Raw genomic sequence first — 57,671 nt, 5'->3', positions numbered from 1 at the left:
AAGCTAAACTTATGGATGCTTTTATGGCGAATTATCGTCCTGGTGCAGACCGGACGCGGATTGTTGACCAATATGGCCATATCGTTTTTGAGGATAACGATACACAAAACAGAGAAGCCTTCCGTCCGGAAATAGACCGCGGCCCATTACAAAAGATACTTTTAGATTCACTGGCCAAAGATACCGTGATTTGGGATAGCCATTTTGAGACATTAAAGCCAAACGGAGATTCGTGGCTTATTGCGTTTAAAAATGGAACCACTGTACAAGCCGATATTGTAATCGCTGCAGATGGTGCTAACTCCAAAATCCGCCCTTACATCACTCCCATTAAACCATTTTATTCAGGAGTTACCGTTGTTGAAGGAGCTGTTTATGCATCGGCAACTGCGAGTCCGAAAATGCATGCTTTGTTAAACGGGGGAAAGATTTTTGCGATGGGCAGTGAAAAATCCCTGATTGTAAGTTCGAAAGGCGATGATAGTTTGGTATTTTATACGGGGTGTAATACAGCTGAAAATTGGGCAAAAGAATCTGGCATCAACTTTTCCGACAAATCTCAGGTAACCCACTGGTTCAAAAATGAGTTTGCGGATTGGGATCCTATTTGGCTAGAATTATTTGAAAATGCATCAACCGCTTTTGTTCCCCGCCCACAATATTGCATGCCTTTTGATCAAAGCTGGGAAACGGTACCAAATTTAACCATGCTTGGCGATGCGGCACATTTAATGCCTCCTTATGCCGGCGAAGGCGTAAACATGGCCATGCTTGATGCTTTGGAACTGAGCCGTTGTTTTAAGGATAAAGATTTCCAAAATAGTCAAGAAGCCATTTCGGCTTACGAAAAACAGATGTTAAAAAGGGCGGCAGAAACGGCAGATATGACCATGCAATCAACAAAAGCACTTCACTCTGCCGATGCACTTAATTTTTTGGGGAATATATTAAGTGGGCAATAAAAAAGGTTCCGCATTATTGAGGAACCCCTATAAATTATTTAACCTGTAATGATATGTTGCTTAATGTAAATGTATATTGTATCGAAATAAGAAGAAACAAAAATCGATCAAGGCACCAAAAAAATAGATTTTTCCGGTTATATCCGTACAGCTAATTTTTTTAAGAGATAAAACACGCTAAAACTTAAAATATTCTCCCTAAATTCATCGCTGATCCTATCCATAGATGAATCCAGCAAATGAGCAGAAAATCCTTTAAAAAATTATTAACATCACTTTTATTCATTGCCATAGTTAATTTTTCATTTATCCCTGCAAAAGAAATCAAATGGACAGCTATCGGCGATTCGATTACCTACCTGAATAATCATCTGAATGAAACCGGTAACAGAACGCAAAAAGGCTATCTGGACATGGTTAAGGAACGGTTGCCTGATATTAATTATATCAATCAGGGACATAACGGCTGGACAACCGTTGGCATTGCGAAGGCAATAGATCAGCTGGGCATCGAGCAGTCAGACCTCTACTCTATTTTCCTTGGCACTAACGATTGGTGGGCAGGAGTTCCTGTCGGATCAATCGATGATTATATCAACAATACAGGAACAGGCACCACTTGTGGTGCTTATCGTAAGATTATTGATAAAATCCGCAGCCTTAACCCTGATGCCAAGATCGTGGTGATTACACCCATGCAGCGAAATGATTTTGTGTATATAGCCGATGCCAATAACAACGCTTACGGATCGTACAAAGAAAAAAACGGACAAACTTTAGAAATGTTTGCGAAAGCCATAGCCGAAATCGGTAAGCATGAAAATTTCGCCGTGGTTGATCTTTACCACAATCAAAAACTTAAACTCGAAAAACTGGTCAAATTTAAAAGATTAAAAAATCCAACAACGGGCAGCTACCAAAACTATAAATATCCTTCATCAGCGGCAATACCATTCCACCCAAAAGGTGATGATTACCCTTATCCGGTTGAAGCAATGGGTATGACTTACGATGGACTACATCCATCGGATAAAGGAAATAAGGTAATTGCGGGAAGTTTGGTTAACGTTTTTAAAAAATACACTCATTAATCTTCCGGTATTCACAAGTTAATAAAAGAAGGCCTCATGTTAACACGAGGCCTTCAAATATAATTACAGGATATTCACTTCAAAACCGCGATAACTGAGCATTTCGGCATTGTGCGATACCACCAGCTTAAGTTTCATTCTTTCAATAATTTCCCTGGCTTGGGTAATATTTCTGTGTATATCGTTTATTCCCCTTATTTCTACTCCTTTAGCCATTATTTTAAACTTTATAGGCTCAAACTTATCAATAAACTGCTGCAAATCTGATTTTATATCTAGCTCTTGTTTTTCCATGTTGATATCGTCTTTTCTTTAATTGCAAAACAAGAGAAAGCATTTTAACCCAAGTGTACAATTATGTTATCTTATCAACAAATCTTGATTACCTGAAAATATGATCAGCTAAGACAGCTTGCATCATTTATTTAATTTACAGTTAGTTTTTTACCAGCAATATCTTCCCATCTATAATAATGAAAGGTTTTATCGTCACTCATTGCTACTAACAAACCATGTTTAAAATCTGCATTTAAGGGTACAGATACCACATCAATTCCATCCGTCTGGTTTGCCGAATACTTTATGGTGGCTAATAAAGGATGTGTAACCACTCCACCTTTTTGATCAGCTACCCTGTTGTACACCTTAAGCTGTTTAGCGCCCTGATCAGAAACGAGAATATAACCTTTGTCTGCAACGGTTTTGTATATCGCAATTCCTTCATTATCTACGGCAAAGTCGCCCTGACCAAAGAATGAAAGTTCCTGGTTCCCTTTCTCCGGATCCGCATAATATTTGCGCAGCCCTACCTGCTCATCACAGTAATAAACATAACCCAGTTCGTTATCAACAGCAATGGCTTCTATTTCTTTTTTTCCGCTGTACTGACCAAATTTCCGTACCAAATCTGCTTTTACACAGCCATTTCCATTATCAGTTAACAGATATTGCCAAAGATAAGATCCCTCTTTTGGCCCGCTTTTACGTCCAACAATCGCATAAATTTGTCCGGCTTTGTTTTTATACATCGAAATCCCCATCAGGTCGCGAAATTCAGGGCCAGTTTCCCCAACAAAAACCTCAATCCCTCCATTGTCTACAGGTTTCATATCCGGAAGAGAAAATATCCTGAGTTTGTGGCTTAATCGCTCGGTGGTAACCGCGATATCAGTTGGTTTTCCGTTTAAGATTAAACCATAAGCGATATCCACGTTATCTGGTCTTTTTAAGCCTTTAACGGTTTTTGTTTTGATGATTTTGCCTTTAAGGTCGAAAACATACAGCCCGCCATTTTCATCCTTATCAGTTCCAACTACAAGCGATTGGGCCGCATCTGCAGGGTTTACCCAAATTGCGGGGTCATCTGTATCAAAATCAACAGGATCTGAAACGTACAGCGGTTTAACTTCAGCAGTATTGGCTTTACCTTTTTCTGTACTATTATTACATGCTACGGTTAAGCTTAAAACAGCAAGTATGGCAAGGTTTAAAATATTATTTTTCTTCATTTTATAATTTAGTTCCATAAGCGCCAACAAAAGTTGATGGCTGTGGTGAGGTGTAAGTAATTCCGTTTTTCATCACAATTCCCGTCTGATGATGACGGGTAAAGTTCGTAATCCCCTTGCCTAGTGCAGGAGAATTTCCCTGTAGGTGGAAGTCCCAGGCAGTGTTAAAATCGGCATTATTTACAGGGGTATTTAAAGGATAATTTACAAATTTAGGATCATTTGCCCCAGCTTCATTACTAATCATATCATCTTTACCGCCCACGATATCACCAGTTGGCTGAAACTGATTTACCGTGGTTTGATCGTAGCCATAATACCAGTTGTTGCTATAAGCAGAGCGGCTATCTTCTGGCTTTTTCGGATCTCTTTTTACGCCAAAACGGGTGTTTGCGAACAAGTTATTATAAAGATCTGCACGCACTGTACTTTCCAGCCAAACTGACCCACCTTTTGCTGTAGGCCGTCTCCAGCCTGTATTTACCATGGTATTGTTGTACACAATGATATAAGCCTGAGGGATTTTATCTCCAGTATTTGATAATTTCAAGGCATTGGTATTGGTACTGTAAACCAGATTATAAGCCACATCTGCCAAACAACCCGATTTAAAGTTCATCGCTTCTCCGCCTGTAACCCCGGTGGTATAAAAAACGTTATTGGCAAAAATAATCCGACCACCTTCAATATAAGTACAATCTTCCTGAAAGTTCCTGATGGTACTATTCTGAACAACCAATCTACCTTTTGCATTCGCAAACCAAAGTGCAGGTAAACTTTCTCCGGCTACAGCCTTGTAAAGCCCCATTTTCACTGAGGTAGAAGCATCCGAAGTTTTGGCACCACCATACTCGAGCACCACATGATCGAGCACGAGTTCCTCGCAGGTTGGACCGGCCAAAATACCGCCCCACAGTTTACCAAATTTAGTAGCTGAAGTTTTATAAAATTCGTTAACGGTAAACCTGATTGGATTTTCTGTCGTTCCGAGCGCATAAAGATTACCCTTTACGATAAATTCGGGTTTTGCCAATGTATCCATTAAAATCGTAACACCTTCTTCAATGGTTAAGGATTTACCTTCCGGGATCACCACATCGCCTTTAATCACCTGAGTGCTGCCCTTCGCCCAAACACCCGAAATTTCTCCAATCGCTGAACCATCAACAACAGTCGTATCTACATCCACATTCGCTTTTTCACATCCCGCCAAGGCCAGCACAACAAGGATCAATAATTTATAAATCTGATTCGATTTCATGTCTTTGTATCTTTAAATTCTACTTAATTAAATTTATATCTGAAGCCAACAAGGTAGTTTTGGCCATAATAATCACTTCTGATCAGGGTGTTTCCGTTTTTAACCAAATCTTCATTGATCTTTTCGTTTTCCGGATTGGTCCCTTTTATAAATAATTTTGTTGGTGTATTTAAAATGTTATTCGCTTTCACAAAAACACTAATGCCACCTTTGAAACGTTTTTCGGCAGATGCATCCATCTGGATGAAACCTTCCTGCCACAAATCGTTGTTTAAAAATTGAGATACCGTATTGATACGGGGACCTGTATAGGCACCTGCAATTTGAGCATCCCATCCTTTTTTCGTGTCTTTAAATAATAACGACAGGTTGGCAATATGCGCCGACTGACCATAAAGTGGTCGTCCCTGATCAACAGAAAGTGCCTGGATATCACCCGTTGTACTGTTAATACTTCTGGTCGTTTTAGGGGTAACAATACGGGAATGTGTATAGGTATAGTTCGCTTTTACGCCGATTTTATTAAAATACTTGATATAATCTACCTCTGCACCGTAATTATGAGCAGTACCAAAGTTTCCTGGCGTATAATAAATATCCTGTCCGCGGGTGGCATCAGCCTGAAAAGTATATTCAATCGGGTTTTTGATCTTTTTATAGAAAGTACCAACTAACAATTGCTCAGAAGCCCCGGGAAAAAGTTCGTACCGCAAATCGAAGTTATCGGCCAGGGCACGCTGCAGATTTGGATTACCTCGCTCCTGAAATTCCTCGTTCACTACTTTCCCCGGCACAATTTCATAAAATCCTGGGCGGTTTAATGCTTTGTAATAAGAAGCGTGCAGCTGTGCTTTTTCTGTTAGAAAATATTTTGCGGTTAAACTCGGCAATACATCCGTATAGATCTGGTTTCCTCTTGGAAACGATTCGCCTGCAGGAAAAAGCAGATTATAGCCTTGATTCGTGTGTTCTACCCTTGCTCCTCCGATGATTTCCAAATTAGCAGAAGCATATTTAAACATTCCGTAACCGGCACCGATTTTTTCAGTTGCATCGTAGGTAAGAGAGTTGGCTACCGCTCCCGTAGGATTGCTCACCACCAGGTTCAGATCGGTATAATCCTGGAAATTTACACCATAAACATCAAATGCATTTGCAGCACTCGGGGCCATATTGTAGTTGTTAAAAAAACTGCTTCTTTGTTTATCACGGTATAAACCTCCTGCCATGATATCTAACTTATGTGCTCCATCCAAAACACGATAGGTCAGATCCAGATATCCTGCTAAATCCTCATCGGTATTGCGCTCCCATCTGCGTGTTACCGGATTGGTATTCACTAAGCTTGTACGTTTACTTTGAAAATTTTGCTCTACTCCATTTAGGCTGATGCTTGTATTTTCTGGCACATCGTTTTTAGCTGAAGAATAAACAGCCGACCATTGTACCTTAAATTTACTGTCGAAGAATTTATGATCGCCATGAAGTGTGCTATTGTAAATCTGTTGTTCAGTTAGGCGGCTACGGGTATCGTAAACCAGTTCTGCATTTCCAGCAGCAGGATTATATACTCCGTTATAGGTAGTGGTTACCGCGTCTCTAACCTGTTGATTTTTCAGGTTAACATACACGTTATAGAGGCTGATCTGGTGATCTTTGTTAAAAACGTAACCAATTTTTCCGTGTAAACCTGTACGTTGCTGTTGTTCGGAAAACTCACGATAACTTTTACTGGTAATGGAAGCAAAAGTATTGGTTCCAACAACAGCATTGTTATAAAAAGTACTGTTGCTGCCGCGATAAGTGTTTTGATAGCTCCCGGCCAAAATTACCCCTAGTTTTTCATCCAGGAAGCGTTTACCAATAGATAAACTTCCGATTAAATTAGGCGCCGGACTTTTATATTTATAATCGATTGTGCCTTTTGTAAAATCGTTCTGCGTAGCGTTATAGGTTTTTCCATTTAATTCGTAAGGCGACTTATAATTGATACCTGAAGCATCGTAACTGGCAAACTTACGGTCCAAAAACAACTGGCTGTAACCGGTTGAGATATTCGCGTTTATCTGTAACTGACGGGGTGCATTTTTCATCACCATGTTAATGCCCCCCCCTATGGCATCGCCCTCTAAATTTGGTGTGAGTGTTTTATACACCTCTAGGCGGTCGAGCAGATCGGAAGGAAAAAGATCAAGTGGAACGTAGCGGTATTTATTATCCGGACTCGGGATTTTCACGCCATTTACCAGCGTGTAATTGTAACGTTTATCCATACCTCTTAATATGGCATATTGCCCATCGCCATTGCTGTTGCGCTCGATAGAAACTCCTGAAATGCGTTGCATAACATTGGCTACAGTTAAATCTGGTGAGATCTCAATCGACTTCCCTGATACGATATTCATCAGTTGGGTGGCATTTTTTTCTAAACGCCTTGCCCCCTGATCGGTAGAACTCACTGCATTGGTTTTAATCGTAATATCATCAAGGCTTTTCGAATCACTCTCCATATAAAACTTTAAGTGATCATTATCCTCCTTCAGCACAGTTACGGTTTTGCTGATCGTTTTATAGGTAATATAACTTACACTGATGGTTGCGGTACCTACTTTTACATCCTTAAACTCAAAAGTCCCATCCAATCCGGTATTGGTGATGCGCTTTGGGTTTTCTAAAACCACCGTAGCACCTACTATTGCTTCTCCGGTCTGCTTATCGTAAACGTGCCCTTTCAGTTTTGTGGCATTGGCTGTGCCTGCACAAAAAAGAAGTAAAAACAGAATTTGTAATCGTTTATTCATTGTGTTTGGTAATGTCTTTTTTATTTATCGACGGGGCAAAGGTGTATACACCAGTTTACACAAAGAAATTATTGGGGTTACATAAAGGCAACAGCGTTACATACGCCATATACCAAAAAGCAACACAAAAATACAAAATATTGATTATCAATTAATTATACACAAATCAAAACTCCGTTATGCTTTTATTACCGTTACATTAACAAATTGTTAAGCACCCAAAAGAGGGTAAAAAGAACAGCTATATTATAGCTGATGTAACGCTTATAATGCTTGGATAAAAGCTGATAAATTATCCCCTTGCGCCAGATTGAGCTTTTTCCGAAGTCTGTAACGAGATACCCTTAGGCTGTCGGTAGAAATCCCGAGCAATGTTGCGATATCTCCTGAATCGAGATTCATTTTGAGTAATGCAATTAAGCGCATATCGGCCGAAGTAAGTTCATGGCTATATTTTTTCAGGCTTTCAAGAAATTGATGGTGTACCTGTTCAAAAGCAACAGTAAATTCCTTCCAGTTACGCTCATGATTAAAACTTTGGTTAATCTCTGTCAGGATCTGGTTCATCTGCTTTTTCTGATCACGCTTATCTTCCTTTACCATGGCCTGTAAGGTAGTACGAAGGTTTTCCAAAAACTGGTTGTGTTTGATCAGGTTTAGGGTATGGGTAGACAGTTCTCTACTTTTAACCTCAAGCAATTGCTTCAGGTTGTGTTCTTCGAGCTGGAGATTCTTTAGCGCCAAACTCGTCATATCATGTTCAATATCCTTCTGCCGTGCCAATGTTTGCTGATCTTTAAGTTTGAGGCGTTGCCTGCTGAAAACTACAAAGCCCAGCACAATTAACAAGATAACTACTATGGTTGAGGCGAAAGCAATGATCCTATTCACTTTTTTATCGTTTTCCAGTTTATTGATTTCAGTGGTCTTTTTATTGATATCGTATAATACCTGTAAAAAGGCTACCTGCCTGGCTCCATCCTGAGAGTAAAGGTCAATAGTATGTTTATAGCCGAGTTTAACATAATAATAGGCACTGTCCATCTGATTCAATAGTTCGTAGGCTTTGCCCAGATCCCTGCAGCAAGATGCCAGTTGATAAATACTCCCTAAATCGCTGGCCAGTTTCATTGCCGCAGCAGTTTCTTTAATGCTCTCTTTATAGCGGCCGGTTTTACGCAAAATATCGCCCAAATTATTAATCACCTCAATGCTCCCTAAATTGTTATGATCGCGCTTATAAAGATCAAGCGATTGTTTGAAATTTACATAGGCCAGGTCGTATTTCCCCTGATCTTCATATACACTGCCTAAATTCTCATATATTTTTGCGGCACCACTTTTATCATTGATCCGCTCATTTATTTTTAAGGCCAGTTTCTGATAATAAAATGCACTATCGTAATTTTGCCGCTTCTCGTAAAGTTGTCCGATATTCCCAAAAACGTCCGCCTGCCCTTTCAAATCATCGTGTTTTTTATAGATAATAAGAGCTTTCCCATATGCGTTCATGGCCTTATCATGCTGTTTCATATAATAATACAGAATGCCCACATCGGCTAAATTGGCCGCCAAAAGCAAGGGTTTTGCTTCGCTGTAAAATATATGATCGGCTTTTAAAAAAAACTCTAACGACTGGCTAAAGTGCCCCTGGGTATAACAAACCTTGCCCATTTGCTGCAAACACTTTCCCTCTAAAAGTTCATCATTTCCGTCTATGGCCCGTGCATAAATTTTCTTTAGTTCAACTAAGGCCTGAGTTGGATTTTTTTGATTAACGGAAATTATTGCCTCAAATTTTTCATCCTGGGCATGAGTACCGGAAATAAAATTAAACAGGATTAGAAGAAGGAAAAGGTATTTTATCATGTTAATTATGCATCATCATTTCAATCTATAACAAAGGAACACGATTCGTATGAAGTTAATGTTAAGTAAAACAATTAAGCATTGCTTTTTATCCCCTCAATTAGGGTGATATCAGAGAATTATTATAAACCCTTCGAGGTATCCGAAAACAAAGAAAAAATCGATTTCAAACAAAAAAAGGAAGTTTCTAATGAACAAAAATCCTTTTAATCAACTAAACGATTGCCGGAAGGCCAAAGGCGATAGGTTTGTTTTGATCTTGAAAAATTTGCTAAAAGATTGCGGATGGCCAAAACCAAGCTGGTAGGCAATTTCTGATATTGAAAGTGGTGTTGAACTAAGCAAAGATTTAGAGCGTTCAATTATTTTATCCTGAATGTACTGTTGCGTATTTAAACCTGTTAACGAACGCAGCATATCACTTAAGTAACGCGGCGATAAATTAAGCTGACTGGAAACATATTGCACATTCGGCAGCCCTTTTCTGAGTCCGACATACTCATTAAAGTAGTTTTCAAGCAACCTATCCAAAGCGGCTACTGTTTGGTTATTGATGTTTTTCCTGGTAATGAACTGCCTGTTGTAAAACCGATTGCTAAAATTCAGGATCAGCGCAAGCTGTGACACAAGAACATCCTGACTAAACTGGTCAATATTATTTTCAAGCTCTGTAGCAATCCCAGCAAACAGGCCTGAAACGATTTCCTTTTCCTTTGCAGACAGGTATAATGCTTCAGAAACATCATACGAAAAAAAGCCATACTGATCTATTAAACTCCCCAACGGATAACTCCTGATCAGATCGGGATGAAAATATAAAACATAACCTTCATAGCCTTCAGAACGATCGGATGAAACAACCAGCTGTTTGGGTTTCAAAAATGCCATACCCCCTTCTTCAAAATCATAGTAACCCTGTCCGTATCGTACGCTTCCGCTAAATTTATCCTTAAACGAAATTTTATAAAAATCGAGACTGATCTTTTTTCCCGCCTCAAAAAACACAGGAGGCAAATGGTTATAATTAACCAAGGCTAACAAAGGATGAGAGGGAGCGGGATAACTCAAAGCCTGCATCAGTTGTGATATACTTTTGAAATGATAATGCTCTGGATCGGTTTTCATATTCATAAAGAATTTTAGTGCTGCGCTGATGGACGGATAACGATATCTCCCACTTCCACATCACTGGGCTGACTTATGGCATACACTACTGCAGCAGCAATTGCTTCGGGCTTTATAGCCAGTTTCTCCATGCTTTCACTAATTGTATTTTTCATGGTTTCATTTTTCATCCCCTTTGCCAGATCGGTTTTTACTACTCCCGGAGAAATTCCGGTAATGCGGATACTTCCATCCGATTCCTGCCTAAAAGCCTCTGCAATTGTACGTACTGCATTTTTCGTCCCGGCATATACACCTTGTTCAGGCACAATTTTTATTCCAGAAGTAGAAATAATATTAACGATATGCCCTAAATTTTGCTGTTTAAAAACAGGCAGAGCTGCCGCCATTCCATATAATACACCTTTAAGGTTAATATCAATCATTTCTTCCCAGCCATTTACATCAAGTTCGTCTATCCTGCTGAGTTGACTTATACCTGCGTTATTGATCATCACATCCAACCTACCATAATTTTCGACAGCTTTATTCACCAAAGCAATCATATCAATCCTATTTCTTACATCAGTTTCCATATGAGAAGATTCTCCGCCGTCTTTTTTGATTTCATCTGCCAAACTGCTCAATTCTTCTGTTCGCCTTGCAGCCAACACAACTTTTGCGCCCAATCCAGCCAATGTTTTAGCAGTTGCCCTGCCTATTCCACTACTTGCACCAGTAATGATAACAACTTTTCCTTTAATTTCATTTTTCATATCCTATCGTTTTAGTAGGATACAAAAGTCAGTTTATGTTAAATCAAAAAAGTAGCTATACTGGTAAAAATTTTAGCCATTTAGGATAATTGAAAACGAATTAAATTACATCCCTATGTCTGGATTATAATTTTCGGAATAGATCCAGAGAATCAACAGAAAAATCATTTCTACTTAACGAGATTTCCTAAAAAAGTTTTCCACATCGGTGAAGTCCAAAACCCGATTTTGTCTATAATCATACTTTAAACTGTTTAAACCTATTTTTTACCCTTTGGGTGCAAAAAGTGCTTAAATTTTGATTTCAGGCACATTTAACTAAATTTGAAATGTACCAAAACCAAGTTTATGTATCAATTAACAGTACCTGCAAATCGCGTTAACGAATCGTTAAGTAAGCACATTTTGGCTGATGGTTTCGACCTGACCTACGATATGGAAAAAAGTCACGGTGCCTATATTTATGATTCGAAATACAACAGAACTTTACTCGATTTTTTCACCTGTTTTGCTTCCGTTCCTTTGGGTTATAACCATCCTAAAATGATCAACGATGAAGAATTTAAAAAAAATCTTTTTCAGGCTGCTCTGGCAAATCCTTCTAATTCGGATGTATACACCCAGCAATACGCACAGTTTGTAGAAACATTTTCCAAAGTTGGTATTCCCGATTACCTACCGCATGCTTTTTTTATTGCAGGTGGTGGTCTGGCGGTAGAAAACGCGATTAAAGTAGCCATGGACTGGAAAGTTCAGAAAAACTTCGCAAAAGGATATACAGAAGAAAGAGGCTTTAAAGTTTTACATTTCGAAAGGGCTTTTCATGGTAGAACCGGTTATACTTTAAGCCTGACCAATACCCTACCTGATAAAACCAAATGGTTTGCTAAATTTGATTGGCCAAGGGTCTCTGTTCCTGAAGTCAGATTTCCGCTTTCGGGAGATCATTTAAGTCATGCCATCCAAACCGAAGAAAGTTCATTGGCGCAGATCAAAAAAGCTTTTGCCGACCATAAAGATGATATCTGTGCGATCATTGTGGAGCCAATTCAATCTGAAGGTGGTGATAACCACTTACGTGAAGAATTTCTGATCCAGCTTAAGGCTTTGGCCGATGAAAATGATGCTTTTCTAATCTATGATGAAGTACAAACTGGCGTAGGTTTAACAGGTAAATTCTGGTGCCATCAACATTTTAGCGAAAAAGCCCGACCAGACATCATTGCTTTTGGAAAAAAAATGCAGGTTTGTGGTATCCTTGTTGGTAATAAGGTAGATGAAATTGAGACCAATGTGTTTAAAGTGCCAAGCCGGATCAATTCTACCTGGGGAGGAAACCTGGTAGACATGGTGCGTTCTACCCAGATTTTACAGATCGTTGAAGAAGACCAGCTTTGTGAAAATGCCACAAAAGTTGGTGCATATTTAAAGGATCACCTGGAGAATTTATCGCATCAATTTGATCAGATGAGCAATGTGCGCGGAAGAGGCCTATTGTGTTCTTTCGATTTCCCAACCAAAGAAATGCGGAACACTTTTATTTCTAAAGGACTGGAAAACAATGTTATGTTTTTGGGATGTGGCGAAAAAACCATCCGTTTCCGCCCAGCACTTTGTATCGAACAAAAGCATATTGACGAAGGATTGACGGTTATGGAGAAAATATTGCCTTTATTGTAGGCATGAACAGGAAATCGTTAGTTTATATCATCCCAATCGGCGTTTTAATATTGATATTTTTCATGGTCAAAGATGTTTTTGACCAGCCGGGGGTTGAAGATATGAAAGCTGGTTTCAAAGAAATCGTGAAATACCGAAATGCCAATAACACTGGTCCGGTACAACGGATTTATGTGGTTACAGTTAAAGATTCGGTATGGAAAGAAATGGAAGACTATGGTAATTTAATGCCCCATACCAAATATGGAAATACAAAAGTTTACTTCTTTATGGAAAATACTAATATCCCTAAAATATTAGCACCAGGAGAAGTGAACTTTGATCCTCAATATAATAAATCTTGTATAGCGCTATTCGAAAAAAGCGCAATGAGCCAGGTAGCGTTTAATAAGCATCCATTTTAAACGCAGATTTTTTTTTGGTATAATTACGCATGAATCGTGATTACAGTTCGATAAGTCCATCAGCAAAATCGCTATTGCTGGCTAAAAGCTTAACGGATATTCCCTTTGTTGCTGATGCTGTAAAATTAATTTATGGTAATAACGCGCTTGAACATTTATCAAATAGAGATTTTGATGAGGTATTTTTAAAACGGTTGGTACATTTCGAGAGCAGGTATTTATCACTGGATAGTTTACTTTTTGCCTCGGGCTCTTTAAATATTTTAGAGATTTCTTCAGGTTATTCCTTTAGGGGGCTGGATCTGGTTTTAAGGCATCCAACCATTTATTACCTGGATACCGATCTGCCAGGCGTGATCGATATCAAGAAAGATTTGGTTGAACGGCTAATTGTTGACGAGAAATTAAACTTAAAAGGTAAGCTCAAAACCGAAGCTTTAAACGCGTTGAATGAGGATGCCTTTTTAAATGCGATAAATCAGATGCCGCTTGGGTCGATTAGTATTATAAACGAAGGTTTATTGGTGTATTTAAATACGGATGAAAAGGTATCGTTATGTAAAACCATTCATAAGTCCTTAAAACAAAGAGGCGGCTATTGGATCACTGCTGATGTTTATGTGAAGCGTCCAGCGCTTAAAAATGACACTAACGATTATTTTTCCCAGTTTCTGGAGGCGCATCATGTAGAAGACAATAAGTTTGATAGTTTTGAGCAAGCAGAACACTTCTTTTTAGCACAAGGTTTTAAACTGATCACCAAAGCCACTTCAGTTTGGCATCAACTTTCTTCCTTAAAATACATTGATGCTGAGTTATTAAAAAAAATGAAAGAACAGGCGAATAAAATAGGCAGAATCCGCGAAACCTGGGTATTAAAGGCGATTTAATGATTAAAGCAAGATTACTAACCTTCATTCCCAAAATGCAGATTTTCTTTTGAAGCGCAAGGCCTGTTCAAAAAACCAAGTTCTTCCCGTTTTACGCTTTTACGCTTCGCTGCCTCATACCTCGTTGCTGCAGGGTATCGCTTCAACCGGGACTAAATTGGCTAAAACAGTATTTCATTTTTGGGTTTGCAGGATGCACCTACCTTTGTCCGTAAACCCGACAACAGCGGCAGCTCCCAACTTTTCGTCGGGGCTACAGCGAATGGCAGGCTACAGCAGCCATTTCAATATGAACATTCATTTCCCAACTCTAAAAAATATTTTTCTTTTTCCTATGCTAAACTCACGAAGTTTTCCTATTGCACTCCTCCCCTTAAACTCCATGAGTTACTCTATTAAACAAAAGCAGAAAAACCAGTTATGGCCCTACCTACAATTAATGTATTGATTTCCTTTGTGCCTTCATACGAATAAATCGCTTCAGCATCAGCCACAAACCGGGCAACATTATATTCCAATAAAATACCATTTCCGCCCATCACTTCTCTTGCTTTACTCACCACATCACGTGTCCTTAACGAACAGAATACCTTAGCTAAAGAAGCATGTTCATCCTTCAGCAATCCTTGATCTTGTAATTGCGACAAACGGAAACATAGTGTTTGCATGGCCGTTAAATTCGACAACATTTCTACCAGATGGTTCTGGATCAATTGAAAAGAGGCAATCGGTTTACCAAATTGTTTTCGGGTGCGGGTATATTCCAGGGCATTCTCATAGGCTCCGCGGGCACAACCTACAGCCTGCCAGGCCACTCCTGCCCTTGTCATCTGTAATACCTTTGCCGTATCTTTAAAAGAATTTGCATTTTGCAGGCGGTCGGCTTCTTCAACCTCACAGTTCGTTAAGGTAATAATCCCGTTTTGCACAATCCGCAGGGCCATTTTATCCTGCATTTTCTCTACTGCAAAACCCGGATTGTCCTTTTTTACAATAAAGCCTTTAACCTCTCCACTTTCTTCATCACGCGCCCAGATAATTAAAATATCGGCAAATGTGGCATTACCGATCCATTTTTTCTGTCCGTTCAACACCCATTTCCCATTTACTTTTTTACAGGTGGTGGTTAAACCGCCGGCAGCTGCAGAACCAACTTCGGGCTCTGTTAAACCAAATGCACCAATAATTTTAAATTGCTGCATTAACGGCAGCCATTGCTTCTTCTGTTCTTCCGATCCGCATAAATAAATTGATCCCATGGCCAGGCCACTTTGAACACCAAAAAACGTAGAGATTGAGGTATCAATCCGTGCCATTTCCATTGCCAATATGCCTTCCATTAAATTCGATTTCCCCGGACAGCCATAACCTTTATAGGTTAAACCACAAATATTGAGTTCGGCCAGTTTTGGAATGATTTCGAAAGGAAATTCAGCTTTGTTCCAATAATGGTTTACAATGGGTTTTACTTCCTTTTCTAAAAAGGCACGTACTTTTAATTGAAGTTCGCGGTCTTCATCTTTCAGGGCTTCATCACCTAAATGATAGAAATCGCCTTCAATTGGAGGCAGCGCTCTCTTTTTACCCGGTCCCCCCATCATTTTCATCATGCCCTGAATCTGTTTATCATCCAGGTTTGATATTGTTTCGACCATTTTGGGCAAGTCGACTTTTTTTGATAAAGCTTCTAACTTATCGAAATCTACGTGTTTAAAAAGATTATATGCGTTTTTGAGAGAAGAGAATATATTCGCCATTATTATTCGTTTTGAGAATAACAAATGAAGGGCGTTTTTGTTGGACTATGGGCTTTGTCATTCTAAGGAACGAAGAATCTTTAACCAATGAAAAAGATGCTTCGTGCCTCAGCAGGATAAGGGTATAAAAAAAGTGCTATATCAGCGTTGGTGGATTTTACGATAAAGATTCTTCGCTACGCTCAGAATGATAATTTTCTTACCTCAAATCAAATAAATTATCAACGCCTAACAGCTTCCTCGAAGTAAACCCCTCACCAAAGGTAGCGCCAATGCTTTTGCCAAATTCCCTGGAACGGCCAATCATGCTTTCAAAAAACTCAGGTGAAGAAATATAGGTTTCCAATCCATCCATATCAGGATTATAAAACTGGGTTTTAAATGCTTTGATGGATTCAATTTTTTTATCGATATGTTCTGTGATGTCCACAATAACATCAGGTTTTAAGTACCTGTCTTGAATATATTGCAACAATAATCTTGGGCGGTGTGCCTGCTGATCAACGCCTTCTATCGAAGTTTCTATTTTTGGTAAACCCGACAAAAACACCGAATCGTAAACCAAATCGCCGGCTCTTCCATGATCGGGGTGACGGTCTTCCAGCGCATTGCTTAAAATAATTTCAGGTTGATATTTTCTGATCGCTTTAATTACTTCCAAACGGTGAAATTCATCATTTTGAAAAAATCCATCACGCATTCTTAAATTCTCACGGGCATGCAAGCCCAAAATTTTTGCAGATTCAGCCGCCTCTTCATCTCTGGTTTCGGCAGTACCGCGTGTACCCAGCTCGCCACGGGTCAAGTCAACAATTCCAACTTTTTTACCAAGTGCAATGTGTTTTAAAATGGTTCCAGAGCAACAAAGTTCCGCATCATCAGGATGTACGGCTATCACTAAAATATCTAATTTCATTATTTATTTGGCATTTTGATTCAGCAGCTGCTGAATTTTCTTTTTAATCTTCGAACTTAATGGCTTGGTAAACGGTAAAAAATAATCCTCCAGTTCACCATTTTTGTTCAATATATATTTATGAAAGTTCCAACGGGGTTTCGAACTTAATTTTGCGTTTTGTTTTTTATCGCTCAAAAACTGATAAAGGGGATGGGCATGAACCCCACGCACCATAATCTTATCAAAAACAGGGAATTTTACCCCATGGTTGATTTCACAAAAAGAGGCGATATCAGAACCATTTAACGGTTCCTGTTTTCCAAAATCGTTGGTTGGAAAGCCTAAAATTTCAAAATCAGGATTATTGATCTCATCTTTAAGCTGCTGTAATTCTTTTAGCTGGGGTGTAAACCCGCACTCGGAGGCTGTATTTACAATTAGAACAACTTTATTTCGGTAGGCTGATAACAGCTGTTCTTCGCCATTAATTTTCTTAACCTTGAAAGAATAAATATTCGGAATGCTTTCCTGCATTATATGTTATTGATAAAATCCCGAGGTACGGATAATAGATTCGATATCCCTATCCTCAGTCGGATCGTAAGTGCTTTTTAAATTATGTCCCACCACACGGGCAACAATCTGATAAGAAAATGCCGCAAAGCCACCTTTGGTCTGCTTTACAATTTCGTAGGTTGTTCGGCCCACTTCACGGTCGATCAGTTTCGTTAAAATCTGACCTTGGGTGATCGTTAAATCTTTTATCTCACGGTTAAACATGTCTTTGATTTCTTTATCACATTGTTTAACCAATTGTTTTTGTTCTTTTTTCTCTGGTGTTTTTGCAATATCCTGCTCCAGCTGCTCGTATCTGCGTTTTGCAAATAAGGCATAAGGCATTACTTTCAATACATTATACCTCAAACGGTTATATGCGGCCTGTTCAGCAGGCGATTTCCAGATCCTGGCGGCATAAATAGAGACATCATTAAGTTGCATCCACGGAATCATTACACCGTTATCGTTTGTTGAGGCTACTCTTATTGTATCGCTCTTACCCATTTTAGGGAATACCGGGGTACCAGCATCCTGAGCCCGCAGCGAAATGCTACAAATCATTACAATACAAAGAAAAAAGAGCCCTTTAAATTTCATAAATTTATACTTTTACAAAGTTAGGTGTTATTTCATATATTAGTTGTTTCACAAATCTAATATAAGTTTTATTCATAAATAAGACGCAATTTTTACGCAAAAAATACAAATGAAAACAGAGTTAGTGATTGATTTAGAGGCGGAAAAGCAAGAGATTCTAAAAAGATATAGGGCATTATTAAGGGCAAGCAAATCTACTTTACAAAAGGGCGATAAGAAAGAAATCCGGAAAGCTTTTGATATGGCGCTGGAAAGCCATAAAGATATGCGGCGTAAATCTGGCGAACCTTATATCTACCATCCTATTGCGGTAGCGCAGATTGCTGCCGAAGAAATCGGGCTGGGAACAACTTCAATTGTATGTGCGCTATTGCATGATGTAGTAGAAGATACCGATATCACGCTGGAAGATATTGAACGCGAATTCGGAAAAAAAACCGCCAAAATCATCGACGGTTTAACCAAGATTTCGGGCGTTTTTGATACCAATAGCTCATTACAGGCTGAGAATTTCCGTAAAATGCTACTTACTTTGGCAGATGATGTTCGGGTAATCCTGATCAAACTTGCCGACCGTTTGCATAATATGCGCACGATGGATTTTATGCCACGCCATAAACAGCTTAAAATCGCCTCAGAAACCATTTATTTATATGCACCACTGGCCCATCGGTTGGGTTTATATGCCATAAAATCAGAGTTGGAAGATCTTTCGATGAAATATCTTGACCCTGACACATACAAATTCATCGCAAAAAAATTAAACGAGAAAAAAGCGGAGCGTGCCCTTTTTATCAAAAAATTCGTCGAACCGATTGATGAAATCGTTCATGAACAAGGTTTAGTGGCTGATGTTTACGGACGGCCAAAATCAATCCACTCCATCTGGAACAAGATGAAAAAGAAAAATATTCCTTTCGAAGAGGTTTATGATCTTTTTGCTATCCGGATTATTCTGGATTCTGCTCCCGAAAATGAAAAGGCAGATTGCTGGAAAGCCTATTCTATTGTAACCGATTTATATCGACCCAATCCTGATCGTTTACGCGACTGGGTTTCCTCTCCAAAAGGGAATGGTTACGAAAGTTTGCACACTACGGTAATGGGTCCACGCGGACAATGGGTTGAGGTACAGATCCGTACCCAGCGTATGAATGAAATTGCAGAAAAAGGTTTTGCTGCACACTGGAAATACAAAGAATCGAGCAATGATAACGGTTTGGATCAATGGATCCAGAAAGTGCGCGAAATGCTCAGCAATCCTGAAGCCAATGCCTTAGATTTCCTCGATGATTTTAAAATGAACCTTTTCTCTGATGAGATTTTCATTTTTACACCAAAAGGTGCTTTAATCCAGTTGCCTTTAGGCGCCACCGCATTGGATTTTGCTTTCGAAATCCACACCGATGTGGGGGCAACCTGTATCGGCGCCAAAGTAAACCACAAACTGGTTCCGATCTCTTACAAGCTCCAAAATGGCGATCAGGTTGAGATTATCACCTCGAGCAAGCAGACTCCAAAAGAAGACTGGCTCAATGTGGTGGTTACGGCAAAAGCGAAATCAAAGATTAAATCATCTCTAAAGGAAGAAAAGCGGAAGATTGCCGAAAATGGTAAGGAAATCTTAGAAAGAAAGCTTAAATCATTAAAAATCACCTACAATACTGATAATTTACAAAAGCTCAGTTATTTCTTTAAACTGCCTTCTACACAAGAGCTTTTTGTTAATGTTGCGCTCGGAAAAATCGAATTGAAAGATATTAAAGAGTATCTATCGAGCGAAAAAGAAATTGAAAACCGAGCCCCGGAACGCCCTGAAAACCTAACGGTTGACATGGTAAAGACTAAAATGAAAGGCTCGGAAAACGACATTTTATTGATTGGGGAAGATTTACAAAAAATAGATTATACTTTAGCAGCTTGCTGTAATCCAATCCCAGGCGATGATGTTTTTGGTTTTGTGACAGTAAGTGAAGGCATCAAGATTCACAGAACGAATTGTCCGAATGCAGCCCAGTTAATGTCGAACTATGGCTACCGGATAGTGAAAGCCAAATGGAACAAACAGCAGGAACTGACCTTCCTTACAGGATTACGTATTGTTGGTATTGATGATGTAGGTTTGATCAATAATATCACCAGGGTGATTTCTACCGACTTTAAAGTAAATATGCGGTCGATTACTGTAGATACCAATGAGGGGATTTTTGATGGTTCAATTATGATTTTTGTAAACGATACCGAACATCTGGAAAACCTGATTAAAAATTTATTAAAGGTTAGAGGCGTTACCGGGGTAACCAGGTTTGACGCTTAGTTAGTCCGAAAGTCGGGAGACCGGGGTCCGAAGTATGGATTTCGATTGCTAAGCCGCAAGATATTGCAATTTAAATTTCTGCCGCCTGAGCCTTTCACTAAATACAAATCTGTGTAATGATTTAACCAGTGTAATCATTTTTCAAAACAATTTACCTACCTTTGAATGGAGTTTAAAAACTATGTCTGAACAAAAAACAAATGAGCTCGTTCGCAAGATTTTTGAGGCTTATTTAGAAAACAAAAATCTACGTAAAACACCAGAGCGTTTCGCTATATTGGAAGAAATATATTCAAGAAACGATCACTTTGATGTAGAAACCCTTTATATCCATATGAAAAACCAAAAGTACCGTGTAAGTCGGGCTACGGTTTATAATACTTTGGAGTTATTGGTTTCCTGCGATTTAGTTACCAAACACCAGTTTGGTAAAAATATGGCACAATTCGAAAAATCTTACGGTTACCGCCAGCACGATCACGTGATCTGTATTGAATGTGGTAAAGTAGTAGAATTCTGCGATCCCCGAATTCACCAGATCCAAACCATGGTTGGTGATCTTTTAAAATTTGATGTTAAACACCACTCCTTAAATCTTTATGGCTTCTGCTCTGACTGCAGTATGGCCAGAAAAGTAAGCGAAAGTGCAGCAACAACCGAAAAAATCGAAGAAATTAAATCATAATACAAATAAAACCAGCTTAATTTATTAAATAATGACGCAAGTAGATGTACTTCTCGGCCTGCAATGGGGCGACGAAGGAAAGGGAAAAATCGTTGATGTACTAAGTCCAAAATATGATCTTATTGCCCGTTTTCAGGGTGGCCCAAATGCCGGACATACTTTAGAGTTCGATGGCAAAAAATTCGTTTTAAATACAATCCCTTCAGGAATTTTTAACGAAAAAACCATGAATCTTATTGGTAATGGCGTAGTAATCGACCCTATTATCCTAAAAAGAGAGTTAGATAATTTAAAAAAAGCTGGTCATGATCCCGTTGCCGATGGCAAATTGGTGATTGCCCGTAAAGCACACTTAATTTTACCAACCCACCAGTTATTAGATGCTGCGAATGAAGCACGCATGGGCAAAAATAAGATTGGATCAACCCTAAAGGGTATCGGTCCAACTTATATGGACAAAACCGGCCGTAACGGTTTACGTGTTGGCGATACTACCTTACCTGATTTCAAAGAGCGTTATGCTAAACTGGTAGAAAAACACACTGAAATTCTTTCTCATTACGAAGGTTTCGAATATGAACTGGCAGAAAAAGAAGCTTCATTCTTTGAGGCCATCGAATTCTTAAAAAGCATTCCACACGTAGATAGCGAGCATTATGTTAATGGTTTCTTAAAAGAAGGCAAAGCCGTTTTAGCTGAAGGTGCACAGGGAACGTTATTGGATGTTGATTTCGGTTCTTACCCTTTCGTAACTTCTAGTAATACAACAACCGCAGGTGCCTGTACTGGTTTAGGTATTGCGCCCAATAAAGTGGGTGCTGTTTATGGCATCTTTAAAGCCTATTGTACACGTGTTGGTGGCGGCCCTTTTCCTACCGAATTAGATAATGAAGTTGGCGAAAATTTACGCGCCTTAGGTCACGAGTTCGGTGCAACGACAGGTCGCGCCCGCCGTTGTGGATGGATTGATCTTCCTGCATTAAAATATGCCATCATGTTAAACGGTGTTACCGAGTTAATTATGATGAAAGCGGATGTTTTAGATACTTTTGATACCATTTATGCTTGTACACACTACGAATATAATGGCGAAACAATCGATTACATGCCTTACGATATCATTTCTATCGAACCAAAACCGGTATTAAAAGCAATTGACGGCTGGGCTACTGATGTAACAAAAATTACCTCAGTAGATGAAATCCCGGCTAAATTGACTGATTATATCGCGTTTTTAGAAAAAGAATTAGAAGTGCCAATCAAATTCCTTTCGGTAGGACCAGACAGAGCACAAACTTTAGAATTGCGTTAAAATACCCGATTTAGTCACCCTGAATTTATTTTTAGGTCCATTTACGACTGATAATATAAAAGCAATCCAAAACGGATTGCTTTTTTTTAGTTGTCAACTTTAATAGCATAAGTGCTGAAAAGTTAACAACTCTTCACAATTGATAGCAAATTAACTTAATAACTTCCTTCTCATCATCTTCAATCTTCTACCCAAAGTAAATCAGAGAAAACATATTTAGCTTTTTTAGGGATGATAAAATTCTCAGGTATTGAAACCACTAGCTCCTTTACAACGTTACTTTTAATACTACCTTTCACAAGATAAACACCTCTAAAAAACGGAAGTGTTTTCTCCCGGCCACAATCAGCAAAAACATAAAGCGTGTCTCCTGTTGATTCCTGTTTACATACATATAGTTTTGCATTTTTTCTGTTCGATTCACACTTTTCAGTGCTTGGAAAGTATGCTAGAATATCTACGATAGCACAGGAATCATCCGGCATATCCATATCCATTTTTACTTTTGCTTCTTCAAGTTCATATAAATGAATTTTCCTTTGCTTAATCCTCGAGCATCCCAGTATTAATAAAATGGATACAGAGGCAAAAAAGACACTTAACTTTCATAACTTAATTATTATTCAAGATAAAAATTAATTTCTTACAATTATCAACTCTATTTTTACCTTTGCCGCAGCTTGAAAACCCCACAAAACATATCCCATTTTAAACAAAAAGCATTGCACTGGGCAAACCAGTTCGAAGTGTGTTGTTTTTTAGATTCAAACGATTACAAAGATGCTTATTCAGCTTACGATTTTATTATCGCCGCTGATGTTGACACAGAATTAAAATGTTCAACAGGTCATGCCTTTGATCAACTCAAAAGCTTTTATACCATACAAAAACAATGGATTTTCGGTTTTTTTAGTTACGATTTAAAAAACGAAATTGAAGATCTCAATTCTAGTCGCTCTGACAATTTAGACTTCCCAGATCTATACTTTTTCGTTCCGAAATATTTAATCGCATTTAAAAATGGCAAAGCGGAGGTTTTAATTGGCGATCAAGCAATTTTAATGGATATCGATTCGTTTCAGTTTCAGCCAAAAACCCAATCGAAAGCGATAAGCATCAGGCAAAGATTATCAAAAGAACAGTACATCAATAAAGTTGATGCTTTAAGAGATCATATGATCAGGGGGGATATCTATGAGGTCAATTTTTGTCAGGAATTTTTTGCCAAAAATGCTGGAATAGACCCCATTCGAACGTTTGAGGCGCTAAACAAAGTTTCCCCTACCCCATTTGCCGGTTACTTTAAGGTTTATGGAAAATATATCTTATCTGCTACACCCGAAAGATTTTTGTGTAAACGTGGATCAAAACTTACTTCACAACCCATTAAAGGAACTGCCAAAAGAAGTTTGGATCCAGTGGAGGATGAAGCTATAAAATTGCAGCTCAGGAATGACGTCAAGGAACAGGCAGAAAACGTCATGATCGTTGATCTGGTACGTCACGACCTCACTAAATCGGCTGCAAAGGGATCAGTTACCGTTGATGAATTATTTGGCATTTACAGCTTTCCTCAGGTTCACCAGATGATCTCTACCATTAGCTGCGAATTGAATCCGGGTATCCATTTTATTGATGCCATTAAAAATGCTTTTCCTATGGGATCTATGACGGGTGCACCAAAGGTCAAAGCCATGAAGTTGATTGAAGAATACGAAGTGACCAAAAGAGGTATTTATTCTGGCTCATTCGGCTGTATCAGTCCTGATGGAGATTTCGATTTCAATGTGGTTATCCGAAGCATTTTATACAATACTGAGTCCAAATACTTATCTTTTCAGGTTGGTGGGGCCATTACTTATCAAAGCGATGCCGTTTCAGAATACGAAGAGTGTTTATTGAAAGCCAGTGCGATTTTGAAGGTATTGGGTAGTTAGGTTATTGTAGTTCATTGGTTCAACAGGAAACCCTCCACCCGCATCCGTCACGCTGATCCGATAACCATCGGATTCATTTCAGGATCTTTCCTGCTTTCTTCTGGTTATAGCGTCTCGCTACGAATAACCAATGTCCTTAAAACTAAAAAGGTCTAATTGAGAAGCTAAGACCAGATAAAAAATATCTTTTCAATTAGATTTCTCGATTACGTTATCTCTGTCCGAAATGACGATATTTCGAAGGTGATTACAAAAAAAAGGTGGAAATTCTCTGCACCAAGCAAAAACCTTCCACCTTTCTACCTTCGGCTTCCAACCTTATTTCTTATAATACTGTTGAGCTTCAGGTAAATATTTTTGAATCTGTGCAATACGCGTGGCATCACTTGGGTGGGTACTTAAAAACTCTGCTGGTTTTTGTGCACCTGCAGAAGCCGCCGACATCCTGTTCCAGAAAGCAGTGGCGCTTTGTGGATTGTATCCGGCCATGGCCATAAAAATCAAACCTAAACGATCGGCTTCCAACTCCTGGTTACGGCTAAATTTTAGCATGGCAACCGGAGTACCTACACCATATAAAGTATTGAAAATAGATTGTGTTTTCGGGTTTTTAGATAAAGCCACACCTGCTGCTGCGCCAACACCCTGTGCAACCATCTCCTGTGACATACGTTCTGCAGAGTGACCGGCGATGGCATGGGCAATCTCGTGTCCCATTACGGTAGCTAAACCAGCATCATCTTGAGTTACAGGCAAAATACCCGTATAAACCACAATCTTTCCACCAGGCATGCACCATGCATTTTTCTCGTTATTTTGAACCACATTAACTTCCCACTGGTAATCCGCTATCAGGTTACCATAGTTATTGTTATTCATGTACGATTTTACTGCTGTAATCAACCTGCTACCGATGGTTTTCACCTTTAAAGCCTGCGCATTAGAAGCCGGTAAAACGGTAGTTTTGTTTTCGGTTAAAAATGTGCTGTAAGCCTGGAAGGCCATGGGCAGCACCTGATCGTTACTCACTAAATCAAATCGACTACGGCCGGTTAACGGAACGGTAGAACATGAGTTAAATAATAAAATCCCAGCAACGCTTGCTGTTAAAAATAACTTTTTCATAAATGCGATTTAAAATGATTAGTAAATACTGATAAGCAAAACCGAAGATTAAACAGTAAGCTTATAAATAAGTTTTAATGAAATGTGATTTGTTAAATTAATTCGTTTTCTTCCTAAACAAATACACTTTAGATTCTTTGCCCTTTAGCAATCTTTCGAGGTTTTTTTGATGCGTGACCAGGATTAAAATACAAACCACCATGCCATAAAGCACTTCAGATTTGATCGAAACCTGAAACAAAAACACCACACTGAGCGGAAAAGTAAATCCTGCGCAGATGGAACTTAATGAAACATATTTAGTTAACAACAGTACCACTACAAAAACCAGAACACAAAGCATAGATGCCTCGAAGTTAACTGCCAAAATCATTCCAAAAAGCGTAGCAACTCCCTTTCCACCCCTAAAACCAGCAAAAACGGGAAATAAATGCCCCATCACTGCGGTTACACCTAGTGCAAGTTGATAATTAACAAAAACAACTGAATTTTGTGGGCCTGTTACCGACATGCCGATTAAATAGGCCAGATTGGTTGCGGTATAACCTTTCGCAATATCGATAATCATTACTGCAATTCCGGCTTTTTTGCCCAATACCCTAAAAGTATTGGTTGCGCCAGCGTTGCCGCTTCCGTATTCTCTTACATCAACCCCATAAAAGGCCTGACCAAGCCATACAGCCGTTGGTATAGATCCAAAAAGGTAAGCAATTAATAGCGCGCTGAGAGAATAAACCGTAACCATAGCCTACAATGATACAAAAAATAAGCTTTTAATTTTATAGCAAATCACTTTAGTATGCTTTTAAACTCATATCCAGGCTTTTCACAGAATGTGTAAGTGCGCCCATCGAAATAAAATCTACACCACAGGCCGCATATTCTGCAACATTCTCTTCTGTAATGCCTCCGGAAGCCTCTGTAATAAATTTACCGTCGATTAAAGCAACCGCTGCTCTTAAATTTTCAAAACTGAAATTATCGAGCATAATGCGATCTACACCACCGATGGCCAAAACCTGCGATAATTCTTCTAAATTCCTAACTTCAATTTCGATCTGAAGACTTTTATTTTGATCTGCAAGATACTTTCGGGCAGCTGTAATGGCATTCGAAATCCCTCCGGCATAATCTACATGGTTATCTTTAATTAAGATCATATCATATAAACCGATGCGGTGATTTACGCCACCACCAATTCTAACCGCCCATTTTTCCAGATAACGTAAGCCTGGGGTCGTTTTCCGGGTATCTAAAATTTTGGTTTTTGTAGTTTTCAGTAACGAAACAATCCGATGGGTTTTCGTGGCAATACCGCTCATGCGTTGCATACAGTTTAAAACCAGACGTTCGGCAATTAAAATGGCATGTGTACTGCCAGCAACTGTTAATGCGATATCACCAACTTTTACTGCTGCACCGTCCTGCAAAAGCACATCAACCTTCAGATTGGCATCAACCTCTTTAAAAATCTCAATAGCCAGTTCAATTCCCGCCAAAATGCCATCTTCCTTGATAATCAGCTTTGCCTTTCCCTGCGTTCCTGAAGGAATGGTTGAAAGTGAGGTATGATCGCCATCACCAACATCTTCGGTAAGGGCATTTTTTATGAATTGATGTATAAGTTGAATATCCAAAATGTAGATTTTATGCCGCAAAAATAAGAAATATTTGTTAGCAGGCAATTTACTAATGGGTATAAAGATATGCTGAATAACGAATTTTACGAATTATGAGTTGCGCTGTTAATCTTTCGCAGGCTCAATTCTTAATTCAGTAATCGAAAAACTGGTATTGAATTTTTTCATAGTAACAGAAACCCTGAAAGTTTCTTTAGCGGTGCTTAAGATAATCACCCCAAAACGATAGTTTGGATTGGTATTAATTTTATGAAAAATACTTGTTTTTACAGGAGGGTGTTTGATGAAAAAATCTCTCAAAATCTGTTCACCTTGTGCTTTTGAGTATACATCTTCTTCATCAATTATGATCAGTTCGATCGTTGAGGCGAAATTTTTGGCAATCTCTTTTGAATTACCAGCCTTAAAATACGAGGATAAATCATCAATAATATCAGCCTGGATGGCTGTAGGACTATATAATGATGACAAACTAATAATGAATAAAAATAAGCTCCGGATCATTTCTGTATTTTATACAGAACCCTCTAGCTAAAATTATGCCATTAGCATATCAAAAAAAAGGATTTCTTAATTTGTATAAGCGCCAATAAAGCTATATTTGCCATATAAACAAAACACTAAAACATGTTATACATCAAAATGTTTTAATGTGAATCAATAAATTTTTCAATAAAGATGGTAAACGATAAAAAACTCGCACTTATAATTCTAGATGGTTGGGGCTACGGAAAACAAGATAACTCCGATGCTGCTTATGCTGCCAATACTCCTTTTTTCGATTCGTTATTAAAAAACTATCCAAATTCTAAACTGGAAGCCTCTGGCGAAGCCGTAGGTTTACCGGCCGGACAAATGGGCAACTCTGAAGTTGGGCACATGAACTTAGGTGCGGGCCGTGTGGTTTACCAGGAACTTGGAAGAATCAACAAATCAATTACTGACAGAGAACTGCACAGCAATCCTATTTTGGTAAGTGCATTCGATTATGCCAAACAAAACAACAAAGCTGTCCACTTGATAGGTTTAGTTTCTAACGGTGGCGTTCATGCGCATATTGAGCATCTAAAAGCTTTGTGTGATGCTGCTAATGAGGCACAGGTACCAAATACTTTTGTACACGCTTTTTTAGACGGTCGCGATACTGACCCAAACTCGGGATTAGGGTTTATCACAGATCTTGAAAACCACATTCAAAATACCAATGCCAAATTGGCCACAATGGTTGGCCGTTATTATGCAATGGACCGCGATAACCGTTGGGAGCGTGTTAAACAGGCTTATGATGTAATGGTTAATGGTGTTGGCGAAAAAACTCAGGATGCTTTGGCAGCCATTAAAAAATCGTATGCTGATGGCGTAACCGATGAGTTTTTAAAACCAATTGTTTTAACACAAAATAACGGTGCTCCGGTAGCGACCATCCAAAACGACGATGTGGTGATCTGCTTTAATTTCCGCACCGATAGGGGTCGCGAGATTACAACGGCTTTAACCCAAAAGGACTTCCCGGAGCAGCAAATGCACAAACTGCCATTGTATTATGTTACCATGACCACTTACGATGAAAGTTTTGAAAAGGTAAATGTAATCTTCACTAAAGATGATCTAGTACAAACCATCGGCGAAGTGCTGGCAAATAACAACAAAAATCAGATCCGCATAGCCGAAACTGAAAAATACCCGCACGTAACTTTCTTTTTCTCGGGCGGAAGAGAAGCCGAATTTAAAAATGAAAAACGACTTTTGGTTCCTTCTCCTAAAGTAGCTACTTATGATCTTCAGCCGGAAATGAGTGCAGCCGGCATTACAGATGCCATTACCAAAGAAATGGAAACAGGCTGGGCTGATTTTATCTGCCTAAACTTTGCCAATCCTGATATGGTTGGCCACACAGGTGTTTTTGAAGCCGTAATCAAAGCGGTAGAAACTGCAGATAAATGTGCAGAAACGGTAGTAAAAAAAGGTTTGGAACACGGTTATTCGTTTATTCTTTTAGCCGACCACGGCAACTCGGAGTTTATGGTTAACGGGGATGGATCGGCCAATACCGCACACACCACCAACCTGGTTCCATGTATTTTGATCGATAATGATTACAAAACGATTGCTGACGGAAAATTAGGCGACATTGCCCCTACTGTTCTAAAAATATTAGGTGTTGCTATTCCAAAAGAAATGACAGGAAACGTTTTAGTGTAATGATTAAAAAATTATATATCCTGGTATTTGCTTTGGCATTGTTTTCCTGTAACCAGCGAAAAGAGGCCGAAGCAAATACTGATTTATTATATTTCGATATAAAGGGGTATTTCGGAAAGGAAATTACACGCTTACAAAAGTTAAACCCCGAGGTAAACAAAACGGTTAGCGTAAATGGTACAACAGAACATAAAACAGCCAAAATAGCCGACTGGACTAAAGAGCTGGCCATCTTTGTTAATGCCGATATTAATAAAACCTCCTGGAAAGGAAGTTTTAAAATAAAAGAACAAGATGGAATAGATAGTTATACTTCCGATAATAAGAAAATCCCGATCAAGAAAGTTTCTATCACCTGGAAGGGTCAGAGAGCAGGTAAAATAGAAATTATTATCGATAATAAAAATATCTTATACCGATCGCTGGATACCTTAACCTATTGTCCCGATAGTTTATACGCGATCAAAAAGCAACAGAAAATCAGGTTGCTGAATGAGAAGAAATATTCGGTTGTTGGAAAACTGAAATAAGAAAAAGGGGACTGAAATTATTCATTCCCCTTTTTATTTACCGCCAAATCCTATTTTAAGGTTGCGATCTGGGCTTTATCGTAAGTTACCCAGTCAATAATATCTTTTCTTAGAGGTTGCAAAGTCAATACTTTCTGAAAATCGGCTATTGAATTATTAAACGATGCTACACAAGCTGCTTTTTCTTCCTTTTTCTTCGCTTTAAAAGATTTGAAAATTGCATAATCTTTATACGCTAATCCGCGGTTCTGAAACATCTGGGCATCTTCATCGCCATTAATTTCGATTGCTTTTGTAAAATCTTTGAGAGATGCCAAATAAAAGCTTTCGCGCATGGTATTTAACGATTCTTTAGGATCATTTGCAATTTTTAATCTGGCTATCCCGCGGTAATAATAGGCCGTAACTTCAGTAGGTTTAATCGTTAATAAACGGCTATACGTTGCAATGCACTTCTCATATTCACGGTTTTGAAAATAAGAATAGCCAAGCATCTGTAACACATTTGCATTGTCGGGAGTTTTAGTGTCAGCTTTTTCTAATTGAGCGGCGGCAGTTTTATAATCACCCTTCATCATGGCCTGCATGCTTCTTTCGTAACTGCTTTGGGCAAAACTACCGGTAGATGAAAAGATAATGAGTCCTAAAATAGCCTTTTTTAAATAGTTCATGTATGAGTAATAAGTTTAACAAATCTAACGCCTAACAAAATTTATAGGAGAAATTTTTTGCAATATAATCCTATTCTGATAATTTAAAAGTTTTTAATTTTCTTTCATTTCAACCAAACGTCCTAAACATTAGCTTAAACGCTGAAATATGCTTTATATGATATTGGCTGAAATATTTATGTTACTCTGCCTTTTTAACATAAGATTAATGCTATTTTCACTTTGGCACAAGAGTTGAATTTATTAACTTAATACCAAAATTAAACAAAGTGGATACGATTAAACTGCCAGTTTGTCGTTATAGGAAAATGTGATAATGAGTAAACAAGATATATTTGATTTCCATACAGCAATGCCAATCATCAACGAGGATACCGAGTTTTTCCCTTTAATGTCTCAACAGGACGAAGAGGAAATGAACAATGAGGAAACGCCCGAAACATTGGCCATATTGCCTTTGCGAAACACAGTTCTATTTCCGGGTGTAGTGATTCCCATTACCGTTGGAAGAGATAAATCAATTAAATTAATCAAAGAAGCTTACAAAGGAAATAAAATCATCGGGGTAGTTTCTCAAAAAGATGTTTCGATTGAAGATCCTACTTTTGAGCAGCTTAACACCGTTGGTACTGTTGCAAACATCATTAAGCTCTTGCAAATGCCCGATGGAAATACCACAGTAATTATCCAGGGGAAGCAACGTTTCAGCCTGATTGAAGAGGTACAGAACGAACCTTACATCAAAGCTGTTGTTAAAAAGTTTGAGGAGCAGAAACATAAGGCCGATAAGGAATTCAAAACGCTGATCGCCTCTATCCGCGAAATGTCGTCCCAGATTATCCAGCTTTCACCAAACATCCCGAGCGAAGCCAGTATCGCGCTTAAAAACATCGAGAGCAATTCATTTTTGATCAATTTCATTTCATCAAACATGAATGCCGAAATGGCCGATAAGCAAAAAATCCTCGAAATGGATAAATTGCAGGAAAGGGCACAAAAGGTAATGGAGCTTTTGATGGTGGAGTTACAGATGCTCGAACTGAGAAATCAGATCCAATCGAAAGTACGTACCGATTTAGACAAGCAACAACGCGATTATTTTTTAAATCAACAGTTAAAAACCATTCAGGAAGAATTGGGTGGCAATTCTGCCGATTTAGAATTCGATGCCCTACAAGAAAGAGCCAAAAAGAAAAAATGGTCTCAGGCAGTAGCAGATCACTTTGATAAAGAAATAGATAAACTGGGTAGAATGAATCCTGCTGCGCCTGATTATTCTGTACAGTTAAACTATCTGGAGTTACTTTTAGATTTACCCTGGAGTGAATTTACAAAAGATAATTTCGACCTGAAAAGAGCACAGCGCATCTTAGATAAAGATCACTTTGGTTTGGAGAAAGTAAAACAGCGTATTATCGAATACCTCGCTGTACTTAAACTAAAACGCAATATGAAAGCGCCGATTTTATGTTTGGTTGGCCCTCCGGGAGTTGGTAAAACATCTTTAGGTAAATCCATTGCAAAAGCATTAGGCCGCAAATATGTACGTATGGCTTTGGGTGGTATCCGAGATGAAGCCGAAATCCGTGGTCACCGTAAAACCTATATTGGTGCAATGCCGGGCCGTATCATTTCATCGATTAAGAAAGCTGGTGCAGATAATCCTGTTTTTGTTTTAGATGAGATTGATAAAGTAGGTACCGATCACCGTGGTGATCCATCGTCGGCCCTTTTAGAGGTTTTAGACCCTGAGCAGAACAATGCCTTTTACGATCATTATGTAGAAGTGGATTACGATTTATCGAACATCCTGTTCATCGCAACTGCAAACTCTTTAAGCACCATACAACCTGCGTTGTTAGACCGTATGGAGATTATTGAAGTAAACGGTTACACGATTGAAGAAAAAATAGAGATTGCCAAGAAATACCTGTTGCCAAAACAGAAAGAAAACCATGGAATTCAAACCAAGGATATCAGCCTTAAAACAGCCCTGATTGAGAAAGTGATCGAAGATTATACCAGAGAATCGGGCGTGCGTGGTTTAGAGAAAAAAATCGGTTCACTGGTACGTGGTGTAGCCACAAAAATTGCCATGGAAGAAACCTATGATACCAACTTAAGCAGTGATGATGTAGAACGTATTTTAGGAGCCCCAATTTACGATAAGGATTTATACGAAGGCAATGAAGTGGCTGGTGTGGTAACAGGTTTAGCCTGGACTAGTGTTGGAGGCGATATTTTATTCATCGAATCGAGCTTAAGCCCTGGTAAGGGAAAATTAACCTTAACCGGTAACCTGGGTGATGTAATGAAAGAATCGGCAGTTATTGCTCTGGCCTATTTACGCGCCCATGCAGCCGAATTCGACATCGATTATTCGCTATTTGACAATTGGGATGTTCATGTTCACGTGCCTGCCGGTGCTACCCCAAAAGATGGCCCATCGGCTGGGGTAACCATGCTAACCGCATTAACTTCAGCATTTACACAACGTAAAGTAAAACAACATTTAGCCATGACGGGCGAGATTACCTTGCGCGGAAAAGTACTTCCTGTTGGTGGCATCAAAGAAAAAATACTTGCGGCCAAAAGAGCAAACATAAAAGAAATTATTCTTTGCAAAAGCAACCGTAAAGATATTTTAGAAATAAAAGAAAGTTACATTAAAGATTTAACATTCCATTATGTAAGCGAAATGAGCGAAGTAATTGGGTTGGCTTTAACCAAGAATAAGGTTAAAAAACCGTTAGATTTAAGTGTTAAAATTGCACCGATTGTGAACTAAATTATATTTCTTTTGGATTAACAATTAAAAATCCAATAACAATAAATACTTTTATAGCCCAGGTAATTGCCTGGGCTTTTTTTATGAAATCATTTTTATTCGCTATAGTTTTTTGTTTGGTTGCTTCAACCAGTTTTGCGCAGTCATTTAAAAACGAATTTGGTTTTAAAACCGAAAACGATGCTTATCTGGCCACTTTAAACGACCGTTATTATACCAATGGGTTGTTTATCTACTTCCGTCACGCCATTAATGCCGAAAAACTGTCGGACAAAATAGAGAAAAAGACCTACGAAATTTCTGCCGGGCAAAAAATGTACACGCCATATTGGGGGCAGGTTCCGAATAAAGAAGATCAGGACAGGCCTTTTGCGGGTTATCTTTATGCCGGTGGTGCCTATTCTGTTTTCTATAAAAATGAAAGTGTTTTAAAAACCAGTGTAGAACTGGGAACGGTTGGCCCGAACTCACTGGCACAGGACGCACAGCGTTTTCTACACAAAACAGTAGGCTTTTACACGCCTGCAGGGTGGGATTACCAGATTAAAAATGAATTGGCCATAAATCTTTCCGCAAATTACAGCAAATTACTTTTCAGGCCTGAAGACCCGATTGTAGATATCAGTGCGCAAGGTTATGCCAATCTGGGTACAACATTTTCAGGTCTTGGAACATCCGTTTTATTCAGAATTGGTAAGGTGAACCAATTGTTTAATAGTGCCTATCATAATGCGGTAATCGGAAATGCTAAAACCAAAAGCCTCCACAATTCGGAATTCTTCTTTTATGTTAAACCACAGCTAAACTTCGTTGCTTACGATGCTACTATTCAGGGAAGTTTATTTAACGATAATAGTCCGCTAACCTTTGGCGTAAAACCAATCGTTTTTGAACAGCAATTTGGTATAAATTACAGTTCGAAAAGATTTACAGCGGATTTTAATGTAATTTTTAAAACCAAAGAAGTAAAAAGTGTGGCAAAAGCACAGAATTATGGCGGCTTGAATTTGTATTATCGATTTGGGAGGAGTTAGGTTAACTGTTTAAAATGGTTAATTGTTCAAAAGCCTGAAGGTTAAATTTCAGCCACTAACTATGAAAGATTAACCGCACAAGCGCGGTATCAAATACTACTATCTGACAAATTATATTTTCAAAAATCACTTACTTTCCGGTTTCTTTTCTTTTCTGCCGTGGAGGCTTTATTTTTCAACCTCTTTTCGATAACCCCTTTAGGAATTTTGGTTGGCTTTCTTTTTTTCTGTACAATAAGCGAACGTTTTAATAAATCGATCAGTTTCGCGACCGTTTTCTCTTTATTTAACAACTGGCTTCTGTCTTCTTGCGAAACAATGTGCAACAAACCTTCAGTATCTAAACGGTTTTCCAACCTGGATCTTAAAAGTGTTTTCTCGTCTTCGTTTAAATAAACTGCAGTTTCTAAATCGAAGATCAATTCGACCTTGCTCGAAACCTTATTCACATTCTGCCCACCTTTGCCCCCACTTCTGGAAGTTTTGAAAATAACAGACCGTAAAATTTCTTCTCTTGTGGGCAACATGCCGCAAAAGTAATAATTTGAAAATAATAAAAGCTTATTCCCCTTCTTTGGTTTCGCTCACCTTGCTACGTAAACCCACAATATCTTTATCCAACTGATAGATACCTCCCCTATCGCTACCAACCAATTGAAGTTTTTCCAACATGGTTTTTGCCATTTTTTCTTCCTCCAGCTGCTCATCTAAATACCACTGTAAAAATTTAAATGTGAGGTAATCTTTTTCATTCAATGAAAGCTCTACCAGATCGTTAATACTCTTAGACACCAATAACTCATTATCCAAAAAATCCTGGAATACCTCTATTACCTGAGAAAAAGAATTTTTTGGCATATCTAAGGCGGTTATTATGGCATGTCCGTCGCGATCGTTAATATAATGGATCAACTTAAGCATGTGGTGCCGTTCTTCGTCACTCTGGCGGTAGAAAAATTCTGTATAACCTTCCAAACCAGGCTGGGTTTCTAACCAGGAGGCAATGCCCAGATAAACTTGTGATGATTCGGCTTCCAGCTTTACCTGGTTATTCAGCGCCGACAACATTCTTTCAGATAGTAACATAACAGTATTTATTTTTATATTAAACACATCCATCAAATCAATGTTTTAGCATAAACTTGTTTAGAATCTATCTTTATACCTCTAAAAAATTCAGCATTCTGTTTCTATTTTTTACCTTTGCAAAACGATGAAGAAAAACCTGGTAATCGCAATAGATGGCTATTCATCTTGCGGAAAGAGTACATTAGCAAAGGCATTGGCTAAAAAATTAGGTTTCATTTATGTAGATAGCGGAGCAATGTACCGCGCCGTTACTTTATATTTTTTAAGAAATAACATCGATATTTCTGATGATGCTAAAGTTGTTGATGCCTTACAGCACATCGAATTAAATTTTCATTCGCGCGATTACGAATCGCACATTACCCTTAACGGCGAAGAAGTTTCTGATGAAATCCGTTTAATGCCGGTTTCCGAAAACGTAAGTGCGGTTTCTGCACATAAAATCGTACGCCATGAAATGGTGAAACAGCAACAGCGCATGGGCAAATCAAAAAATATCGTAATGGATGGCCGTGATATCGGAACTACCGTTTTCCCTGATGCACCTGTGAAATTCTTTATGACTGCCGACCCTAAAATCAGGGCCGAACGCAGATTTAAGGAACTGGAAAGCAAAGGCAACAACGAAACCACTTTGGAAGAGGTTTTCGAAAACCTGGCACACCGCGATTATGCCGACACCACCAGAAAAGAAAGTCCATTGGTCAGAGCTGATGATGCGGTTATTTTAGACAATACAGATCTTACCCAGGAAGAACAACTGGCTTTTGCATTGGAGCGGGTGCAACCGTTTTTAGTTCATTAGTCCTTTAGTTCATTGGTTCAATAACCATTAGCAAGATGGTTAATCGGTTAATTGTAAACCACCAACTGAAACTGGTAATTGGTTAATTGGTTTGTCACTCCAAACGATCAACCCCAAACTGATCAACTCCAGACTAACTGTTTTCTGAGAGAAAAAAATTTCATACTTTTAGCACCTAACCCAAATGTTAACCATGAAATTAAAATCAATTTACCTTACCGTATTATTTTTATCGCTCGTAATCCTAAATGCCAATGCCCAAAAAGGCTGGATCAATCTTTTTAACGGCAAAGATCTGAAAGATTGGAATATCAAAATTGCAAAACATGATTACAAAGAGAATTATGCCAATACTTTCCGCGTAGAAAACGGTGTAATGAAAGTAAGTTATGATGGATACAAAGAATTTGACCAGCAATACGGACATATTTTCTACAAAAAACCTTTTTCGGCCTATCTTTTAAAAGTAACCTACCGTTTTGTTGGCGATCAGGCTAAAGGTGGTGAGGGCTGGGCTACCAGAAACAGTGGTGCCATGCTTCATTGTCAGGATCCTGCTACGATGTTAAAAGACCAGGATTTCCCAATTTCAATTGAAGGACAAATCTTAGGTGGCGACGGGGAGCACGAACGCCATACCAGTAATGTATGTACACCGGGTACCTTAATCAACTACAACGGCAAATTATTTACGCCACACTGTTTAGATTCCAAATCAAAAACTTATGCCGGCGACCAATGGGTAACGGCAGAATTTTTAGTATTGGGCGATTCGGTTGTAAAACACATTATTGCTGGCGAAGTGGTGCTTGAATATACCAAACCTCAAATTGGCGGGGGCAGCGTTTCCAATTTCGATCCAAAAGTAAAGATAGATGGCAAACCCTTAACCTCAGGTTATATTTCTTTGCAGAGCGAAAGTCATCCGATAGAATTTAAAACGGTACAACTCTACGATTTAGAAGCCTATATGAAAGATAAAACTAAACTGGACAAAGTTTTGGCTAAAATATTAAAAGAGTAAACTAAACTGCTACTCAATTGTTAGATGATGAGGTAAAAAACCTACAGCTAAATTTTTACGATGCTCAACACTCATTTATTTAAATCCATTGCCCTATTCCTCTTTCTTTTCATTGCCAATTTTGCCTTTGGACAAACGGCTTACAAGGTTAAAGACATTCCAGACCCTAAAAAAAATGGTGGCGGTTATGTAAGTGATCCTGATCATATATTAGGTGATGGTGCGGTTTCAACTTTAAATGGCACCATCACCGAGTTTGAACGCGAAACCAATGTTCAGGTGGCAGTGGTGGTGGTGAATGACTTCGACCATGATAAAGAAGACTTCGATTTTGCGTACGAGCTGTTCAATACCTGGGGAATCGGATCTAAAACCAGCAATAATGGTTTACTGTTGTTTATTTCAAAAGACCGTCGAAAATACCGTTTTATTACCGGAACCGGAATTGAAGGGGTATTGCCAGACGTAAAGCTTAAACATATTGCCGAACAAAATCTCCTCCCTGCATTCAGGCAAAACGATTTTAGTACGGGTATTACCAATACCATTGAAGCGATTGGAGTAATTATTTTAAATCCTGAACACAAATCAGAACTGAATCAATTTTTTACGCAACGCGAAAGCAACAGCAGTTTAGAAAATTTCTGGTTACCTACAGGAATAATCCTATTGGCTTTTTGGGGTGTGTTCAAAATCGTAAACCGACAGGCTAAAAATGGCTTAAATTTAAAAGGCTTTGATAAGGAAAACAGCTATGATACAAACATCGCTAAAGGTTGCGGGGTGATTTTCTTTATTGCATTCGCTTCTATCTTCGTATTTGTTTTTACAGGGGCTTTTGATTTTTTCAAAAACATCAGGATGGTACATGTGCCCTATATTCTTTTCACTGTTTTAGCTATAGGACTTTTCTTCAGGTATCTTTTTTATATTTCGGCCTTACGTAAGGCGCACCAGGACGATAAAAATTTTTTCGATTCGGTTGTAGCCTTCCACAAGAAAAACTGGTGGTTAGTGCTCTTTTCTCCGATCATTTTAATTGCCATTATAATCCATTTGATCAAGCGTGTTAAAACCATCGATCGTTTTAAACCAATTCTGGATAGTAAAAACAACCCAATGATCAGAGTAGATCGTGATATCAATATCGAAGGCGAGCCTTTTTTAACACCAGGCCAACGTAAAGAAGAAGTTGTTTTGGCTTACGATTATGATATCTGGGAAAGTGCCGATCATAAAGAACACATCATTAAGGCCTGGCCTGCGGAGGAATATAATAGTTATACAGAATGTCCGGAATGTAATTTTAGAACCTATAAGCTGAATAAAAGCGTAACCACAAGGGCAGCAACTTACAGCCATGACGGGCAGGCTAAACTGATCAATGAATGTAGTTTTTGCAAAAAAACAGAATTCATCAAATGGATTACACTTGCCATGCTAACCAGATCCAGTTCATCATCTTCTTCATCCGGCGGCAGCAGTTCTTCATCGTCATCGGGCAGTAGCTGGGGTGGCGGCAGCAGCAGTGGGGGTGGTACTGGTGGAAGCTGGTAAATCAATCTAAATTACATGACCAAAAAAAATATTTTGATCGTACTGGCCATATTATCCCTTCTGATTGTAATTTACCTGGTTAAATTTACAGCCATCAATATCGCATGGAGCAATATCCTGTTTCCCCGTGAATTTAAACAATATCCCTATTTAAACAATGGTGCACAATCGGAACATTTTGAAGTGGAATATCTTTTCTATGACCCCGCAAATATTGATTATGATACCGAAACTGGTGGTTTTATCATCACTACGGCACATGTAAACCAGGCTTTTGAAGTATACCATAAATTTGATGTCAGTGGAAAACTAATCGATTCATTGGTTAACGACACCAGTGCCATTCACACTTTTCATAATGAAGGTGTTGTATTTGGCTCAGACTATTTTATCGATTGGTCTACTTCCGACAATAGGCAAAGAAAACCCTTTATCGCTTTTTTAAATGAGGATTTTAAATTGGATGATAAAGGCTGGGAGGAAACTTTTGAAACGAATTACAAAAATGCGCAAGCAGTAACCTACAAGGCTTCAAAAGATTGGGATTATTTAACCTTTTACTTCAAAACCACAAAGGGATGGACAGCCATGAATACCCACAAGAATGATGAACGCATTTACCAGGACATGGCTTCGGAAAATGATCTGGATTTCAGAGGTTATCCGGTTAAAGGAAATAGGTTTATCCCTTTAAAAAGCAGCATCAACGGAAAATACCCCTTATTGAGCTATAAAAACCGCAATCAGGCTGAGGGCCGTCTTTACAACTGGACAGATCCAAAGAACCCAGTTATTTTAAAATATTTCAAAAAAGAAAACCTGCAAGGCCGCGCACCATACACTGGCTTGCCACAAACCTGGGGCGGAGATGCCTATTTAACGCTAAAACATAAAACAGAAATGATCCGCTTTAAGAAAATTGCGCTCAAAGATGTAGGCTTTTTTACCGAGCCAGAAGTCAATTTAGATCTGTATAAAGTACCGCAAGCGTTTGAAGATAAATCAGATGTTGCCTTTATTATCCTTTCCTACGGAACAAATGTTGGCGATCGTGGCGGAAACGGGCTATATGTAGTTAAAAGAAAATAATCCTGTCCGACTGTTCTTAAGCCTGATTTTTTGTTAGGATAAAGTTTTGTGAAAAACTCTTTTAAATCTTTCTGTAGCCATTCGTAAAAGAATTTCTATTTTTGGCATAATAATGGCTCGCTAGGCATCTTAAAACCGATGCTTTTACTGCAATTAACGCTCTGTTAAAGCATCTATAAAAAAACAACATGATCAGAATCCTATTCCTATTTTTTGCCCTCTTTATATTTTCATCAACCGTTAATGCACAGGATATATACCGCGTTAAAGCTGACAAATTGCGTGTCAGGGCAACTAAGGATTCGAAAAGTAAGGTAATCGGATCGATTTCTAAAAATGAAAACCTGACGGTTTTAGATGCGGGCGATGCTAAATTTTATAAGATTAAATTAAAAAACGGCGAAGGCTGGGTGAGTAAAGATTTCGTTGAAAAAATTGCTCCGGCAGCTAAACCATCTACGCCACAAGCACCTCAGCCAAATGCTGCGCAGCAAAGCACTACGCCCCAGGCAGTAACGGGCAACGATATGTACCGTACCACTGCAGATGATTTGAGGGTTAGGGAAAAAGCTGATCCGAAAAGTAAAATCGTTGGACACTTACCAAAAGGTGAAAATGTTGCCGTGATCGACTCCTCAAATACAAGCTTCTTTAAAATCAAGGTGACCAATGGTGAAGGATGGGTAAGCAAAGAATTTTTAGTGCGGATTTCTCCTGTGAAAGCTGCAGTTGAAAAAACACCAATTTCGGCATCTGTACCACAGGAAAATAAAGATTATACAAATATTATCTTTTTTGCTGTAGTGGGTTTAATATTGATAACCATTTTATACTTTTCAATCAAATATGCCAGTGGCAATAAATTCCTGATTGGCTTTTCGGTTATTGTAATTCTTGTAATCGGATATTTCTGCTACATTACTTTTATACAGGCTAAAGTGGTTACAGGCACTTTTGCCAGCAATGAAGATATCCAATACAAAACCTTTACCTTTAAATCGAAAGATTCGGTAACTGTTACTGATGCCTATACCGATTCTATTTTTACTTCAAAATATGTAATCGAAGGCGACATGATCAAATTGTACGATCAGCAAAATACGATTATGCTATTGATCCGGGACGATCAAACATTAATTGGCGAGGGTTTTACAAGAGGAACTTTTACGAAGAAATAGCCATTCCTAATTTTAGATGCTGAATAATCCGATAGCTATCGGACCGGCATGACAATGCGCTTTATTTTATTCGTTATTCTGAACCCGTTTCAGAATCCTTATGAAAGAAAGATATGAGATTGTCCTTCTACAGGCTCAGGATGGTAATGTTTTTTTATCCCTAACTTAATGACATTGCCCAGCGGGACGATTCGTGTGTAGCCAATAATTTATTACTGGCGTTTCGTTCTGTAGGAACGTTTAGTGGAATTTTGTGCACAGGCCATCGGTTTTAAACCCGATAGAGCCAAATAGCCCGGATCCCGATTTATCGGGAGAGGACTATAGGCGATAGCGGGACTGCTGTTTCAGAAGCACTACTGCACGCTCATTTTCAAATAATTAAGCAATAAACTCTTCGCATATTAAAATAGATGCTGAAATAAATTCAGCATGACGATCTGGTTAAATCGTAAGGATTTCTATTAAAATAAGGATTGGCTGCCCAATCGATTCTTAATATCCTAAAAATCAGCAACATTTATTAAAAAAATCTTTTCTATTAATTAAAAAATTTTTACCTTTGCAGTCCCTAAATAGGGAAAAAAGGAGATAATTAATTAATGGCTAAAAAACAAGTAGCAGAAAAAGAATTAGCAGCTAAAACAGCTGAACTTCAGGGAGAAGGCGGACGCCTAACTGAAAAAGAAACTATTGAATCAGAAGCTGATTCAGTTTCGATCGAATCGATCAAATCATCATTAGCTACACCAACCGAAGATTTCGACTGGGATGCAGATGAAAAAGTTTTCGGTAATTACAATGACGCAGACCGTAAAAAGTTTGAAGATATGTATGCCGGAACATTCAACCAGATCACTAAAGGTGAGATCATCAGCGGTATTGTTGTTTCAATCAACAACAAAGACGTAGTATTAAACGTAGGTTTTAAATCAGACGGTTTAGTTTCTACTTCAGAATTCCGTGATACACCAGATCTAAAAATCGGCGATTCAGTTGACGTTTTCGTTGAAGCACCAGAAGATGCTAACGGTCAATTGATCCTTTCTCGCAAAAGAGCAAAAACCCAAAGATCATGGGAAGCGATTAACGAGGCTCTTGAAAATGATAGAATCATCAACGGTTTCGTTAAGAGCCGTACTAAAGGTGGTTTAATCGTTGATATCATGGGCGTTGAAGCTTTCTTACCAGGATCTCAAATTGATATTAAACCAATCCGCGATTACGATGTATACGTGGGTAAAACAATGGAATTTAAAGTTGTTAAAATTAACCATGAGTTTAAAAACGTAGTTGTTTCTCATAAAGTGTTAATCGAAGACGATTTAGAAAGCCAAAAAGTAGAGATCGTTTCTAAATTAGAAAAAGGTCAGGTATTGGAAGGTACTGTTAAAAACATTACTGATTTCGGTGTGTTCATCGATTTAGGTGGTGTTGACGGTTTACTTCACATTACTGATATTTCTTGGGGCCGCATAGAGCATCCAAAAGAAGTATTGTCATTAGATGAAAAAATCAACGTGGTTGTTTTAGATTTCGATGATGAGAAAAAACGTATCGCTTTAGGTTTAAAACAATTAACTCCACACCCTTGGGAGAACTTAAGCACCGACATCCAGGTTGGTTCTAAAGTAAAAGGAAAAATCGTAACTGTTGCAGATTACGGTGCTTTCTTAGAAATCATCCCAGGTGTTGAAGGTTTAATCCACGTTTCTGAAATGAGCTGGTCGCAAAACTTAAGAAATCCACAAGAATTCTTAAAAGTTGGTGATGAGATCGAAGCTGAAGTTTTAACTTTAGACAGAGACGAGCGCAAAATGAGCTTAGGTATTAAACAATTATCTAACGATCCATGGCAAGAAGTTGCTGCTAAATTCCCGGTTGGAAGCAAGCACACAGCTACTGTTAAAAACATGACTAACTTTGGTGTGTTTGTTGAGATCGAAGAAGGTATTGATGGTTTAATCCACATCTCTGATCTTTCATGGTCTAAAAAAGTAAACCACCCTAACGAATTCACTAAAGTAGGTGATGTATTAGACGTTGTTGTTTTAGAACTTGATGTTGATAACCGTAAATTAAGCTTAGGTCACAAACAATTGGAAGAAAACCCTTGGGATACTTTCGAAACAATCTTCACTTTAGATTCGGTTCACCAGGGAACAGTTGTTAAAGTAACTGACAAAGGTGCTGTTATTGCTTTACCATATGGTGTAGAAGGTTTCGTACCAACTAAACACATGGTTAAAGAAGATGGTACTTCAGTTAAAGCTGAAGAAACCAATGACTTCAAAATCATTGAATTCAACAAAGAAGCAAAACGCATCGTAGTATCTCACGCCCGTATCTGGGAAGAGGTTAAAGCTGAAGCTGTTGCAGAAGAACGCGCAACTAAGAAAAAAGAAGCTAAAGCTGCTGTAACTGCGGTTAAAAAAGTTAAAGATTCTGTAGAGAAATCTACTTTAGGAGACTTAGACGTATTGGCTCAATTGAAATCGCAATTAGAAGGCGAAGAAAGCAAAGCTAAAAAAGGCTAGTTCTTTTTAACTGATTATATTCATCCCGATAGCGAAAGTTATCGGGATTTTTTTTTGTGAGTTTTTTGCCACAGACACACGGATTTCTTTGATGGATCGTCATTGCGAAAAGGCTTTTCAGCCGGCGAAGCAATCTCATTTTCATTCACCATATAAGAAATGTAAGAACATTGAAGAAATTTGCAACATGAGCTTATATTTTTTTAAATGTCTTGTATGGTTCAATATTTGAAAACGAAAACAACTGCTCATCGGTAACTCCTGTCCCGCTATACTTCCTGCCGTAAAAAACGGCATCCATCCTATCGGGTTTATGTAACATATGTAGTTCGTCCTACCAAACCTTTTCCTTTCATAAGCCTATTATTACTACTTTTGAAAAGCGTAACCCTATCCTATTCAACATGAGAAAAATTATCTTTTTGTTTCTAACTATCGTTTCCTTGAAACTTTCGGCGCAGGAAATCAACATTATACCGCAGCCAGCTTACCTGGACATAAAAAAAACACAGAAACCTTTTATAATCGATGCAAATACTCAGATTGTGGTTGTCGACTCTACACTAAACCCTTCAGCTGATTTTCTTAATGGTTATCTTCAAAAATACTATCAATTAAAACTGAATATTACTAAAGTTACCCCTGACAAAAACTCTATAAAACTGATATCAGATACAAGGATAAACGAATTTAATGATGCTTATACCTTTGCAGCAGGAGATCAAAATATTACTATCGCGGGCACATCGCAAGCAGGGGTATTTTACGGTATTCAGTCGCTTATACAACTACTGCCAGTTGTGGAAAGCCAGAAGATTGCCATTCCTTCAGTTGTAATAGCCGATCACCCTCGTTTCGATTACCGTGGCATGCACCTCGATGTAAGTCGCCATTTTTTTGATGTGGCTTTTATCAAACAGTACATCGATTATTTGGCGTTGCATAAAATGAATTATTTCCACTGGCATTTAACAGATGACCATGGATGGCGGATTGAAATCAAAAAATATCCAAAACTGACAGAGATCGGTGCCTGGCGCAACGGAAGTATTGTTGGCCTGTGGCCCGGAAAAGGAAATGAAAATATTAAATACCAGGTATTGCCCACTGAAGTAAAAATCACACCAAAAGATGCCGTGATTAAAACCGACGGCATTAAACATGGCGGATATTATACCCAGGAGGAGATTAAGGATGTAATTGATTATGCCGCTAAACGGTATATCACCATCATCCCGGAAATAGAAATGCCTGCACACAGCATGGCCCTATTGGCGGCATATCCCGAATTGGGCACCGAGCCCAATAAAAAATATGAAGTTGCCCAAACCTGGGGCATGATGAATAAATACAACAATGTACTTCAGGCTTCTGATACCACTTTTAAATTTCTCGAAAATGTACTAACAGAAGTGATGGATTTATTTCCATCACCGTATATCCACATTGGTGGCGATGAAGCTTCTAAAGTGTGGTGGAAACAATCGTCAGTTTCGCAACAGGTGATGAAAGATAACGGTTTAAAAAATGAAAGTGAACTGCAGAGTTATTTTATCCGCAGGATGGAGAAATTTGTAAACAGCAAAGGCAAAACCATTATTGGCTGGAACGAGATTTTACAGGGTGGCTTGGCACCAAATGCAGTGGTTATGAGCTGGCAGGGCGAAAAAGGAGGTGTAGAAGCCGCCAAACAACAACATAAAGCCATCATGACCCCAGAGATTAAAATGTACTTTAATCATGCCCAATTTGCAAAAGAAGACAGTTTAACAGCCAACAAATTTTCACCCTTAATTGATGTGTACAACTACGAACCTGTACCTGCTGAATTAACTGCCGAACAGGCAAAATACATTTGGGGCGGGCAAGGCTGTTTGTGGAGTGAGTACATTACCAATCCGGCTAAGGTGCAATATCTGCTTTTCCCGAGATTAGACGCGCTAAGCGAAATTTTATGGAGCCCGAAAGAAAAACGCAATTATCCGGATTTTCAAAAAAGGCTAAAAACGCAGTTTAAACGGTACGATTTAATGGGTATTACTTATGCTAAGCGGTATCTGGAGAATTAATGGATCAGCTGCTTTGCCACCTGTAGCTGATATGCCCCGGGAGTAATGCCCACAATCTTTTTAAAGGCCCTGATAAAGTAATTGGCATCGCTAAAACCCAGTTCATAACTTATTGAGGCCACCTTGGTTCCGGGCTGCGCCAATAAAAGCTTGGCCTTGTTAATTTTTTCGGTTAAAATAAAATCGTTCGGACTGATGCCGAGTTCGCGTTTAAACAAGCGGTAAAATGTTGCCTTGCTCATACAGGCCTTATCGCTCAAACTGTTAATACTGATTTTTTCATTCAGGTTTGATTTGATATAGTTCAATACAAATGCCAACGGATTTTGGTTGATGTTATAACCTTCATCATTAATCGTTTTAAGGTTCTGGGTTTGCATAATGCGCACCAACAGCTCTTTCAGCGTTAAATCGGCCAGTACATCTTTTTCCCTTGTCCGCTCGGAACAGATGCGGATGACTTTGTTAATCAGGTAGGCAATTTCTTCGTTGTTGTAAAAATGGTATTCGTCGTAATTTAACAACCATTTTTCGTTGCTTCCCTCCTTTGGAAAAAATTCATTTAAATAGGCAATTGTTTTTTTGATCTGTTCCTGATCGATAGCCAAAGCAATACATTGGGTAGGATTGAGATCGGTAGCTTCTGGAAAATCGATTTCCATCTTCACCGAAGGTGGAACAATAACGGTTTGACCGGGAAAATAATCAAATCCTTTCTTATCAAATAAATGCATTACCTTTTTCCCCCTCAGCATGCTCGTAATTACAAAATCCTTAAAAGTAAGCGGAACCTTATAAGATTGAATATAAGTTTCGAAAACATTCAATTCACAACGCTGCAAGGTATACGATGTCCTGTTTTCTACCAACGTTTGCAACGTTTCCGAAGCGCTGAGCTTTACCTGATCCAATGTATGTTGCATACCGAAGATATATGGTTAGACGTATTTAATATGATCAAATATAATTATTTCGCTGATCAAATCATCATCTCCGGCACCTATTATGTGGACGGAATGCATTGTTCGCTACCAACTGATCTTAGAGATTACCCGAACCACAATATGCTTACATCAGGTGAAACAATAGTGCTATCAATTGATGCGATTATACTATCTGTGCCATATGCTTTGCCATTAGGTTTGTATTAACCAAATCTTAAACCGCAAAAGTCATAATGAGCAATGGCATAAAATCCTATACCACATTCAGCTCATGATGGCTTTTAAAATTTAATCATCAATAATAATTATGGAAAATTTAATTGAGAAACCATCGTTCAAATCCCATTACGATAATTATATCGGGGGAAAATTTGTAGCACCGGTTAAGGGCGCTTACTTTGATAATATATCGCCGATTGATGGTAAAGTTTTTACCAAAGCAGCCCACTCCACCAAAGAAGATTTAGCACTAGCCGTTGATGCCGCGCATGAGGCATTTAAAACCTGGAGTAAAACCTCTTCTACCGAGAGAAGCATCATCTTGAACAAGATTGCGCAACGGATGGAAGATAATTTAGAATACCTTGCCACTGTAGAAACTATTGATAACGGAAAAGCCGTTAGGGAAACCCTGGCAGCTGATTTACCTCTGGGCGTAGATCATTTCAGGTATTTCGCAGGGGTAATCCGTGCTGAAGAAGGTTCATTATCAGAACTCGATCACAACACAGTTTCTTTAATTGTACACGAACCCATTGGCGTGGTGGCGCAGATTATTCCCTGGAATTTCCCACTATTAATGGGCATCTGGAAACTGGCCCCTGCCCTCGCCGCCGGAAACTGCGTGGTGTTAAAACCGGCAGAAAGTACCCCAATTTCGATCATGGTTTTAATGGAACTAATTGGCGATTTGTTGCCTCCTGGAGTGGTAAATGTAGTAAACGGATTTGGCGCAGAACTGGGTCGTGCATTGGTAACCAATCCGAAAGTATCGAAAGCCGCATTTACAGGCTCTACCCCTACCGGACGTTTGGTCATGCAATATGCCACTGAAAATATAATTCCGGTTACATTAGAACTTGGTGGGAAATCGCCCAATGTTTTCTTCAGCTCGGTCATGGACGAAGATGATGCCTTTTTGGATAAGGCTGTTGAAGGCGCGGTAATGTTTGCCTTAAACCAGGGTGAAATCTGTACCTGCCCGTCGCGTTTATTGATCCAGGAAGATATTTACGAAAAATTTATTGCCAAAGTGATCGAAAGGACTGAAGCGATAAAAATCGGCAGTCCGCTGGATAGAACAGTGATGATGGGTGCCCAAGCTTCTAAAATCCAGTTTGAGAAAATCGCACAATACATAAAGTTAGGTAAAGAGGAAGGTGCGGAAGTTTTAACCGGTGGAGAGGTAAATGAGCTACCTGGCGAATTGGGCGGCGGTTACTACATCAAACCAACTATTTTTAAAGGACACAACAAAATGAGGATTTTCCAGGAAGAGATTTTTGGTCCGGTGTTGGCAGTTACCACCTTTAAAACCGTTGAAGAAGCCATTGAAATTGCAAATGATACTTTGTATGGATTAGGTGCTGGGGTATGGACCCGCGATGCCCACGAGCTTTATCAGGTGCCACGTGCCATTCAGGCAGGCCGTGTTTGGGTAAACCAATACCATGCTTACCCAGCAGGTGCGCCTTTTGGTGGCTACAAACAATCGGGTGTGGGTAGAGAAAACCATAAAATGATGCTGGGCCATTACCGCCAGACTAAAAATATGCTGATTTCTTACGATAAAAACAAATTAGGCTTCTTTTAGTAAGTTTGAAAAAAACGATCATGATCGAGCGAATAAACAGTACAGAAAAAGCAAAAGAGCTAATTGCAGTACTTAAAGAAAAACATGGGGAACTGATGTTTTACCAGGCTGGCGGCTGTTGCGAAGGTACACAGCCACAATGTTTCGAAAAAGGAGGCTATTACCTGCGCATGCATGATGTTTGTTTAGGTGAAGTAGAAGGTTGCGCGTTTTGGGTAGACAGAGATCTGTTTGAATACTGGAAATTCTCACACTTTACATTAGATGTACTGGATGGGTTTGGGGTAGGTGGCTTCTCATTGGAAACTCCGATGCAAAAGACATTCAAAATACATTACCGATTATTTACTGAAGAAGAATTGAAGAACTTAACTCCTGTACAAATTGCAGAGTAATTGTTGTTTATTTGGTTTAAACAGCGGTCAGTTTGGAGCAATCCAGCTGACCTTTTTTGTTTTTCGTTCGTCACCTTGATCCGATAGCTATCGGATTTATTTTAGGGTCTTTCTTAACATTAAAGATGCTGATCCCGAAGTTTGTTGACAGCATGACGGTACTGATAAATGATATGTATTGGAACTTAAACCTTATCCAGCCCAGTTCAAAATAACTTACACTGAACACATGCGTAATTTTAAAAATAAATGCAATCTTTGCATTCAAAACAAAACCATGCGTAAACTATTTGCCGTCCTTTCTACCATCATTACCTTATTTGCCATTAAAGAAACGGTATACATATTTACTTCTACTGAGCCGGATATGGTGAAACAAAAAGCCATTATGATTGTCATTGCGCTAAGTATCAGTATTCCTTTAATCATCCTTTCGCTATGGCTGTGGTCGCCGGGCAGGAAGAAAAATGATCAGCAAAACTAAGGATAAAACTTACTTTTTAGCGCGGGTGTGGGTACCCAGCAACTTTCCTCTTTTCCCCACCATCGGTAACGGTTTTTAGCAATTAGATCGTAAAACCAATCGCGGATAAATTTCGGAACGATATAAAAAACATACAGCAAAGGCAGTAATCCGCTGAGTTTTTTAGCAATCTTTAATGCCGCAGATGATTTGGTATAAAGCTTACCGTCTTCCAGCAACAAAATCGTATTTAACTGCTTTGGGTCAGCATCAAATTTGGGCAGGATTTCTTGGGCATAAGCTCCCTGTAAGGCGGTAAAATGGAACTGGTCTTTTTGATCGTGCTCAATCACAAACTGCACCGATGCATTACATAAGTTGCAAACGCCGTCGAAGAAAATTACTGATTGAGACATAGCATAAAGTTAACCATTATAGCAGTAGTAAAAATCAGTTTTATGTATTATTCCAATTTATTAATGGCTTTACTGGCGATAAAAAAGATAATCCTGTACATTAGCTTTTGGTTAATAAAGCTTAATAAGCATGTATATTTCGATTAATAATGAGCTGTTTTTACAGGAAGATGCCCATATTTCGGTAGCTGACCTGTCTATCCAAAGGGGTTATGGGATTTTTGATTTTCTGAAAACGATCAACAACAAACCCATTTTTATACAGGATTATTTCAACCGTTTCTACAATTCTGCAAAAGAAATGCATCTGGAAGTTGAACTTAACAGGGCACAATTACATGAGGCCATCCTTAAACTGATCAATAAAAACAATATCCCAAATTCAGGTATCAAAATCATCCTGACAGGCGGTTTTTCGGACGACGGTTACACCATGGTAAAACCAAACCTGATTATTATTCAGACACCTTTGAATATTATCGAAAATGAAACCAGCAAAGCACTTGCCTTAGTGAGTTATAACCACCAGCGGCAGATTCCCCAGGTAAAAACAATCGATTATTTACAGGCCATCCGCTTGCAGAAATTTGTAAAGGAAAATGGTGCCGATGATTTGCTTTACCATAACAATGGCAAGGTTAGGGAATGCCCAAGGGCGAATTTCTTCATTATTACCGACAATGAAATTATCACCGCAAAAGATGAAATTCTAAGAGGGATTACAAGAAGTAAAATTTTGAGTCTCGATATCCCAAATTACACGTTTATGGAGCGGGATTTTACGTTAGATGAAGTTTACCATGCCAAGGAAGCTTTTATCAGCAGCTCTACCAAAAATGCCTTTCCTGTTCATCAGGTGGATGGGAAGTTAATCGGCGATGGAAAGAATGCGGTTACCAAATTGATTAACGATAAAATCCTGGAACTAATAGTATTGGACCAGGAAAGCTGACACGGTGGGTTTTGAACCTTTAATAGCTGCAAAAACCAGCCACCTAAACCGGATGGAAACGGCAGCTCCCGATCCGATAACTATCGGATGAGCGGGACTACAGTGTACAGCCGGACTAACTTTAAAATAAAAAACCGAGCTTGCTTTTCAAATCATTATAAAACAATTATATCTATTTTTAAACATTGGAAGAGAACAATTTAGCAATCAAAGCCTAAAACAATCGACATTCAACTTTATAACCTTAAAACATTTTTATATATTTGCCCAATCCTTCTTCAATGCAAAAGAAAACACTTCTTGACGGACAAAAAATTCAGATTACAATTAAGAGGCTTTGCCATCAATTAATTGAAAACCACGACGATTTCGCGAATACCGTTTTAATTGGCATCCAGCCGAGGGGTATTTTTTTGGCAGACCGTATCCACCAGGAACTCGAGCAGATTCTAAAAAACAAGAAAATTTTAAAGGGAAACCTGGATATTACTTTTTTTAGGGACGATTTTCGACGTAAAGACGGATTGGTTACGGCCAGCAGCAACTCGATCGATTTTATTATCGAAGGCAAAAAAGTAATCTTGATTGATGATGTACTTTGGACGGGCAGAACCATCAGGGCAGCTCTAGATGCCTTACTTGCATATGGCCGACCGGAGAAAGTGGAACTTTTGGTTTTAATAGACCGCAGGTTCAGCAGACATTTACCTATCGAACCTGATTACATTGGACATCAGGTAGACAGCTTGAACTCGCAACAGGTAAAAGTGACCTGGGCTAGTGAAGGAAGTGAAGACAAAGTGATTTTAATATCGGAAAACAATAAATAAAAATGGCAGCAGAAAAACTATCAACCCGACATCTTTTAGGCATTAAAGATATTAACCGGAATGATATCGAATTGATTTTCGAAACTGCAGATAATTTCAAGGAAGTGATTAACCGCCCGATTAAAAAGGTGCCATCGCTGCGTGATATTACCATTGCCAATATCTTCTTCGAAAATTCTACTCGGACCAAACTTTCATTCGAACTTGCTGAAAAAAGGCTTTCAGCCGATGTGGTCAACTTTGCCGCTTCATCGTCATCGGTGAGCAAAGGCGAAACACTGATTGATACGGTAAACAATATTCTGTCAATGAAAGTGGATATGGTGGTAATGCGCCACCCTTACGCCGGTGCTGGTCAGTTTTTAAGTAAACATGTTAAAGCGCAGATTGTAAATGCGGGCGACGGTGCGCACGAACACCCTACACAAGCCTTGCTTGATGCTTTCTCGATCCGCCAGAAACTGGGTGATGTTGCAGGCAAAAAAGTGGTGATTGTGGGTGATATCCTCCACTCCCGTGTAGCCATCTCAAACATTCTTTGTTTACAGCGCCTTGGTGCAGAGGTAATGGTTTGCGGACCTACAACCTTAATTCCAAAACACATCCATCAACTGGGTGTAAAAGTAGAACATAACCTTATTAAAGCCTTAAACTGGTGCGACGTTGCCAATATGCTGCGTATCCAGCTGGAGCGTCAGGACATTAAATACTTCCCATCTTTAAGGGAATATGCTATGATGTACGGCTTAAATAAACAGATCTTAGACAACCTCGATAAAGAAATCATTGTGATGCACCCGGGTCCGATTAACCGTGGCGTGGAGATTACCAGTGATGTGGCCGACAGCAAACAATCGATCATTTTAGAACAGGTAGAAAATGGTGTTGCTGTAAGAATGGCCGTGCTGTATCTGTTGGCAAGCCAGGGGTAGGTTAGTTTGGAATGGGGAGATTGGAGTTGGGAGTCTGAAGTCTTCAGTTTATAGTCGTGCTCCGCAGTCCAGAGTAATCAGCTGAATTGGTTGGTGGCTTGATATACTTCAAGATTTTAAAGTGGCATCTGGCAATTTAACAATCACAAACAATTTAACCATAACCACAATACAGTTAACCAATTTAAATAATTAACCGGTTAACCAGGCAGAACAATCTCACATTACGCGGTCAGGCCACCAATTACTGATGGACCAATGAACCTCATCATTTTTCCACATTCGTTCAGCCCTGAATACCAAAGCAAAAATCCTGTCGTTAATTTGTGTTATTAACAGATGTTAATTACTTCTGTTGATAAGCTTTGATACTATTTATAATTTAGTACCAACCATATTTGAAACCAATGCAGAAAAAATACTTACTAATTCCGCTATTTTTAGCTGGAAGTTTTAGCACCTACGCTCAGGTTAGCGCAGTGCAGAACCTCAACAAAAACTATCAAACGGGCTTAGAATTATTAGACAAAGAGAAATACACTGCGGCTGCACAACAGTTTAAACTTGTTGAGCTGCAACGTTATAAACCTTCTACCCAAACGGAGAGCAACGCCGAACTATCTTTACTAAAAGAGAATGCGAAATTCTATGCCGCTGTTTGTGCACTAGAGTTAACCAATGCCGATGCCGAAAGTTTGTTCCAGGCATTTATCCGCGATTATCCGTTAAACCCGAATACCAAACTGGCTTATTTTTATGTTGGAAAAACTTATTTCAACCAGAAAAACTATAAAAAAGCTTTAGAGTGGTTCGAAAAAACAGATCCTTCTACACTTTCTGGTAAACAGCGCAACGAGTATCAGTTTAAACAGGGATATGCCTATTTCGAACTAAAAGAATACGATAAGGCAGAACCTTTATTCGAAAAAGTTAAAAAAGAGGAAGGCGATTTTCAGGAAAGCGCCACTTACTACTTTGCTTATATCAACTATTTAAACAAAGAGTATAAAACGGCATTGGCCAATTTCGAAAAGCTAAAGGGCTCTCCTACTTACGAGGCAAGCTATCCATATTACATCACTTCGATGTATTATCTGGATGAGCGCTATGATGATGTAATCAGCTATGCCTTGGCCTCTATTCAAAAAACAAAACAGCAGTTCGAGCCAGAAATGTTGAGTCTGGTTGCGGCATCCTATTTTGCAAAATCTGAATTCAAAAACGCTGAAAAGTATTTTGCTGAATATTACGCAAAAGACAAAAGCGAAACCAAAAACAACCTTTTCATTTACCAGTACGGTTATTCTCTATTCCAGAATAAAAAATACAAAGAATCTGTTGCGGTTTTAGAAAAACTTAATAATGACGATATATACCTGCAAAATGGTATGCACACCCTGGGTAAATCCTTTATCCAGTTGGGCAATAAACAAAAAGCGCAAAGTGCCTTTTTCAGGGCTTCGCGTTTAAGCTTTGATAAAGGGATCCAGGAAGAAGCCTGGTTAAATTATGCCAAACTAAGTTACGAATTGGAATTTCACCAGCAGGCTTTAGAAGCCACGCAGGGTTTCTTAAAAACCTTCCCAAAATCGCGTAAGATCAACGAAGCCAAAACTTTGTTGGGTGAAGTTTTATTGACTACCAAAAATTATCAGGCAGCTGTTGATATCCTGGAGCCTATTCCGGATAAAAACCTCGAAGCCAAAGAAGCTTATCAAAAGGTAACCTATTTCCGCGGACTGGAGTTTTATAATGAAAGGGCATTCCCTAATGCATTGTCGATGTTCTTACGTTCTGAAAAGTTTCCTGAAGACAATGAGATCAATGCTTTAAATACCTACTGGAAAGCAGAATCGATGTACGAACTGCGCAAGTACGGAGAAGCAGTTAGCACTTTTGAGCAATTTTTAAAAATGCCGGATGCCGACAAAACAGGTGTTTACAATTTTGCCAACTATGCACTGGCCTATGCGGCTTTCGAAGATGAAAAATACAGCAAATCAGCTACTTACTTTGAAAAATTCCTATCGGGCAATGATAAAGACCAGAAAACAATTGATGATGCCACCATCCGTTTAGCCGATTCGTATTTTGTAAATAAAAGCTATGGTGATGCGATGGCGAATTATAACAAGATCATCAGCCGCAAAACGACCTCAGAAGATTATGCCACTTTCCAGAAAGGCATGATCCAGGGATTGGAAACCCAGTACGATGCAAAAATTGCAACCATGCAAAGCTTGCTGAATACTTTTCCAAATTCGAACTATGCTGACGATGCGGGTTTCGAAACCGCCTATACTTATTTTAACAAAGGCGATTTTGATAAGTCTAAATCAGACCTTGTGGCATTAGTAGCCAAATATCCACGCAGCAGTTATGTGGCAAAAGCTTTGGTAACCATCGGCCTGGTTCAATACAACCAGGACCAGGATGATGCGGCTTTAGAATCGTTCAAAAAGGTAATCCGCGATTACCCTACTGCCGACGAAGCTAAACAGGCCATGGAGTCGATCAAGAACATTTATGTAGACCGCGGAGATGCAAATGGTTTTATCACTTATGCCGCTACTACCCCACTTGGCAATTACTCTGGTTCGGAGCAAGACAATATCGTTTTTGCCGCAGCAAACAATACCTATTTAAAAGGTGATGCCAACGGAGCATTCCAGGCCATAAACGCTTATTTCGATAAATTCCCTAAAGCAAATCACGAAAAGGAAGCTAAATTTATCAGGGCAGAATCGCTGGTTAAACTGGGCCGCCCGGATGAAGCCATTCCTGATTACGAGTTTATCTTAAACGACTGGACAAGCGATTATACCGAACGTTCACTGGTAAGTATATCAACATTGTTTTTAAATCAGAAGAAATACAACGAGGCCATTGTTTACCTGAAAAGATTAGAAACCACCACTGATTACAAATCGCACTATAGTTTTGCCATCAACAACCTGTTAAAGGCTTACACGGCTTTAAACATGCCTGATGATATGCTTAAATATGCGCAGCTTACCAAAGAATCAGAAAAAGCTTCAGAAGAAGAAAAAAACAGTTCGAGCTTATTCTCTGGTAAGGCTTATCTGCTAAAAGGCGACACCACTACAGCTATAAAAGAATTTAAAAACGTAGTGGCCAAAACAAAAACCATTGCAGCAGCAGAAGCTAAATACAATCTGGCTTTATTGGAATACAACAAAGGTGATTTCAAGACTTCATCTAAAACCTGTTTCGATCTGATCAACAACATGGCTTCTTACGATTACTGGGTAGCAAAAGCATTTATCCTTTTATCTGATAACTATGTGGCCCTGAAAGACAATTTACAGGCGAAAAGCACACTTCTCAGTATAATTGATAATTACGAAGGCAAGGATGATATCATCCCTACAGCCAAAGAAAAACTAGAAAAACTAAACCAGAAGAAGTAGCCTTATGAAATCGATTAAATATATATATAGTTCACTGTTTTTGTTAGCTGCTGGATTAATGACTGCTCAGGCGCAGGATAAAAAAACTGATGAAAAAGGGGTTGTAAACGAAGAGATTGAAGTGGTTCGCCCTTACAAACCAATTTTGGCTGAGGCTGTAAAGCTCAGAAGAAGTCCTAATCTGGATGACGTTAAAACCTATAAAGCCAAGCTTAACTACAGTATTTTAGATCGGAAACTGGAACTGAACAGTGATATCCAAAAATTACAGGCACAGGCCCTGGCCGAAGAAAAAGAAAGCATATTGGTGAACAATTATGTAAAAGGTGCCTTCGGTTCGCTGGCTACCCTTTTGGGCGAAGCTTATTTTAATACCGGAAAGGACGAAGGCCTGCAGGTAGGTGGATATTTTAAACATTTTAGTCAGGAAGGAAAGCTGAATAAACAAAACAGCAGCAACCAACAGTTAAGTGTTTTCGGCCGTAGCATTTTAGACCAGAACACCGTTAGTGGCCGCATCAATTTTGAACGTAACGGTACTTATTTTTATGGGATAGACGATACCCGGCCAGCATTTAACACCAACCCTGATAAACAAGCTTTAACCACCATCGAACTGGAAGGTGAACTAGTGAAAAACTTTACCGAAGATGAAGATGCTTTCAGTTATGCTTTAAAAGCCAATGGTTACATCTGGAACGATAAATTTAGCGCCAAAGAAAACTACCTGAGCTTAAACGGTTATGTAAATAAACGCATTAATTCGTTAAACCTGGGTTTAGCCGCATCAACTGAGTTTGGCAATACCAAAGATGCCTTAACCAGTGTTGGCAATAACCTGTTGCGCTTAAACCCGTATATCCGCTTGCAGGTGAAAGGCGCTAAAATTACAGCGGGAATTAACTTCGTACAGGAATTTGGTGCGTACAGCAGCTCTAAAATATTCCCTGCCGTTACTGCCGACTTTACCCTGATCCCTGATTATTTACAGGTTTTCGGAGAAGTTAAAGGTGATGTAAACAGAAACTCTTTAAAAGGCTTTACGGATGAAAATCCATGGTTAAACAGCAATATCCTTGTTAAAAACACGGTAGAAAAATTAAGTTTCAGTGCAGGTATTAAAGGTACCGGTGGACCGGGATTTGGTTATAAAGCACGTGTATATGTAAAACAGTTTGATGATATGCCATTATTCGTGAACAACTTTACCGATTTCAACAAGTTTGATGTGATTTACGATTTCGGTAAAACGAAATTAACAGGTTTAGAAGGCGAAATTTCCGTTCAGGTGAGCGATGCTCTAAAATGGACCGGTAAATTAAACCTTGATGACTGGAAACCGGCTTCTGAAACCTACTCTTGGTTTAAACCCGGTTTAAAAGTAAGCTCGAACTTTATGTATACCTTCAATAAAAAATTAAGCTTTAATGCAGGTGTAGTGATTCAGGATGATGTAAAAGCAAAAGTATATACCGGCGCTCCTGTTCCAGCTTCACAATATGTGATTCCGAACACCAATATAGAGCTGATTGAAACGGTTAAAGGCTATGTTGATTTAGGTCTTGGTGCAGATTATAGGATCAACAAAAAATTCTCTGTTTTTGCTAAAGCAAACAATATCTTAAACACCAATTACAGCAGGTACCTGTATTATCAGGTAAACGGATTTAATATTTTCGGAGGCTTGACTTATTCTTTTTAAAACGAAGAAGCTTCCGAAGTTTTGTTTAAACAAAAAGCCTCCAGTAAA

General features: G+C 38.9%; 49 protein-coding genes (1 of these 49 running past the window's edge). 28 read left to right on the top strand and 21 right to left on the bottom strand.

Going from position 1 to position 57,671, the window contains the following annotated elements; genetic code table 11:
- Together AC04Q1_RS23010 and AC04Q1_RS23005 are read left to right on the top strand one after the other, a co-directional pair.
- On the top strand, positions 1-962 hold the 3' portion of the coding sequence (locus AC04Q1_RS23010; RefSeq protein WP_478366891.1) for an FAD-dependent oxidoreductase. Its footprint begins 187 nt before the window's first position; only the last 962 of its 1,149 coding nucleotides appear in the window; the start codon falls outside the window, past its left edge; its stop codon occupies positions 960-962.
- Between the two features lie 239 nt (positions 963-1,201).
- Positions 1,202-2,053, top strand: a complete 852-nt coding sequence (locus tag AC04Q1_RS23005) for an SGNH/GDSL hydrolase family protein (protein WP_478366890.1) — start codon at positions 1,202-1,204, stop codon at positions 2,051-2,053.
- 63 nt (positions 2,054-2,116) lie between these two features.
- Here AC04Q1_RS23005 and AC04Q1_RS23000 read toward each other — a convergent pair whose 3' ends face one another.
- The 7 genes from AC04Q1_RS23000 to AC04Q1_RS22970 form a co-directional block, all read right to left on the bottom strand.
- Positions 2,117-2,347, bottom strand: a complete 231-nt coding sequence (locus tag AC04Q1_RS23000; protein ID WP_478366889.1) for a hypothetical protein — start codon at positions 2,345-2,347, stop codon at positions 2,117-2,119.
- 131 nt (positions 2,348-2,478) lie between these two features.
- Positions 2,479-3,561, bottom strand: a complete 1,083-nt coding sequence (locus AC04Q1_RS22995) for a phytase (protein WP_478366888.1) — start codon at positions 3,559-3,561, stop codon at positions 2,479-2,481.
- 1 nt (position 3,562) lies between these two features.
- On the bottom strand, positions 3,563-4,822 hold the full coding sequence (locus AC04Q1_RS22990; protein WP_478366887.1) for a right-handed parallel beta-helix repeat-containing protein: 1,260 nt from the start codon (positions 4,820-4,822) through the stop codon (positions 3,563-3,565).
- A gap of 23 nt (positions 4,823-4,845) precedes the next feature.
- Positions 4,846-7,623, bottom strand: coding sequence for a TonB-dependent receptor (locus tag AC04Q1_RS22985; protein ID WP_478366886.1), 2,778 nt, complete (start codon positions 7,621-7,623; stop codon positions 4,846-4,848).
- Positions 7,624-7,887: 264 nt separating this feature from the next.
- The gene (locus AC04Q1_RS22980; RefSeq protein ID WP_478366885.1) at positions 7,888-9,492 is read right to left on the bottom strand and encodes a tetratricopeptide repeat protein; all 1,605 of its coding nucleotides are present in this window, start codon (positions 9,490-9,492) and stop codon (positions 7,888-7,890) included.
- 210 nt (positions 9,493-9,702) lie between these two features.
- Entirely contained in the window at positions 9,703-10,617 is a 915-nt protein-coding gene (locus AC04Q1_RS22975) for a helix-turn-helix domain-containing protein (RefSeq protein ID WP_478366884.1), read from the bottom strand.
- A gap of 14 nt (positions 10,618-10,631) precedes the next feature.
- Positions 10,632-11,372 carry an SDR family oxidoreductase gene (locus AC04Q1_RS22970; RefSeq protein WP_478366883.1) on the bottom strand — a complete coding sequence of 247 codons (741 nt, stop codon included), beginning with the start codon at positions 11,370-11,372 and terminating at the stop codon, positions 10,632-10,634.
- A 348-nt stretch (positions 11,373-11,720) separates the two neighbouring features.
- On the opposite strand from AC04Q1_RS22970, the gene lat reads away from it, so the two are divergent.
- From lat to AC04Q1_RS22955, 3 genes are all read left to right on the top strand, one after another.
- A complete protein-coding gene (gene lat / locus AC04Q1_RS22965) occupies positions 11,721-13,052 on the top strand; it encodes an L-lysine 6-transaminase (protein WP_478366882.1) in 1,332 nt (443 codons plus the stop codon).
- A gap of 62 nt (positions 13,053-13,114) precedes the next feature.
- Positions 13,115-13,456, top strand: coding sequence for a hypothetical protein (locus tag AC04Q1_RS22960; protein WP_478366881.1), 342 nt, complete (start codon positions 13,115-13,117; stop codon positions 13,454-13,456).
- A gap of 29 nt (positions 13,457-13,485) precedes the next feature.
- Positions 13,486-14,346: a hypothetical protein gene (locus AC04Q1_RS22955; RefSeq protein WP_478366880.1), complete on the top strand. Its 861-nt coding sequence runs from the start codon at positions 13,486-13,488 to the stop codon at positions 14,344-14,346.
- Positions 14,347-14,741: 395 nt separating this feature from the next.
- Here AC04Q1_RS22955 and AC04Q1_RS22950 read toward each other — a convergent pair whose 3' ends face one another.
- The 4 genes from AC04Q1_RS22950 to AC04Q1_RS22935 all read right to left on the bottom strand — a co-directional run bounded on the left by AC04Q1_RS22950 (position 14,742) and on the right by AC04Q1_RS22935 (position 18,156).
- Positions 14,742-16,103, bottom strand: a complete 1,362-nt coding sequence (locus tag AC04Q1_RS22950) for an acyl-CoA dehydrogenase family protein (RefSeq protein ID WP_478366879.1) — start codon at positions 16,101-16,103, stop codon at positions 14,742-14,744.
- Between the two features lie 199 nt (positions 16,104-16,302).
- Positions 16,303-17,019: a bacillithiol biosynthesis deacetylase BshB1 gene (gene bshB1 / locus AC04Q1_RS22945; protein ID WP_478366878.1), complete on the bottom strand. Its 717-nt coding sequence runs from the start codon at positions 17,017-17,019 to the stop codon at positions 16,303-16,305.
- A gap of 3 nt (positions 17,020-17,022) precedes the next feature.
- On the bottom strand, positions 17,023-17,535 hold the full coding sequence (locus AC04Q1_RS22940; RefSeq protein WP_478366877.1) for a glutathione peroxidase: 513 nt from the start codon (positions 17,533-17,535) through the stop codon (positions 17,023-17,025).
- Between the two features lie 6 nt (positions 17,536-17,541).
- The gene (locus AC04Q1_RS22935) at positions 17,542-18,156 is read right to left on the bottom strand and encodes a DUF4294 domain-containing protein (RefSeq protein ID WP_478366876.1); all 615 of its coding nucleotides are present in this window, start codon (positions 18,154-18,156) and stop codon (positions 17,542-17,544) included.
- A gap of 109 nt (positions 18,157-18,265) precedes the next feature.
- Here AC04Q1_RS22935 and AC04Q1_RS22930 point away from each other — a divergent pair, with 109 nt between their 5' ends.
- The 3 genes from AC04Q1_RS22930 to AC04Q1_RS22920 all read left to right on the top strand — a co-directional run bounded on the left by AC04Q1_RS22930 (position 18,266) and on the right by AC04Q1_RS22920 (position 22,470).
- On the top strand, positions 18,266-20,473 hold the full coding sequence (locus AC04Q1_RS22930; protein ID WP_478366875.1) for a RelA/SpoT family protein: 2,208 nt from the start codon (positions 18,266-18,268) through the stop codon (positions 20,471-20,473).
- Positions 20,474-20,654: 181 nt separating this feature from the next.
- On the top strand, positions 20,655-21,158 hold the full coding sequence (locus AC04Q1_RS22925) for a Fur family transcriptional regulator (RefSeq protein WP_478366874.1): 504 nt from the start codon (positions 20,655-20,657) through the stop codon (positions 21,156-21,158).
- A 31-nt stretch (positions 21,159-21,189) separates the two neighbouring features.
- The gene (locus AC04Q1_RS22920; RefSeq protein ID WP_478366873.1) at positions 21,190-22,470 is read left to right on the top strand and encodes an adenylosuccinate synthase; all 1,281 of its coding nucleotides are present in this window, start codon (positions 21,190-21,192) and stop codon (positions 22,468-22,470) included.
- Between the two features lie 179 nt (positions 22,471-22,649).
- Here AC04Q1_RS22920 and AC04Q1_RS22915 read toward each other — a convergent pair whose 3' ends face one another.
- Positions 22,650-22,961 carry a hypothetical protein gene (locus AC04Q1_RS22915; protein WP_478366872.1) on the bottom strand — a complete coding sequence of 104 codons (312 nt, stop codon included), beginning with the start codon at positions 22,959-22,961 and terminating at the stop codon, positions 22,650-22,652.
- A 189-nt stretch (positions 22,962-23,150) separates the two neighbouring features.
- Between AC04Q1_RS22915 and AC04Q1_RS22910 the strand changes: the two genes are divergently transcribed.
- A complete protein-coding gene (locus tag AC04Q1_RS22910) occupies positions 23,151-24,407 on the top strand; it encodes an anthranilate synthase component I family protein (RefSeq protein WP_478366871.1) in 1,257 nt (418 codons plus the stop codon).
- A 318-nt stretch (positions 24,408-24,725) separates the two neighbouring features.
- On the opposite strand, the gene AC04Q1_RS22905 is transcribed toward AC04Q1_RS22910, so the two are convergent.
- The 4 genes from AC04Q1_RS22905 to AC04Q1_RS22890 form a co-directional block, all read right to left on the bottom strand.
- Entirely contained in the window at positions 24,726-25,532 is an 807-nt protein-coding gene (locus AC04Q1_RS22905; RefSeq protein WP_478366870.1) for a M48 family metallopeptidase, read from the bottom strand.
- Between the two features lie 97 nt (positions 25,533-25,629).
- Positions 25,630-26,277, bottom strand: coding sequence for a glycerol-3-phosphate 1-O-acyltransferase PlsY (gene plsY, locus AC04Q1_RS22900; protein ID WP_029279402.1), 648 nt, complete (start codon positions 26,275-26,277; stop codon positions 25,630-25,632).
- A gap of 49 nt (positions 26,278-26,326) precedes the next feature.
- Positions 26,327-27,169 carry a carboxylating nicotinate-nucleotide diphosphorylase gene (gene nadC / locus AC04Q1_RS22895; protein WP_478366869.1) on the bottom strand — a complete coding sequence of 281 codons (843 nt, stop codon included), beginning with the start codon at positions 27,167-27,169 and terminating at the stop codon, positions 26,327-26,329.
- 108 nt (positions 27,170-27,277) lie between these two features.
- Entirely contained in the window at positions 27,278-27,643 is a 366-nt protein-coding gene (locus tag AC04Q1_RS22890) for a DUF4783 domain-containing protein (protein WP_478366868.1), read from the bottom strand.
- Between the two features lie 207 nt (positions 27,644-27,850).
- Here AC04Q1_RS22890 and gpmI point away from each other — a divergent pair, with 207 nt between their 5' ends.
- Together gpmI and AC04Q1_RS22880 are read left to right on the top strand one after the other, a co-directional pair.
- A complete protein-coding gene (gene gpmI, locus AC04Q1_RS22885; RefSeq protein ID WP_478366867.1) occupies positions 27,851-29,374 on the top strand; it encodes a 2,3-bisphosphoglycerate-independent phosphoglycerate mutase in 1,524 nt (507 codons plus the stop codon).
- Positions 29,374-29,904 (top strand): hypothetical protein, encoded by a 531-nt coding sequence (locus AC04Q1_RS22880; RefSeq protein WP_478366866.1) that lies wholly within the window; start codon positions 29,374-29,376, stop codon positions 29,902-29,904. Before gpmI ends, AC04Q1_RS22880 begins: the two co-directional genes overlap by 1 nt.
- 50 nt (positions 29,905-29,954) lie before the next feature.
- Here AC04Q1_RS22880 and AC04Q1_RS22875 read toward each other — a convergent pair whose 3' ends face one another.
- Positions 29,955-30,575, bottom strand: a complete 621-nt coding sequence (locus tag AC04Q1_RS22875) for a tetratricopeptide repeat protein (protein ID WP_478366865.1) — start codon at positions 30,573-30,575, stop codon at positions 29,955-29,957.
- 316 nt (positions 30,576-30,891) lie between these two features.
- Here AC04Q1_RS22875 and lon point away from each other — a divergent pair, with 316 nt between their 5' ends.
- Both lon and AC04Q1_RS22865 read left to right on the top strand, forming a co-directional pair.
- Positions 30,892-33,363 (top strand): endopeptidase La, encoded by a 2,472-nt coding sequence (gene lon, locus AC04Q1_RS22870; protein WP_478366864.1) that lies wholly within the window; start codon positions 30,892-30,894, stop codon positions 33,361-33,363.
- A gap of 83 nt (positions 33,364-33,446) precedes the next feature.
- Complete coding sequence (locus tag AC04Q1_RS22865) at positions 33,447-34,397, top strand: lipid A deacylase LpxR family protein (protein WP_478366863.1); 951 nt, start codon at positions 33,447-33,449, stop codon at positions 34,395-34,397.
- A 119-nt stretch (positions 34,398-34,516) separates the two neighbouring features.
- Here AC04Q1_RS22865 and arfB read toward each other — a convergent pair whose 3' ends face one another.
- Both arfB and AC04Q1_RS22855 read right to left on the bottom strand, forming a co-directional pair.
- Positions 34,517-34,924: an alternative ribosome rescue aminoacyl-tRNA hydrolase ArfB gene (gene arfB / locus AC04Q1_RS22860; RefSeq protein ID WP_478366862.1), complete on the bottom strand. Its 408-nt coding sequence runs from the start codon at positions 34,922-34,924 to the stop codon at positions 34,517-34,519.
- A gap of 34 nt (positions 34,925-34,958) precedes the next feature.
- Positions 34,959-35,483 (bottom strand): ferritin, encoded by a 525-nt coding sequence (locus AC04Q1_RS22855; protein WP_478366861.1) that lies wholly within the window; start codon positions 35,481-35,483, stop codon positions 34,959-34,961.
- A gap of 127 nt (positions 35,484-35,610) precedes the next feature.
- Here AC04Q1_RS22855 and cmk point away from each other — a divergent pair, with 127 nt between their 5' ends.
- The 7 genes from cmk (at position 35,611) to AC04Q1_RS22820 (ending at position 45,745) form a co-directional block, all read left to right on the top strand.
- Positions 35,611-36,291 carry a (d)CMP kinase gene (gene cmk, locus AC04Q1_RS22850; RefSeq protein ID WP_478366860.1) on the top strand — a complete coding sequence of 227 codons (681 nt, stop codon included), beginning with the start codon at positions 35,611-35,613 and terminating at the stop codon, positions 36,289-36,291.
- Positions 36,292-36,484: 193 nt separating this feature from the next.
- Positions 36,485-37,315, top strand: a complete 831-nt coding sequence (locus AC04Q1_RS22845) for a 3-keto-disaccharide hydrolase (protein ID WP_478366859.1) — start codon at positions 36,485-36,487, stop codon at positions 37,313-37,315.
- A 60-nt stretch (positions 37,316-37,375) separates the two neighbouring features.
- Entirely contained in the window at positions 37,376-38,872 is a 1,497-nt protein-coding gene (locus AC04Q1_RS22840) for a TPM domain-containing protein (protein ID WP_478366858.1), read from the top strand.
- A gap of 15 nt (positions 38,873-38,887) precedes the next feature.
- Complete coding sequence (locus AC04Q1_RS22835) at positions 38,888-39,961, top strand: hypothetical protein (protein ID WP_478366857.1); 1,074 nt, start codon at positions 38,888-38,890, stop codon at positions 39,959-39,961.
- Between the two features lie 188 nt (positions 39,962-40,149).
- Positions 40,150-41,139, top strand: a complete 990-nt coding sequence (locus AC04Q1_RS22830; protein ID WP_478366856.1) for an SH3 domain-containing protein — start codon at positions 40,150-40,152, stop codon at positions 41,137-41,139.
- A 602-nt stretch (positions 41,140-41,741) separates the two neighbouring features.
- Positions 41,742-43,676, top strand: coding sequence for a 30S ribosomal protein S1 (gene rpsA / locus AC04Q1_RS22825; RefSeq protein WP_131534443.1), 1,935 nt, complete (start codon positions 41,742-41,744; stop codon positions 43,674-43,676).
- Between the two features lie 404 nt (positions 43,677-44,080).
- Positions 44,081-45,745, top strand: a complete 1,665-nt coding sequence (locus AC04Q1_RS22820; protein WP_478366855.1) for a beta-N-acetylhexosaminidase — start codon at positions 44,081-44,083, stop codon at positions 45,743-45,745.
- On the opposite strand, the gene AC04Q1_RS22815 is transcribed toward AC04Q1_RS22820, so the two are convergent.
- On the bottom strand, positions 45,742-46,668 hold the full coding sequence (locus tag AC04Q1_RS22815; protein WP_478366854.1) for an AraC family transcriptional regulator: 927 nt from the start codon (positions 46,666-46,668) through the stop codon (positions 45,742-45,744). The two genes, AC04Q1_RS22820 and AC04Q1_RS22815, sit on opposite strands and share 4 nt — an antisense overlap.
- Positions 46,669-46,996: 328 nt before the next feature.
- Between AC04Q1_RS22815 and AC04Q1_RS22810 the strand changes: the two genes are divergently transcribed.
- The 3 genes from AC04Q1_RS22810 to AC04Q1_RS22800 all read left to right on the top strand — a co-directional run bounded on the left by AC04Q1_RS22810 (position 46,997) and on the right by AC04Q1_RS22800 (position 49,381).
- Positions 46,997-48,502 (top strand): aldehyde dehydrogenase family protein, encoded by a 1,506-nt coding sequence (locus tag AC04Q1_RS22810; RefSeq protein ID WP_478366853.1) that lies wholly within the window; start codon positions 46,997-46,999, stop codon positions 48,500-48,502.
- A gap of 20 nt (positions 48,503-48,522) precedes the next feature.
- The gene (locus AC04Q1_RS22805; RefSeq protein WP_478366852.1) at positions 48,523-48,897 is read left to right on the top strand and encodes a DUF779 domain-containing protein; all 375 of its coding nucleotides are present in this window, start codon (positions 48,523-48,525) and stop codon (positions 48,895-48,897) included.
- 277 nt (positions 48,898-49,174) lie between these two features.
- Positions 49,175-49,381, top strand: a complete 207-nt coding sequence (locus tag AC04Q1_RS22800) for a hypothetical protein (protein WP_478366851.1) — start codon at positions 49,175-49,177, stop codon at positions 49,379-49,381.
- On the opposite strand, the gene AC04Q1_RS22795 is transcribed toward AC04Q1_RS22800, so the two are convergent.
- Positions 49,378-49,776 carry a thiol-disulfide oxidoreductase DCC family protein gene (locus tag AC04Q1_RS22795; protein WP_478366850.1) on the bottom strand — a complete coding sequence of 133 codons (399 nt, stop codon included), beginning with the start codon at positions 49,774-49,776 and terminating at the stop codon, positions 49,378-49,380. The genes AC04Q1_RS22800 and AC04Q1_RS22795 overlap by 4 nt on opposite strands.
- Before the next feature lie 130 nt (positions 49,777-49,906).
- On the opposite strand from AC04Q1_RS22795, the gene AC04Q1_RS22790 reads away from it, so the two are divergent.
- The 5 genes from AC04Q1_RS22790 (at position 49,907) to AC04Q1_RS22770 (ending at position 57,623) form a co-directional block, all read left to right on the top strand.
- Positions 49,907-50,728 carry an aminotransferase class IV gene (locus AC04Q1_RS22790; protein WP_478366849.1) on the top strand — a complete coding sequence of 274 codons (822 nt, stop codon included), beginning with the start codon at positions 49,907-49,909 and terminating at the stop codon, positions 50,726-50,728.
- Between the two features lie 281 nt (positions 50,729-51,009).
- Positions 51,010-51,558: a bifunctional pyr operon transcriptional regulator/uracil phosphoribosyltransferase PyrR gene (gene pyrR / locus AC04Q1_RS22785; RefSeq protein WP_025144664.1), complete on the top strand. Its 549-nt coding sequence runs from the start codon at positions 51,010-51,012 to the stop codon at positions 51,556-51,558.
- 2 nt (positions 51,559-51,560) lie between these two features.
- Complete coding sequence (locus tag AC04Q1_RS22780) at positions 51,561-52,490, top strand: aspartate carbamoyltransferase catalytic subunit (protein ID WP_029279355.1); 930 nt, start codon at positions 51,561-51,563, stop codon at positions 52,488-52,490.
- Positions 52,491-52,897: 407 nt separating this feature from the next.
- Entirely contained in the window at positions 52,898-55,921 is a 3,024-nt protein-coding gene (locus tag AC04Q1_RS22775) for a tetratricopeptide repeat protein (RefSeq protein WP_478366848.1), read from the top strand.
- A gap of 4 nt (positions 55,922-55,925) precedes the next feature.
- A complete protein-coding gene (locus AC04Q1_RS22770; RefSeq protein ID WP_478366847.1) occupies positions 55,926-57,623 on the top strand; it encodes a TonB-dependent receptor in 1,698 nt (565 codons plus the stop codon).
- The last annotated feature ends 48 nt before the right edge of the window (positions 57,624-57,671 follow it).

The organism is Pedobacter humicola (assembly GCF_056490705.1).
The sequence above is the reverse complement of the archived record's forward strand: the minus strand, read 5'-3'. Positions and strand labels throughout refer to the sequence as shown.

Bases quoted from the DNA above. Each gene is read 5' to 3' on its own strand.
- AC04Q1_RS23005 (WP_478366890.1), top strand. From the start codon at position 1,202: ATGAGCAGAAAATCCTTTAAAAAATTATTAACATCACTTTTATTCATT.
- AC04Q1_RS23000 (WP_478366889.1), bottom strand. From the start codon at position 2,347: ATGGAAAAACAAGAGCTAGATATAAAATCAGATTTGCAGCAGTTTATT.
- AC04Q1_RS22995 (WP_478366888.1), bottom strand. From the start codon at position 3,561: ATGAAGAAAAATAATATTTTAAACCTTGCCATACTTGCTGTTTTAAGC.
- AC04Q1_RS22990 (WP_478366887.1), bottom strand. From the start codon at position 4,822: ATGAAATCGAATCAGATTTATAAATTATTGATCCTTGTTGTGCTGGCC.
- AC04Q1_RS22985 (WP_478366886.1), bottom strand. From the start codon at position 7,623: ATGAATAAACGATTACAAATTCTGTTTTTACTTCTTTTTTGTGCAGGC.
- AC04Q1_RS22980 (WP_478366885.1), bottom strand. From the start codon at position 9,492: ATGATAAAATACCTTTTCCTTCTTCTAATCCTGTTTAATTTTATTTCC.
- AC04Q1_RS22975 (WP_478366884.1), bottom strand. From the start codon at position 10,617: ATGAAAACCGATCCAGAGCATTATCATTTCAAAAGTATATCACAACTG.
- AC04Q1_RS22970 (WP_478366883.1), bottom strand. From the start codon at position 11,372: ATGAAAAATGAAATTAAAGGAAAAGTTGTTATCATTACTGGTGCAAGT.
- lat (WP_478366882.1), top strand. From the start codon at position 11,721: ATGTATCAATTAACAGTACCTGCAAATCGCGTTAACGAATCGTTAAGT.
- AC04Q1_RS22960 (WP_478366881.1), top strand. From the start codon at position 13,115: ATGGTCAAAGATGTTTTTGACCAGCCGGGGGTTGAAGATATGAAAGCT.
- AC04Q1_RS22955 (WP_478366880.1), top strand. From the start codon at position 13,486: ATGAATCGTGATTACAGTTCGATAAGTCCATCAGCAAAATCGCTATTG.
- AC04Q1_RS22950 (WP_478366879.1), bottom strand. From the start codon at position 16,103: ATGGCGAATATATTCTCTTCTCTCAAAAACGCATATAATCTTTTTAAA.
- bshB1 (WP_478366878.1), bottom strand. From the start codon at position 17,019: ATGAAATTAGATATTTTAGTGATAGCCGTACATCCTGATGATGCGGAA.
- AC04Q1_RS22940 (WP_478366877.1), bottom strand. From the start codon at position 17,535: ATGCAGGAAAGCATTCCGAATATTTATTCTTTCAAGGTTAAGAAAATT.
- AC04Q1_RS22935 (WP_478366876.1), bottom strand. From the start codon at position 18,156: ATGAAATTTAAAGGGCTCTTTTTTCTTTGTATTGTAATGATTTGTAGC.
- AC04Q1_RS22930 (WP_478366875.1), top strand. From the start codon at position 18,266: ATGAAAACAGAGTTAGTGATTGATTTAGAGGCGGAAAAGCAAGAGATT.
- AC04Q1_RS22925 (WP_478366874.1), top strand. From the start codon at position 20,655: ATGTCTGAACAAAAAACAAATGAGCTCGTTCGCAAGATTTTTGAGGCT.
- AC04Q1_RS22920 (WP_478366873.1), top strand. From the start codon at position 21,190: ATGACGCAAGTAGATGTACTTCTCGGCCTGCAATGGGGCGACGAAGGA.
- AC04Q1_RS22915 (WP_478366872.1), bottom strand. From the start codon at position 22,961: ATGGATATGCCGGATGATTCCTGTGCTATCGTAGATATTCTAGCATAC.
- AC04Q1_RS22905 (WP_478366870.1), bottom strand. From the start codon at position 25,532: ATGAAAAAGTTATTTTTAACAGCAAGCGTTGCTGGGATTTTATTATTT.
- plsY (WP_029279402.1), bottom strand. From the start codon at position 26,277: ATGGTTACGGTTTATTCTCTCAGCGCGCTATTAATTGCTTACCTTTTT.
- gpmI (WP_478366867.1), top strand. From the start codon at position 27,851: ATGGTAAACGATAAAAAACTCGCACTTATAATTCTAGATGGTTGGGGC.
- AC04Q1_RS22880 (WP_478366866.1), top strand. From the start codon at position 29,374: ATGATTAAAAAATTATATATCCTGGTATTTGCTTTGGCATTGTTTTCC.
- AC04Q1_RS22875 (WP_478366865.1), bottom strand. From the start codon at position 30,575: ATGAACTATTTAAAAAAGGCTATTTTAGGACTCATTATCTTTTCATCT.
- lon (WP_478366864.1), top strand. From the start codon at position 30,892: ATGAGTAAACAAGATATATTTGATTTCCATACAGCAATGCCAATCATC.
- AC04Q1_RS22865 (WP_478366863.1), top strand. From the start codon at position 33,447: ATGAAATCATTTTTATTCGCTATAGTTTTTTGTTTGGTTGCTTCAACC.
- arfB (WP_478366862.1), bottom strand. From the start codon at position 34,924: ATGTTGCCCACAAGAGAAGAAATTTTACGGTCTGTTATTTTCAAAACT.
- AC04Q1_RS22855 (WP_478366861.1), bottom strand. From the start codon at position 35,483: ATGTTACTATCTGAAAGAATGTTGTCGGCGCTGAATAACCAGGTAAAG.
- cmk (WP_478366860.1), top strand. From the start codon at position 35,611: ATGAAGAAAAACCTGGTAATCGCAATAGATGGCTATTCATCTTGCGGA.
- AC04Q1_RS22845 (WP_478366859.1), top strand. From the start codon at position 36,485: ATGAAATTAAAATCAATTTACCTTACCGTATTATTTTTATCGCTCGTA.
- AC04Q1_RS22840 (WP_478366858.1), top strand. From the start codon at position 37,376: ATGCTCAACACTCATTTATTTAAATCCATTGCCCTATTCCTCTTTCTT.
- AC04Q1_RS22835 (WP_478366857.1), top strand. From the start codon at position 38,888: ATGACCAAAAAAAATATTTTGATCGTACTGGCCATATTATCCCTTCTG.
- AC04Q1_RS22830 (WP_478366856.1), top strand. From the start codon at position 40,150: ATGATCAGAATCCTATTCCTATTTTTTGCCCTCTTTATATTTTCATCA.
- rpsA (WP_131534443.1), top strand. From the start codon at position 41,742: ATGGCTAAAAAACAAGTAGCAGAAAAAGAATTAGCAGCTAAAACAGCT.
- AC04Q1_RS22820 (WP_478366855.1), top strand. From the start codon at position 44,081: ATGAGAAAAATTATCTTTTTGTTTCTAACTATCGTTTCCTTGAAACTT.
- AC04Q1_RS22815 (WP_478366854.1), bottom strand. From the start codon at position 46,668: ATGCAACATACATTGGATCAGGTAAAGCTCAGCGCTTCGGAAACGTTG.
- AC04Q1_RS22810 (WP_478366853.1), top strand. From the start codon at position 46,997: ATGGAAAATTTAATTGAGAAACCATCGTTCAAATCCCATTACGATAAT.
- AC04Q1_RS22805 (WP_478366852.1), top strand. From the start codon at position 48,523: ATGATCGAGCGAATAAACAGTACAGAAAAAGCAAAAGAGCTAATTGCA.
- AC04Q1_RS22800 (WP_478366851.1), top strand. From the start codon at position 49,175: ATGCGTAAACTATTTGCCGTCCTTTCTACCATCATTACCTTATTTGCC.
- AC04Q1_RS22795 (WP_478366850.1), bottom strand. From the start codon at position 49,776: ATGTCTCAATCAGTAATTTTCTTCGACGGCGTTTGCAACTTATGTAAT.
- AC04Q1_RS22790 (WP_478366849.1), top strand. From the start codon at position 49,907: ATGTATATTTCGATTAATAATGAGCTGTTTTTACAGGAAGATGCCCAT.
- pyrR (WP_025144664.1), top strand. From the start codon at position 51,010: ATGCAAAAGAAAACACTTCTTGACGGACAAAAAATTCAGATTACAATT.
- AC04Q1_RS22780 (WP_029279355.1), top strand. From the start codon at position 51,561: ATGGCAGCAGAAAAACTATCAACCCGACATCTTTTAGGCATTAAAGAT.
- AC04Q1_RS22775 (WP_478366848.1), top strand. From the start codon at position 52,898: ATGCAGAAAAAATACTTACTAATTCCGCTATTTTTAGCTGGAAGTTTT.
- AC04Q1_RS22770 (WP_478366847.1), top strand. From the start codon at position 55,926: ATGAAATCGATTAAATATATATATAGTTCACTGTTTTTGTTAGCTGCT.